49 protein-coding genes, 6 tRNA genes and 2 pseudogenes (1 of these 57 running past the window's edge) are annotated in these 57,671 nt (G+C 50.3%); 30 read left to right on the top strand and 27 right to left on the bottom strand.

Features of this window, described 5'->3' with window-relative positions:
• Nucleotides 1–1,720, bottom strand: partial view of a ribonucleoside-diphosphate reductase subunit alpha gene (locus GWK76_00285; protein QHU92544.1) — the 5' portion only. The gene continues 665 nt to the left of window position 1, outside the view; 1,720 of the gene's 2,385 nt are visible here — the first part of the coding sequence; its start codon is at nt 1,718–1,720; its stop codon lies beyond the left edge, outside the window.
• Between the two features lie 216 nt (nt 1,721–1,936).
• Here GWK76_00285 and GWK76_00280 point away from each other — a divergent pair, with 216 nt between their 5' ends.
• On the top strand, nt 1,937–3,175 hold the full coding sequence (locus GWK76_00280) for a hypothetical protein (GenBank protein ID QHU91779.1): 1,239 nt from the start codon (nt 1,937–1,939) through the stop codon (nt 3,173–3,175).
• A 4-nt stretch (nt 3,176–3,179) separates the two neighbouring features.
• On the opposite strand, the gene GWK76_00275 is transcribed toward GWK76_00280, so the two are convergent.
• A complete protein-coding gene (locus GWK76_00275) occupies nt 3,180–4,253 on the bottom strand; it encodes a hypothetical protein (protein ID QHU91778.1) in 1,074 nt (357 codons plus the stop codon).
• Between the two features lie 21 nt (nt 4,254–4,274).
• Nucleotides 4,275–4,366 (bottom strand) — tRNA-Ser (locus tag GWK76_00270).
• 75 nt (nt 4,367–4,441) lie between these two features.
• Between GWK76_00270 and GWK76_00265 the strand changes: the two genes are divergently transcribed.
• Nucleotides 4,442–5,578 (top strand): ATP-binding cassette domain-containing protein, encoded by a 1,137-nt coding sequence (locus tag GWK76_00265; protein QHU92543.1) that lies wholly within the window; start codon nt 4,442–4,444, stop codon nt 5,576–5,578.
• Nucleotides 5,575–6,792 carry an FtsX-like permease family protein gene (locus GWK76_00260; GenBank protein ID QHU91777.1) on the top strand — a complete coding sequence of 406 codons (1,218 nt, stop codon included), beginning with the start codon at nt 5,575–5,577 and terminating at the stop codon, nt 6,790–6,792. The genes GWK76_00265 and GWK76_00260 overlap by 4 nt, the downstream gene beginning before the upstream one ends.
• Nucleotides 6,793–6,869: 77 nt before the next feature.
• Here the strand turns inward: GWK76_00260 and GWK76_00255 are convergent, their stop codons facing one another.
• Entirely contained in the window at nt 6,870–7,907 is a 1,038-nt protein-coding gene (locus tag GWK76_00255) for a hypothetical protein (protein QHU91776.1), read from the bottom strand.
• Between the two features lie 77 nt (nt 7,908–7,984).
• Here GWK76_00255 and GWK76_00250 point away from each other — a divergent pair, with 77 nt between their 5' ends.
• Both GWK76_00250 and GWK76_00245 read left to right on the top strand, forming a co-directional pair.
• Complete coding sequence (locus GWK76_00250) at nt 7,985–8,455, top strand: hypothetical protein (GenBank protein QHU91775.1); 471 nt, start codon at nt 7,985–7,987, stop codon at nt 8,453–8,455.
• 56 nt (nt 8,456–8,511) lie between these two features.
• A complete protein-coding gene (locus tag GWK76_00245) occupies nt 8,512–10,434 on the top strand; it encodes a hypothetical protein (protein QHU91774.1) in 1,923 nt (640 codons plus the stop codon).
• A gap of 87 nt (nt 10,435–10,521) precedes the next feature.
• Here the strand turns inward: GWK76_00245 and groL are convergent, their stop codons facing one another.
• From groL to GWK76_00225, 4 genes are all read right to left on the bottom strand, one after another.
• Nucleotides 10,522–12,165, bottom strand: a complete 1,644-nt coding sequence (groL, locus tag GWK76_00240; GenBank protein ID QHU91773.1) for a chaperonin GroEL — start codon at nt 12,163–12,165, stop codon at nt 10,522–10,524.
• A 19-nt stretch (nt 12,166–12,184) separates the two neighbouring features.
• Complete coding sequence (locus GWK76_00235; protein QHU91772.1) at nt 12,185–12,451, bottom strand: co-chaperone GroES; 267 nt, start codon at nt 12,449–12,451, stop codon at nt 12,185–12,187.
• Between the two features lie 69 nt (nt 12,452–12,520).
• Complete coding sequence (locus GWK76_00230) at nt 12,521–12,943, bottom strand: hypothetical protein (protein ID QHU91771.1); 423 nt, start codon at nt 12,941–12,943, stop codon at nt 12,521–12,523.
• Between the two features lie 28 nt (nt 12,944–12,971).
• Complete coding sequence (locus tag GWK76_00225) at nt 12,972–13,829, bottom strand: hypothetical protein (protein QHU91770.1); 858 nt, start codon at nt 13,827–13,829, stop codon at nt 12,972–12,974.
• Between the two features lie 142 nt (nt 13,830–13,971).
• On the opposite strand from GWK76_00225, the gene GWK76_00220 reads away from it, so the two are divergent.
• Nucleotides 13,972–15,258 (top strand): hypothetical protein, encoded by a 1,287-nt coding sequence (locus GWK76_00220; GenBank protein ID QHU91769.1) that lies wholly within the window; start codon nt 13,972–13,974, stop codon nt 15,256–15,258.
• Nucleotides 15,258–15,785 (top strand): hypothetical protein, encoded by a 528-nt coding sequence (locus GWK76_00215; GenBank protein ID QHU91768.1) that lies wholly within the window; start codon nt 15,258–15,260, stop codon nt 15,783–15,785. Before GWK76_00220 ends, GWK76_00215 begins: the two co-directional genes overlap by 1 nt.
• Here the strand turns inward: GWK76_00215 and GWK76_00210 are convergent.
• The 8 genes from GWK76_00210 to GWK76_00175 form a co-directional block, all read right to left on the bottom strand.
• Entirely contained in the window at nt 15,774–16,073 is a 300-nt protein-coding gene (locus GWK76_00210) for a hypothetical protein (protein QHU91767.1), read from the bottom strand. The genes GWK76_00215 and GWK76_00210 overlap by 12 nt on opposite strands.
• Nucleotides 16,074–16,201: 128 nt before the next feature.
• Nucleotides 16,202–16,537, bottom strand: coding sequence for a hypothetical protein (locus GWK76_00205; GenBank protein ID QHU91766.1), 336 nt, complete (start codon nt 16,535–16,537; stop codon nt 16,202–16,204).
• A gap of 29 nt (nt 16,538–16,566) precedes the next feature.
• Nucleotides 16,567–16,908, bottom strand: a complete 342-nt coding sequence (locus GWK76_00200; GenBank protein QHU91765.1) for a hypothetical protein — start codon at nt 16,906–16,908, stop codon at nt 16,567–16,569.
• A gap of 44 nt (nt 16,909–16,952) precedes the next feature.
• Nucleotides 16,953–17,264 (bottom strand): hypothetical protein, encoded by a 312-nt coding sequence (locus tag GWK76_00195; GenBank protein QHU91764.1) that lies wholly within the window; start codon nt 17,262–17,264, stop codon nt 16,953–16,955.
• Between the two features lie 21 nt (nt 17,265–17,285).
• Nucleotides 17,286–17,642 carry a hypothetical protein gene (locus GWK76_00190; GenBank protein QHU91763.1) on the bottom strand — a complete coding sequence of 119 codons (357 nt, stop codon included), beginning with the start codon at nt 17,640–17,642 and terminating at the stop codon, nt 17,286–17,288.
• A gap of 993 nt (nt 17,643–18,635) precedes the next feature.
• Nucleotides 18,636–21,848 (bottom strand): hypothetical protein, encoded by a 3,213-nt coding sequence (locus tag GWK76_00185; GenBank protein QHU91762.1) that lies wholly within the window; start codon nt 21,846–21,848, stop codon nt 18,636–18,638.
• A 75-nt stretch (nt 21,849–21,923) separates the two neighbouring features.
• Nucleotides 21,924–24,080: an AAA family ATPase gene (locus tag GWK76_00180; GenBank protein QHU91761.1), complete on the bottom strand. Its 2,157-nt coding sequence runs from the start codon at nt 24,078–24,080 to the stop codon at nt 21,924–21,926.
• 3 nt (nt 24,081–24,083) lie between these two features.
• Nucleotides 24,084–25,382 (bottom strand): UDP-N-acetylmuramoyl-L-alanyl-D-glutamate--2,6-diaminopimelate ligase, encoded by a 1,299-nt coding sequence (locus GWK76_00175; GenBank protein ID QHU91760.1) that lies wholly within the window; start codon nt 25,380–25,382, stop codon nt 24,084–24,086.
• Between the two features lie 40 nt (nt 25,383–25,422).
• Between GWK76_00175 and GWK76_00170 the strand changes: the two genes are divergently transcribed.
• The 3 genes and pseudogenes from GWK76_00170 to GWK76_00160 all read left to right on the top strand — a co-directional run bounded on the left by GWK76_00170 (nt 25,423) and on the right by GWK76_00160 (nt 30,404).
• Nucleotides 25,423–26,736: a hypothetical protein gene (locus tag GWK76_00170; GenBank protein QHU91759.1), complete on the top strand. Its 1,314-nt coding sequence runs from the start codon at nt 25,423–25,425 to the stop codon at nt 26,734–26,736.
• A gap of 18 nt (nt 26,737–26,754) precedes the next feature.
• Nucleotides 26,755–27,678: a peptidoglycan bridge formation glycyltransferase FemA/FemB family protein gene (locus GWK76_00165; GenBank protein ID QHU91758.1), complete on the top strand. Its 924-nt coding sequence runs from the start codon at nt 26,755–26,757 to the stop codon at nt 27,676–27,678.
• Nucleotides 27,679–27,849: 171 nt separating this feature from the next.
• Nucleotides 27,850–30,404 (top strand): annotated as a pseudogene (locus tag GWK76_00160) (valine--tRNA ligase).
• Here the strand turns inward: GWK76_00160 and GWK76_00155 are convergent.
• Together GWK76_00155 and GWK76_00150 are read right to left on the bottom strand one after the other, a co-directional pair.
• On the bottom strand, nt 30,391–30,744 hold the full coding sequence (locus tag GWK76_00155; protein QHU91757.1) for a hypothetical protein: 354 nt from the start codon (nt 30,742–30,744) through the stop codon (nt 30,391–30,393). The pseudogene GWK76_00160 and the gene GWK76_00155 sit on opposite strands and share 14 nt — an antisense overlap.
• Before the next feature lie 195 nt (nt 30,745–30,939).
• Nucleotides 30,940–31,032: transfer RNA gene (locus tag GWK76_00150), tRNA-Ser, on the bottom strand.
• Between the two features lie 108 nt (nt 31,033–31,140).
• On the opposite strand from GWK76_00150, the gene GWK76_00145 reads away from it, so the two are divergent.
• The 7 genes from GWK76_00145 (at nt 31,141) to GWK76_00115 (ending at nt 33,836) form a co-directional block, all read left to right on the top strand.
• Nucleotides 31,141–31,548, top strand: a complete 408-nt coding sequence (locus tag GWK76_00145) for a hypothetical protein (protein ID QHU91756.1) — start codon at nt 31,141–31,143, stop codon at nt 31,546–31,548.
• Between the two features lie 31 nt (nt 31,549–31,579).
• Nucleotides 31,580–32,110 carry a hypothetical protein gene (locus GWK76_00140; GenBank protein ID QHU91755.1) on the top strand — a complete coding sequence of 177 codons (531 nt, stop codon included), beginning with the start codon at nt 31,580–31,582 and terminating at the stop codon, nt 32,108–32,110.
• A gap of 107 nt (nt 32,111–32,217) precedes the next feature.
• Nucleotides 32,218–32,294 (top strand) — tRNA-Arg (locus tag GWK76_00135).
• A 9-nt stretch (nt 32,295–32,303) separates the two neighbouring features.
• A tRNA-Ser gene (locus GWK76_00130) sits at nt 32,304–32,391 on the top strand.
• A 22-nt stretch (nt 32,392–32,413) separates the two neighbouring features.
• Nucleotides 32,414–32,503, top strand: a tRNA-Ser gene (locus GWK76_00125).
• 11 nt (nt 32,504–32,514) lie between these two features.
• Nucleotides 32,515–33,387, top strand: coding sequence for a hypothetical protein (locus GWK76_00120; protein ID QHU91754.1), 873 nt, complete (start codon nt 32,515–32,517; stop codon nt 33,385–33,387).
• Nucleotides 33,384–33,836 (top strand): 50S rRNA methyltransferase, encoded by a 453-nt coding sequence (locus GWK76_00115; GenBank protein QHU91753.1) that lies wholly within the window; start codon nt 33,384–33,386, stop codon nt 33,834–33,836. The genes GWK76_00120 and GWK76_00115 overlap by 4 nt, the downstream gene beginning before the upstream one ends.
• Here the strand turns inward: GWK76_00115 and GWK76_00110 are convergent.
• The gene (locus tag GWK76_00110) at nt 33,769–34,533 is read right to left on the bottom strand and encodes a hypothetical protein (GenBank protein QHU91752.1); all 765 of its coding nucleotides are present in this window, start codon (nt 34,531–34,533) and stop codon (nt 33,769–33,771) included. The two genes, GWK76_00115 and GWK76_00110, sit on opposite strands and share 68 nt — an antisense overlap.
• A gap of 95 nt (nt 34,534–34,628) precedes the next feature.
• Here GWK76_00110 and GWK76_00105 point away from each other — a divergent pair, with 95 nt between their 5' ends.
• Nucleotides 34,629–35,117, top strand: a complete 489-nt coding sequence (locus tag GWK76_00105; protein ID QHU91751.1) for an Hsp20 family protein — start codon at nt 34,629–34,631, stop codon at nt 35,115–35,117.
• Nucleotides 35,118–35,231: 114 nt separating this feature from the next.
• Here GWK76_00105 and GWK76_00100 read toward each other — a convergent pair whose 3' ends face one another.
• From GWK76_00100 to GWK76_00075, 6 genes are read right to left on the bottom strand one after another with little or no spacing between them, the layout of a single operon-like run.
• On the bottom strand, nt 35,232–35,612 hold the full coding sequence (locus GWK76_00100; GenBank protein QHU91750.1) for a hypothetical protein: 381 nt from the start codon (nt 35,610–35,612) through the stop codon (nt 35,232–35,234).
• 58 nt (nt 35,613–35,670) lie between these two features.
• Complete coding sequence (locus GWK76_00095; protein QHU91749.1) at nt 35,671–36,045, bottom strand: hypothetical protein; 375 nt, start codon at nt 36,043–36,045, stop codon at nt 35,671–35,673.
• A 19-nt stretch (nt 36,046–36,064) separates the two neighbouring features.
• Nucleotides 36,065–36,430 carry a hypothetical protein gene (locus GWK76_00090; protein ID QHU91748.1) on the bottom strand — a complete coding sequence of 122 codons (366 nt, stop codon included), beginning with the start codon at nt 36,428–36,430 and terminating at the stop codon, nt 36,065–36,067.
• Complete coding sequence (locus GWK76_00085) at nt 36,427–36,726, bottom strand: hypothetical protein (protein ID QHU91747.1); 300 nt, start codon at nt 36,724–36,726, stop codon at nt 36,427–36,429. Before GWK76_00085 ends, GWK76_00090 begins: the two co-directional genes overlap by 4 nt.
• A complete protein-coding gene (locus GWK76_00080) occupies nt 36,723–37,181 on the bottom strand; it encodes a hypothetical protein (GenBank protein ID QHU91746.1) in 459 nt (152 codons plus the stop codon). Before GWK76_00080 ends, GWK76_00085 begins: the two co-directional genes overlap by 4 nt.
• A complete protein-coding gene (locus GWK76_00075) occupies nt 37,181–37,558 on the bottom strand; it encodes a hypothetical protein (protein QHU91745.1) in 378 nt (125 codons plus the stop codon). Before GWK76_00075 ends, GWK76_00080 begins: the two co-directional genes overlap by 1 nt.
• 97 nt (nt 37,559–37,655) lie before the next feature.
• On the opposite strand from GWK76_00075, the gene GWK76_00070 reads away from it, so the two are divergent.
• The 12 genes and pseudogenes from GWK76_00070 to GWK76_00015 all read left to right on the top strand — a co-directional run bounded on the left by GWK76_00070 (nt 37,656) and on the right by GWK76_00015 (nt 54,962).
• Nucleotides 37,656–37,733 (top strand) — tRNA-Asp (locus tag GWK76_00070).
• Between the two features lie 197 nt (nt 37,734–37,930).
• Entirely contained in the window at nt 37,931–38,869 is a 939-nt protein-coding gene (locus tag GWK76_00065) for a hypothetical protein (GenBank protein QHU91744.1), read from the top strand.
• Between the two features lie 1,739 nt (nt 38,870–40,608).
• Nucleotides 40,609–40,878 (top strand): annotated as a pseudogene (locus GWK76_00060) (hypothetical protein).
• A gap of 1,300 nt (nt 40,879–42,178) precedes the next feature.
• On the top strand, nt 42,179–44,794 hold the full coding sequence (locus GWK76_00055; protein QHU91743.1) for a hypothetical protein: 2,616 nt from the start codon (nt 42,179–42,181) through the stop codon (nt 44,792–44,794).
• A 9-nt stretch (nt 44,795–44,803) separates the two neighbouring features.
• Nucleotides 44,804–45,697, top strand: coding sequence for a hypothetical protein (locus GWK76_00050; protein ID QHU91742.1), 894 nt, complete (start codon nt 44,804–44,806; stop codon nt 45,695–45,697).
• 647 nt (nt 45,698–46,344) lie between these two features.
• Entirely contained in the window at nt 46,345–46,782 is a 438-nt protein-coding gene (locus GWK76_00045; protein QHU92542.1) for a hypothetical protein, read from the top strand.
• Nucleotides 46,775–48,637 carry a DUF87 domain-containing protein gene (locus tag GWK76_00040; protein QHU91741.1) on the top strand — a complete coding sequence of 621 codons (1,863 nt, stop codon included), beginning with the start codon at nt 46,775–46,777 and terminating at the stop codon, nt 48,635–48,637. The genes GWK76_00045 and GWK76_00040 overlap by 8 nt, the downstream gene beginning before the upstream one ends.
• A 15-nt stretch (nt 48,638–48,652) precedes the next feature.
• Nucleotides 48,653–51,868 carry a hypothetical protein gene (locus tag GWK76_00035; GenBank protein ID QHU91740.1) on the top strand — a complete coding sequence of 1,072 codons (3,216 nt, stop codon included), beginning with the start codon at nt 48,653–48,655 and terminating at the stop codon, nt 51,866–51,868.
• The gene (locus tag GWK76_00030; protein ID QHU91739.1) at nt 51,865–52,359 is read left to right on the top strand and encodes a hypothetical protein; all 495 of its coding nucleotides are present in this window, start codon (nt 51,865–51,867) and stop codon (nt 52,357–52,359) included. The genes GWK76_00035 and GWK76_00030 overlap by 4 nt, the downstream gene beginning before the upstream one ends.
• Nucleotides 52,360–52,367: 8 nt before the next feature.
• The gene (locus GWK76_00025) at nt 52,368–52,835 is read left to right on the top strand and encodes a hypothetical protein (GenBank protein ID QHU91738.1); all 468 of its coding nucleotides are present in this window, start codon (nt 52,368–52,370) and stop codon (nt 52,833–52,835) included.
• Nucleotides 52,820–54,166, top strand: a complete 1,347-nt coding sequence (locus GWK76_00020; GenBank protein QHU91737.1) for a CHAP domain-containing protein — start codon at nt 52,820–52,822, stop codon at nt 54,164–54,166. Before GWK76_00025 ends, GWK76_00020 begins: the two co-directional genes overlap by 16 nt.
• Nucleotides 54,120–54,962 carry a hypothetical protein gene (locus GWK76_00015; GenBank protein QHU91736.1) on the top strand — a complete coding sequence of 281 codons (843 nt, stop codon included), beginning with the start codon at nt 54,120–54,122 and terminating at the stop codon, nt 54,960–54,962. Before GWK76_00020 ends, GWK76_00015 begins: the two co-directional genes overlap by 47 nt.
• Before the next feature lies 1 nt (nt 54,963).
• On the opposite strand, the gene dnaN is transcribed toward GWK76_00015, so the two are convergent.
• Complete coding sequence (gene dnaN, locus GWK76_00010) at nt 54,964–56,064, bottom strand: DNA polymerase III subunit beta (protein ID QHU91735.1); 1,101 nt, start codon at nt 56,062–56,064, stop codon at nt 54,964–54,966.
• Between the two features lie 260 nt (nt 56,065–56,324).
• Nucleotides 56,325–57,671: a chromosomal replication initiator protein DnaA gene (dnaA, locus tag GWK76_00005; protein QHU91734.1), complete on the bottom strand. Its 1,347-nt coding sequence runs from the start codon at nt 57,669–57,671 to the stop codon at nt 56,325–56,327.

Here is a 57,671-nt window from a genome sequence, read left to right as displayed (position 1 = left end):
GCAGCCCCTTGCTCCAGCCGCTACCGTTATATGTCGGATAACTACCGAGCTTGGCCGCTAAATCCGCTGACTGGTCGATAGCGTGGTAGCTGATAAACTCGGTCAATTGGTCGATCAGCTCATAGGCTTCGTTCGATTCATAGCAATAACCGAGTTTTTCCAATACGTCCGAAAAACCCATGACCCCTAGGCCAATCGCCCGCGTCTGATGATTCGAGTTCATAGCTTCTGGAATTGGAGTTTTGGTAATATCCACCAAATTGTCCAATTGCCGAATTGCTGCCCGTGAAGCCTCTTGCAAACGATCCCAATCCCACGTCTTATCCTCACGCAAAAACGCCGACAAATTGATACTAATCAAGTTACAGGTGGCAATATTATCCTTGTCTTGAGGTAAGGTAATTTCTGTACAGAGATTGCTCAGATGAATTGTACCGGTGTTATTATTCAGTGCCCGCACATTAATGGTGTCTTTCCAGGTTAGCCATGGATGGCTAGTGGCCTGCAGGCTAGTCAAAATCTGCTTGAATTGCTGGCGAGCCGACATCTTTTCAAAGACCCGCAGTTTGCCAGCCTCCGCTAATTTGACATACTCTTTATAGCGCGCCGAAAACTCCTCACCGTATAACTCTGGCAAATCTGGCGTTTCTGCTGGATCGAACAGATACCAATCTTGGTCTTTTTGCACCCGCTTCATAAATTCATCAGAGATAAATACCGCGGTGTTGGCAAAGCGCGTCCGCATGTACGGGTCGCCAGAATTGGAGCGCAAATCAATAAATTGCCCAAAATTAAGGTGCCAGTTCTCCATATAAATGGCGGCTGCACCGGCTTTCTTGCCCTTACGGCTAACCGCGAACAGCGCCGTATCGATCATCTTCATGAAAGGAATCGGGCCAGTTGATTCGGTGTTAGTGGTCTTAACTGGACTGCCGGCCGCCCGCAACTTAGTAAAACCGATGCCGATGCCGCCAGTGCCCTTGGCGATAAACATCGTATCGCGCACACTCTTGGCAATTGATTCCATATCATCGTCGACATTCAGCAAGAAACAGTTACTGAGCTGCGGGAAGGAGCCGCCAGCATTGACCCGCGTCGAGCCGCCTGGCAGGTACTCCAATTGGCTCATGTGTTCATAAAATTCAATCGCGGCCGCAGTCGGGTCTGGCTCATTATAGCTAAGCCCCATAGCGATACGCATATGAGTAAATTGCGGAGTTTCCAGCGGGTCGCCGCTTTGTTTGCGCAAGGCGTAGCGGTTTTTATTGGTCATTACACCGAGGTATTTACTGAGATCGTCGCGTTCTGGCCGTAATGCTTCGCCCAATTTTTTCAAATCAAACCGACCGTCACTCATCCGCTCATCAAGCAAACCATCTTTGACCGCCGCTTTAACAAACTTCGGAAACTCCCGCGTGTGCAATTTCTTTAATTCGTCGGCCATCTCATAATCGCCCAAAATACTCTTATAGATAGTCTTTAGTAGCAAGCGAGCTGCGATTTTATCATAATCTGGATCATCCTTGACATTCTGTAGTGTCGTCTGGATGACGGCCTGGTCGAGCTGCTCGGTGGTAATCCCGTCAAATAGCGTCAGCTGCAGCTCGGTCGCTACCTGCACCACCTTAGAAACCTGATCTGGCAACCCATCGCAAGCCTTCAAAATCGTCGCGTTAATTTTATTGGCATCAAACGGCTCTTTCGTCCCGTCGCGCTTGATGACGTTGATTTGTTGCATGTACCCTCCTTAATTTGCCCTGCTAAAAATCAGCCGCCAGTACCCCATCTGGTGGCTCATTTGGATAATTTGCCTTTTTGTTTATTTATGGGTTCGCTACATATATAGCGTACAACACTAACTATAGCCGCTACATATAGTGTTTTTCAAGACATTTGGTAAATTTTACAACCTATTTTTGCTATAATCAGATATGGTATGAAATTTGCCTCAATGCGCGACGCCACTTATTTTTTGGACAAGTTAATCGCCCATCCGCCCGAAAAGCATGATCGGCTGGCGTATGTAGCGCATATTCTGGAAATTCTTGGTAGTCCGCAAAGTCAAATTCCCGCCATCCACATCGCCGGCACCTCCGGCAAGGGTTCAACTGCTTATTATGCTACCAGTTTACTGAACCGGGCTGGTCATACTACTGGCACGTTAGTATCGCCGCATATCGCCAGCGTCGCCGAGCGCTCGCTAATCAACGGACAGCCGCTGCCTGAACAAGAATATTTGCATTACTTCCAAAAGTTCACCGACTTCTACGAGGCGAACAAACTGCACTTGTCATATTTTGAATTTTTGACGATTTTTAGTTTTTGGCTATTTAAGAAAATCGATGTTGATTATATCATAATTGAGGTTGGGATTGGCGGTCGGCTAGATACAACCAACGTGATTTTCCGTTCGCCAACTGTACGCGTCATCACTGATATCGGACTAGACCATACGAAATTATTAGGCAATACTCTGACAGAAATCGCCCAAGAAAAAGCTGGCATTATCCATCAAAGCGATTCAGTCGTGATGAACCGACAAGCTTCTGACGTTGAAGTAGTTGTTCAGAAGCAAACAGATGCACAGAACGCACAATTATCAATTGCTTCGCCAATTATTGACGATTTTCTGAAAATACTGCCGGATTTTCAGCAGCGGAATTGGACATTGGCGTACCGCGCCGTTGAAAAACGGCTGGCACTAGATAAAAAGCCGTTCCTACCAAAAGAAGTTCTGGAAAAATCCGTGTATATCACTATTCCCGGACGGTTAGAGAGGCGCAATGTTGATGGAGTTAACATCATATTTGATGTTGCGCATAATCCCCAGAAAATCCGCGCCCTGGTTGATTCATTACGAAAATTGTATCCGGATAAAAAGCCTATCTTCGTAGTAGCATTCGGGCAAAATAAGCAGTCATCAATAGCAGAATCGCTTGCTATAATTGACAACCTGGCGCAACTAACCTACGCCACCACATTTAGCACCAATTACGGCAAAAATCACCGCAACATGCCGCCGGAAATTATCCGCCATGTCATGAAATCTGCAGTCGAGATTGAACATAATACAGACAAGGCTCTCGCGAAAGCTATCAAGAAGGCCCGGCAACTCGATACGTACGTCGTTGTTACCGGGTCGTTTTATTTGGTGAGTGAATTTGCGGCAAGGTAGATCATTATAATGTTCGGAAGAATTTAACAAAAATATCTTCTAGCTTTTCCTGCTGAGCCACGCCGCTTGCCATAAATTGTTTGGCACCAGGCGTTGCGTTTACCTCTATTACGCCGTATTCGCTATCTGATTGCGTAATATCCTTACACGCCAAATCAACCCCACATATTCGTAAATCAAAGATTCTTGCCACCCTGACAGCTAGATCTCGCCACCGTTGATGCATAACTTCACCGACATCAACTGGCGTTCCTCCTGCTGATAAATTTGATATATCCATCAAACGAACATCTGTGCCTTTCGGTATAATATCGGTCATAGACAGACCCATTTTCCCCAATTTATTCATAATTATAGGTAGCTGCCTTTCAAAATGTATATCTCTACCAGAATCTACCAAGGTCTTATGTTTCAAATCAATTAGCTGTTCTAAATTACTTACTCCATCACCCTTAACAGAAAAAGGTCGTCTCTCATAGGCATTAACTACCTCATCATCAAAAACCAATATGCGATAGTCAGGCATTTTTAATTCTTCTTCAATGACAGCTACTTTAACGCGCTCCTCGTTATACTGGTTAAGAAGCTTATCAAGTTCTTCAGCGGTTTCAACTCTAGCTACACCAACTCCTTGAGAACCTCTGCTAGGTTTAATATAGACAGGAAATCCTAAAGATTCATCAATATAGCCAAGGGCTTCTTTTGTGTCACGCATAGAGTGATTAAACTGCTGACGGTCTGATTGACGCAGCATATCCGCCCACCAAGGTAAAAGAAATTCAGAACCTCTTGCACAATCTATGCCATTTTCTCTAAGCAAAAACTTTGTATACCCCTTATCATTAGCTAATTGCTCTGCGCTTCCTGAATTAAACCCAGGATCATGTCCATATAAAACTCTGTGTTCTCCAGAATTATACTTAATTGACGCCACATACCCATATTCAGGTTCGATAATAATATCTTTTATCTCTGGTAGCTTACCAGCATTATATGCGCCTATCAAAATATTGATTAAGTACGTATAATGTTCTCTTGTTTCTATACGCTTTTCTGTATGATGTTCGTATATTTCCATAATGCCCTCTCAAATATCTCTTGGCGGAAGGACGGGGATTCGAACCCCGGAGGCCCCGTGAAGAGCCTACACACTTTCCAGGCGTGCCAGTTCAACCACTCCTGCATCCTTCCATGATGCATATTATAACAGAAAGTCCGCTAGCGGTTGCAACCAAGGCGGCTTTTTGTCTATAATGAAAAGCAATGATGAACGATCCTTCAACGCGAATTAAACTTACTAATGTAACCAAACGATTTGGCTTTGGTGACGCCGAGCAGGTGGCGCTGGACAATGTCAATCTCGAGGTCAAAAAGGGCGAGTTTATCGCCATCGTCGGCCCGTCTGGCTGCGGCAAGACTACTCTGCTCAACATCCTCGGGCTGCTCGACCACCCCTCAGAGGGCGAGTATTACCTCGACAATAAACCAGTCGAGGATCTGACGGCGACCCACCACGCCACGATTCGTTCGCGCGATATTGGCTTTATTTTTCAGCATTTCAATCTCATTCCACGCCTGACGGTGATTGATAACGTTGCTCTGCCGCTCACTTATAAGGGCATTAGCAAGACCAAGCGCCTCCAAGAAGCCAGCCGAATTTTGCGCAACTTCCATCTGGGCGAGCGCGAATATTATCTGCCGCATCAATTATCCGGTGGTCAAGTTCAGCGTGTAGCGATCGCCCGAGCACTAGTCAATAGTCCATCAATCATCCTGGCCGACGAGCCGACCGGTAACCTCGACTCCAAGTCCAGCCACATCATCATGGAGGAGCTGTCCGATATTCATCGACGAGGCAACACGATTATCATGGTGACGCACAATCCAGAGCTGCTGTCCTATGCCAGCCGGGTGATTTCTATGCTCGATGGGCGCATTGATACTGATACGCACCATATCAAGAAGATCTTTAAGCAAAAGCTGGGCGGTGATGACCAACCAGCAACCCCAGTGAGTTCAACGCCGACACACACCGCAACCACTAAAGCCGAGAAAGAGGAAAAGGCCGAACCAGCAAAAACCGCTCCCGAGAAACCGACAACCAAAGAAGCAGCCACAGCCACCACCCCTGACAAACCTGCTAGCCCAGTGAAATCCCCGGATGACCTCCCGCCAAAGCGACCGCTTGGCGCCACCTTGGCCAAAATAACCACAAAGACTGTTAAAGCCGACAGCAGCCATGGTAAAAAATCAGTAGATTCTGATGCCGCAAAAACAGCTGCTCCATCGACCGAAAAGAAACCCACCCCTAAGTCCGATAAAGCCGACGACGCAAAAACTGATGCCGCCAAATCAACCAAGAAACCAGTCAAAAAAGAACGGAAAGCCACGAAAAAGTCATGACAATGCTCCTCAATAATCACTTCGAGAACGCTACTGAATCACTCAAGTCAAATAAAGTCCGCACCTACCTATCAATTTTTGGCATCATGGTCGGCATCGCCAGCATTACTATTATCCTGTCATTACTGACCGGCACGAGCCGCCTCTTTGGCGATCAGTCTGCCAAGATCTCTGATACCACCGCGCTAATTCGGTCTGGTAGCGAGGCACGGCCAGATTCATTACTATCACTCAACTCCGGACACGCCGCCCAGATGGTGAACACCCTGACCGAACAGGACGCCCGAGAAATTGCCAAGGCGACCAACAACAGCGCCGCACCGCTGGCAACGTTTCACACTAACGTATCGACACCGGACGGTAAGACGAAGCTGGAGCACATCACTGTTACCGGTAGCTCGGGCGAACTGGCGAAACTCGCTGGTCTCAAGTTGCGCGAAGGACAATTCATTGACGAGGCCAACGGCGTCGTGATCGGTAAGCAGCTGTCAATTGACCTATTCGGCACCGAAAAATCCCTCGGCAGCGTCCTCAAGCTTCGCGGCGAGACACTGACAGTCGTCGGCGTCCTCGACGAGCCGGAAACTGCGCCTAGTTACCTCGGTGTTGATTTTAATCGCTCCATCATCCTACCGCTAGCCGTCAGCAAAAAGTTCACCCAAAACACCGCCCAGATCCAGCAAATCCTCATCACTGCCGACAACGGCACGGCGTTGCAAACCAAAATTGATGCAGCCAAAAAAGTCCTCGCCCAGCAGCATCAGGGCGATACCGACTACCACACCTTGGTCGGCCAAGCCATCACCGCACCGAATTCCCACCTGGTGAACGCGCTCTCGACAGCCATGGCAGTCATCGCCGGCATCTCGCTATTGGTCGGCGGTATCGGCATCACCAACATCATGCTAGTTTCGGTCGCTGAACGTCAGCGCGAAGTCGGTATCCGCAAAGCCGTCGGCGCCACCAACCGCACCATCGTCGCCCAATTCCTCATCGAATCAGCCATCATCGGTCTATTTGGCGGCATTCTCGGCTACGTTATTGGCCTCGGCGCGTCGTTCCTCCTCGGTATGTACCTACCGTTCACCCCGGTTCTCGAATGGCAAGCAGCCGCCCTGACTATCGGCGGAGCGCTGATCATCGGCATGCTCTTTGGCATCTATCCAGCCAGCCGCGCTGCCGGTAAAGACCCGATCGAGAGCTTGCGCCACTAATAAGTCTGCCTGATTCTAAATAAAAGCGACGCCCCGCTCCCCGGGCGCCACTTTTTTATTCTCCGGCCCAAATGAGCCTACGACAATTCTCTCTTTAGCTGCTCCACCAGCGCCACTGGCTCTGGATTGACACCGTTGAGAATACCCGCATAAATACTGACAATCTCACCCAGCGCCAGACCCCATAGTAGCTGCTCAAGCAGCGTCTCGCCCTGTAGCTCGACTACTTCGGCCTTCGGGCGCATACCCGACAGCAACCGATCGGTCAGCTCCATCCGCTCCCGGATTCGTGGACGCTCAAGGCTGCTCCGAAAATCCACGACCTTATATGGCTTATCGACCGGATGTGATGACCAGCCGATAAACTCATTGTGGCTGAACTCCGGATATTGATTCCAAAACGCCACATTTTTCGCTGACTCATTAAAGCTAATCTTCCACTTATACGCCAGCGGCCATGTCAACTCGCCCGCATAAAACACCTGAGTCGAGCCAATCAGTTTGAGCGCCAGTTGCTTGGCATAATTATCCGCCGTCGGCACCTCCTCAGCCCACTGGCTCAGCTGATCCTTCAGCCACGTACCACTAGCTGCCACTGCTTGGTACAGACTATCGTCAATCACCTCAAACTGACTGAGCAGCTTTAGCAACCCGCGCAAATGATAAATCGTTGACATCCGCGGCTGACCGCCCGACGGAACGCGCACCCGCGGCAGATTATCTGCCTCGGCCGCCGCAAACAATTTTCCGCCCGTCGCCATCACCGCCAACTGACAGCCGCGCTGACGAGCCTGCTGATAGCAACTCATCGTCTCCTCGGTGTTTCCCGAGTGGCTGATAGCAATAACTAGTGTTTTTTCATTCACAAAATTCGGCAACTGATAACCCTTTGTCACTTCAAGTGGCACCGTGACCCGATCCGCCGTCAGCACCTTGACCATATCCGCTGCCAGCGCCGAGCCGCCCATACCCGCCAGCACCACATCAGCCACCTCACCGGGACTCGCCGGTGACTCCACCTCGACCACAAAGTCCGTCTGCATCGTTACCGCCACCGCACTCGTTCGTGTACTACCCGGATCGCGCTGCGCTAAAAGATTTTTATCGTCAAGCATCTTGAAATTCCTCCTTTTCCTGTGTTACAGTATAGCATAGAAAGCAAGCATAATCGTAATGTGAAAAGAGGTGGGGTATGACAATTCAAGACAGCGGACAAGTCAACAGCGATCAAGATCTAGCTAGCGTGCTGGCGGGCGTCTCTGGTGGCAGTGATGACAATCTACGGTTTGAAGAGACTGGTGCACAGAGCGCCGACACAACAGGCCGCCCGGCCAAGCCGCAAACCACCACACCGCCCAGTACAGCCGCACCAGCACCACGGCCAACCACCGACAGCACTAGCCGGTCATATACCACCCCGACCGATATGTCGCTTGATGATATCAAGCAAAATGCTCTCAGCGAGCTTCGGCCACTAGTTGGCAAGCTCAACGTCTCGCCCGAGGAAAAGTTCGACACTTACCTCCTGCTACTGCGCTCGACTGACGACACCTCGCTAATCGCCCCAGCACACGAAGCTGCCATCGCCATCCCCGACGAGACTCGCAAAGCGCAGGCGCTGCTTGATATTATCAAGGAAATTGATTTCTTGTCGCAAAGCTGAGACTCATCATTCGTGTATAATTTGCTAATTTATTAGTTTTATTGTAAAATTCAGACATGTCTTTAGTTGCATCGGAGCGTAGCGACAGGTATCGTCCTGTTTCTGAAACATCAAGCGTCAGTCCAGAAACTGTGCGGGATGTCGCGGCAAAACTCCAGCTCTATGAAGAAACACTCCATGGCCTCCTCAACCAGCAATCCCCAGACCAATTATCAGGCCTGTATGACATGCCAAGTTACGACGCCCCCTTTGTTCGTGACATGCTCGGGCTGCGCGGCGGTGGCGTCAAAGATTTTTCAGATATTGCTAAAACCTCCGCTGATCATACAGCCATCCGCAATGCAGCTCTCAAGCTGGGCTTTCTTCACAAAGAACTTGACAAAAAGCTAGAACATAGTGGTAGACAACTCGATGTTGCTCTACCCCGCGACATGCAGCCTATCGGTGATGTATCTGCAATCATTGTACCAGGTGGAGCTGGTGCCACTAATGGTATCCGCCTACTCGGTGCCCTCACGGCGATACAAGAAGGTAAAATCAACACCTCAGAAATTATCCTCACCACCTGTGACCGTCCAACCACTGAAGCAGAGCGCGAGCGAGCCGAAGCACAGAGTTTTAAAAGCGATACAACTGAATTTGAACTATGTCTTGGCGCTGCAGCATCCCTTTTGGGGGACATTTCTTGGGAAGAAAGCACACTCCCAACTCCATACGAAAGTAATGATTTGACCAAAGTACGTCAGGGGTGGGCGAGAATATCAACGCTACACGGCATGCAAATTATCAGTCTCAGCGTCTTGTCGGCTCCAATTGACAGCAACCGTACCATGCCCGATGGCAGTAAGCCGCGTCGTGCCAATACCCAAGAAACCTTTAGGGCTGCCTTTCCTCTACTCGACGAGGGCAGCAAGGTGGCAATCGTCTCGCACGATACTTGGATACCGTATCAGGAACTAGCGGGACTGGATACCTTTCTGCTCGAAAACAACACGGATGTCGTTGCATTTGGTCCACAAAAAACCGATCGCCTCGCAGGTGGTGCTATACAGCAGCCCGAGCAAGTCATCGATGAAATTGTCAAAGTATACGCCTATTACGTCAATCTTTTAGTCAAGGCCGAGACCCGTATCGAGAACCAGCGCCGTATACGACAGTACGCCGAAACCGCCATCCCAGACATGACCGAACTACGCGACGCCAAAATGCGTATCGGCTATCGCGATATTCCATTTGCAGTGAGCAGCGGCTTACTTCATGAACTACGTCAAGAACCGTTGGTTGACCTAGTCAGCCATGGTATTGCCGGCCAATCTTATTATTCTCGGCGCAATGCTACGACCGGCGCAAGCATTGCTGGCGTCAACAAATCAATCTACGTCCGAGAATCGGTTGCGAGAAAACTGGCGGACATTAACACCTTTCTCCAAAGCCCCGAAGTTACCAAATTTTTTGGTAGTGCCGTGGAGGTATATGTTGAGGAGGGGCTACGCTCCACTGACATGCAGTCATCACTATATCACCAACTCATACCAAATAGCATTCGACGCAGCAAACCTAATCTCCAAGAAGAGGATATCTACAAACGGCGCGACGAGATCATAGCCAAACCTTCGACTACCGATAATCCATCACCGCACGCAACAGGCGGAGCGATTGACATCCGCCTGCGCGCCAAACCGAGCCCCTGGACACCAGACTTTGTAGCAGACAGCTTTATTGACATGGGTCATGTAGACGGTGACACCGGGCAGCGCAATAATCCTGATTATTTTGAGCAAGCAACGCCACTGGCGGACGAGGATATAACCGCTCAGCGAAATCGTCGCTTTCTGTATAATCTGCTGACCGCCTATGGGTTTACGGTCAATCCCCATGAATGGTGGCACTTCGACTACGGCAACCAGCTGTGGGTATTTGTGCGGAATTATCAGCTGGGTGAAAAAGCCATGCAGGCGCTATTTGGGGCTGCCAAATAGCAGAGATAAAGACATCCTCATTTACACACTAAAACTCCCCGCCGTTTCCAGCGAGGAGTTCCCTTCTTAACGATGTACCTGGAGCCGCTACATCATCCCCATACCCGGCATGCCACCAGGCGCAGCTGGAGCTTCTGGCTCTGGTACGTCGACGACCAGTGCGCCCATGGTTGCTGCGGTTGAGGCGATAGATACCGCGTTCTGCACCGCTTCCTTGGTGACGCGCGCTGGGTCGATAACGCCAGCTTTTTTAACGTCCACCAGGCCTGCTTCCGGATCCATGACATTAACGCCACAGCCAGCCTTGCCCGCCTCGACTTGCGCCAGCAGCGCGTCGGCGTTCAAGCCAGCATTACGCATAATCTGTAGGAATGGCTGCTTTAAGGCATCCTTTAGAATCTGCCGACCAGCCGCGATGCTATCTGCACCGCTCACTTTCAGTCCACCAGCCAAATTCACCAAGGTCACACCACCACCAGCGACGATGCCCTCGGCCAAGGCTGCCTTGGTCGCTGCCACGGCGTCATCCACGCGGAATTTCTTTTCGTCAATTTCTGTCTCGGTCGCGCCGCCGACTTTGATAACGGCCACCTTGCCAGATAGCGCCGCTGCTCGCTTGTCGAATTGTTCTTTTTCGTATTCGCTAGAAGCGTTGTCAGATAGTGCCTTAATCTGAGCGATCTGCTCCTTCACGGCTGACGGCTTGCCCGCGCCCTCAACGATGGTGGTTTCATCTTTGCCGACAATCACCTTGCGTGCCGAACCCAAGACCTCCAGGCCAGCATTCTCAAACGTCAACCCATGGTCTTCAGAAATCACCGTTGCGCCGGTCAGCACCGCGATGTCGCGCAAAATCTCCTTACGGCGGTCGCCAAAGCTTGGCGCCTTGACCGCCACGGTGTTAAACACACCCTTCAATTTGTTGAGTACCAAAATACTCAGCGCTTCACCCTCAACTTCATCAGCGATCAGCACTACATCCTTCTTACCACTTTGTGCCAATTTCTCCAGCATCGGCAAGAATTCTTGCACGCTAGAAATTTTCTTATCGGTGATCAAAATCGCTGGCTTTTCATAAACCGCCTCTTGCCGACCAGTGTCGGTGACAAAGAACGGACTAACCCAGCCCTTATCCAAACTAAAGCCTTCAACAACCTCAGCCTCCAACTCCAAACCTTGGCCAGCCTCAACCGTTACCACGCCGTCTTTGCCAACCTTCTCGATGACACCAGCGATCAATTTACCAATTTCCGCGTCGCCCGCCGAAATGGTTGCCACTTCTGCCACGCGGTCAGATTTACCTTCAATTGGCTCAGCTAATTTGTTCAGCTCTTTGACGATTTCCGCGCCAGCCTGCTCGATGCCTTTTCGCAGCTCCATCGGGTTGTGGCCCGCTGCGATCAGCCGGTTAGCTTCCTTCAAAATCGAATAGGTTAGCACCGTCACGGTCGTGGTACCGTCACCAGCCTGCTTGTTCAGGTTCTTGGCCGCCTGCTTGATCAGATCAGCACCAACCTTGTAACCTAGCGTCTCGTCGTCTTGCTCACCCAGTTCAATGCCTTCCGCCACTGTTACGCCGTCGTGCGTCACCGTCGGCCCGCCAAAACCCTTGGCAATCACCACATTGCGACCCTTTGGCCCGTAGGTTACCTTAACGGCATTATATAGCGCCTCGGCACCGCCCAATACGCGAGCGCGTGCATCATCATCGTAAAAAACTTTTTTTGCCATACTAAAAACTCCCCTTTTCTCAAACAACCGTTGCTAAAATATCTTCCTCGCGGACGATCAAATATTCCGTACCGTCAATTTTCAAGTCCGTGGTCGAATATTCCTTATACACAATCTTATCGCCCACGTTGACATGCTTGACGTCGCCGCCAACTGCTTTAACCTCAGCCACCACTGGCTTCTCCTTGGCGTTGTCCGGTAAATAAATCCCGCTAGCCGTCTGCGTCTTCGCCTCCTCGCGCACCGCTACCACGCGGTCGCCGAGAGGCTTGATAGGTGTATCCATATCATCCTCCATTTCGTTAACAATACACCCATTGTACCGCACCAAATTAGCACTCGTCAAGTGTGAGTGCTAGAAATTGAACTCCATAGCCGCCTCACCTGGTTCCTCCAGGTTCGCCAGTTCTTCATTAACATGCAGTTTTAATTGATCATTCTCATCTTTTTCAAGCCTCCCCCAGCCACAAACTGCTTTCTCTGTCCCGACCGTAACATCTCCAGTCGCTCGAATAGAGGACTCATCAAAACCCGTTGAATCAAGCACCATGGTTGCATTTAGCATAATTGTCTCAGCACTACCGTCCTGTTCGTGTCGCCGCGCAGCCAACTCATTACCATCAGAGTTAGGAGTCACAACCAACCAAAGTGCAACCGCGCCTAACTTACCAGGTATCTCAGTGCTACGCTTGAGCGCTTCTATATATTGTTGTCTCAGAAATACTTCCGGGTCCAAGTCTGGGTCAGGGGTGATAATATCATATGAACGTATAGTCATCTTCAGTATTATAAACTATTCTGATATATTAAGCAACATTATGCCCAGCTTGCTGAATTACTACATCCATAACGGAGCGGTAATAGTCTTGTTTGTTTCTAAGCTGCCAATTCTCCAAAATGAGCTTGTCACCAAAATCACGACCAGTAAACCCAGACCATACCGCCATGTACTCAGCATCTCCATGTTCTCTAGCAATTTTATTTGCTTGATTAGCGGTAGCTTGACTTGATTTAATATCAATCCCAACCTCAACACCCTTATAAGTCACGACAATATCTATACCGCCCAGTTCTTCCTCATCGTTTGCACCCCTGATGCCGTGCACTTCTTGCATTGAACTTAGGACGCTCTCTGCTGCAATTTCCTGCCTCATACCAACGAGGGTTATTCGTGCTGCATTTTCTGCATATCGAACAACCTCCTCACCCTCGCCCATCATTAAAACAATGTTATTAACAAAATTAATCAACTGCTGCATCCCTGAACATTGCTCCGCGTCGATTATCTTACGAAGAGCATGGTTAAATGCTATTATTGGACCAAGTAATTTCTTTTTCTCAGGACGCTTCATTGTGTCGCCATGCTGATCAAGCTGTCGCTGCGCTAACAGCCAATTTGGTATCGCTGCTACGAGCGCTAATTGGCGAGTTTGATCGCTCTCGTATTTGTGGGTTTGCCCCACTCGCTCCGATACGGCTTTTGCAGCCATAATAGCAACTGCTCTCCCGCGCAGTGCACTAGGCAAACTTTCGATGAGGTGTACACCCCACTCTTCGGCATTACTCTCTTGTACTAGCTGTTGCTCAGCCCCTTGAGACTTCACTCCATCGACTATTTCTTGGTATTCTGGTGTTTTTGTGACAGCATACAATAGGTCGTCCACCCGACCCCAACGGGGTGGTGCCAATCTTCGTGCTGGTGTCCGTTCATGATTAAGCATAACTAGCATGAATATTAGCATAAACTTGATAAAAAATCAAGTTCCTGATTCACTACCCATATTCAAAAGATGCTATACTATACTCATGAGACTCTTCAAAACCCTCATCTCGCGCATTCTCGCCCGCTCTGTCACTACATTCTTCCTGCATAATCCACACATCAAGCTCGTTGCCGTCGTCGGCAGCGTCGGCAAAACCACTACCAAATCAACCCTCGTCAGCGTCCTAAACTCCAGTTATAAAGTCCGCACCAACCGCGGCAACTTCAACGCCGAGTTTAGCGCGCCGCTGGAAATTCTCGGTGTTGACTCACCGCAGAACCCCCGCTCGGTATGGAATTGGTTGTCGGTCTTGGGCCGAGCCCGCCAGGCCGCCCGCCGCCAGCATAATATCGACGTTGTTGTCCAAGAATTCGGCATTGATCACCCCGGCGAAATGGCCGCGTTCGGCCGCTATATTCGCCCTGACATTACCATTGTCACCGCCATCGCGCCTGAGCATATGGAGTTTTTCGGCTCACTAGAAACCGTCGCCCGCGAGGAATTCGCGCTCGCTGAATATAGCGAAAAAGTGATCTACAACCGCGATGACATTCGCCCCGAATTCGTGGACTTCGCCGATTGCGGCCAAATCATTTCCTATGGCACTGAGCCAGGCGCCGACTACCAGATGGCTATCGGTAAATTTACCAGCGGCAAGGGCTTTCGGTGCCAGCTCATCCACGCCGACCAAACCTCACGTCCATTCATCATCCCTGTGGTCGGCGTGCATCAACTCCGCGTTGCCGGCGGCGCAGCGGCGGTGGCGTTAGAGCTTGGACTTGACATTGAATGTGTGATGACCATGCTCGAGAATTTCACACCAGTCAGCGGCCGCATGAATATTCTGCCTGGCATCAACGATGCGACCATCATCGACGACTCATATAATGCCAGCCCCCTCGCCGTAAAGTCTGCCCTGACGACACTTTACCAGCTACCCGCCAAAACCAAGATCGCCGTCCTTGGCGACATGAACGAGCTGGGCCAGACCGCAGCCGATGAACACGCTGCCATCGGCGCGCTGTGTGACCCGAAACAGCTTGACCACGTCATCACCGTTGGCCGCTTGGCCGAGCAATTCCTCGCTCCAGCCGCTCGCCAAAACGGTTGCACCGTCACCTCGTTCGCCAAGGCCACCGAGGCTGCCAAGCTCCTCGCTCGCCTGGCCAACAAAGACACCACCTTCCTATTCAAAGGCTCCCAGGGCGGCATCTACCTCGAGGAAGCCATCAAGCCACTCCTCAAAGACCCCGCGGATAGCCAGAAACTCGTCCGCCAATCAGACGCGTGGCTCGAAAAGAAACGGCGATTTTTTGAAAGTGACCATTGATGAGTGAAAATGCTACATCAAAAAAATCAATTGCCACCCGCATTATACGTTGGTCTATCTACGGCCTGACGATCCTCGTTTTTGTGCTTGCAACTGCCCATAGTGACCACCTACACAAGCTCAACTCCGACCAATTTGGCCCGCCCGACTATTATTATGATTACTATCTGCACGACTCAATGTGGTTCATTGTCGCCATGCTTATCACCCTGCTGATGATAGGGATAACGGACCGGTCAATCACCGCCCGCTGTCAGAACCTGTGCAATCGATGGCCACTTGTCATAACAGGCATCCTGTTTTACCTCGCAATACTGATACTGCTCCTCGACATGACGATCGGCGGGTGGGGTATTCCTGGGCGTTGCGGTAGCGGATTTTCCATAGGTAATTGCTTTCTGGCTGATGGATTGGGAGAGTTTGTATACCTATTCTGCGCACCACCACTTTTCATCTGCGGCACAATTCTTATGACTATCAATCGCCGCACCAAGTACCGCGAAAGTCGTAAAAAATCACTGCGATAGCTTATAGAGGAACGCCAGCCAGAACAACGCCGCTACCGCGAGGCTACTGAACGCACAGAGTTTATATACACCCCGCAGCCACACCACCATCCACACTCCCGCCGCCGACAACAGCATCGGCAGCGCCATTGCTGCTATCTCAGTAACATGATATTCACGAATCCACCACGTATCCCACCTCGTCACAATAAAGAGCAGCATGCACAAAGCTATCGGTGCGACTACCAGTAAAATCACGACCGTATCGCTTAAATATGGCTTGTCCGTCGTCGCTACATTATCCTTCATAACCTACCCCTCATGATAAATCGGTTGTGTTAGTTAATCAACCTATCACCGCGACTAAGTAGCCGCCAAATCATTGCATCTAAATTTATTTCTCACAACTCACCTCTTTCGGTAGTCTATTTATTTTATTAATCCCGTGGTTTGTAACCGTTTAATCCGAGCTTTAGTGCTGGTGATAGGTGGTCTTCTGGTTTTAGGGCATAGCACTTTTCGTTTATGTCTTTTACCAAAACTATAGGCATGCCTTTTGAAATATTATTACCTTTATCATCTTCTTCATCTTCGTTAAGCTCTGGTTTACCATTGCGGGCTGTATAGAGAATTGGGTCGGTAATTTCAGGGTCGCAGGCGTCGTCGATGCCATCAAGGTCTTCGTCTTTTCCTGAAGCTTTCAAAAAGGCTCCGCAGGGTTGATTTTTATCTGGTGTACCGTTTTCGTCGATATCCTGAGACTCGTAGACCATAGCCACATATTCTCCTCTTTTTCTCACCGCTAAAAACGTATATCACTATGTAAATCCCAACCAATCCAATAAGTTAAGATTGCGACAAAAATAAGAACAATAAACACCCAGATAAGTCGTTGCCACCATTTTTTAAGTAGGAAGACATTTATAAGCGAGCACAAAATTACTACTCCTGCTATAATCTTATAGAGCATAGAGGTTTGGTCACTTATTAGATTCGCTACCATCCAGCTATATAACCAGAATACGACTAGAAGTCCGGTGAACGTTTGAATATACAGACCAGCAACCCGTCTTTTTTTACTGATAGATTTTTTATTTATTAACTTACCAGATATATTATCATTAACTATTTCTTTATTCTTCACAATTAACCCCCTTCGGTAGTTTATTTAATTTATCAATACCTAGTTCAAAATTGAAACCTTAAGTTACCGAGCTCATGTATAAGAAATAACAAAATCACAATAAGCAACCCAGTAACAGCAGCCCATATCCATCGAGTTCTATTTTTTACAATAATCGCCAAACAAGCAGAGCCCATAAATAATACTACTGAACCAGCTGTCATGCTCTTGATGAGAATATCTGACATAGAATCAGAAATATATACTCCGCTATATCCGTAAACAAGGCAGCCACACAGCACTATCGCCAGTATAGCAAAGAAAATCTGAGCGACTGTCACGGTCCCGACTTTTGATGTATTGTCTTTATTCTTCACAATTAGCCCCGTCAAACTCCATCAACGATTCACTCTGAACAGCTGAATACTTGTCAATATTATAGCGACGATACCAACTATGAGTCCGGTTTTTGCCCAATTAGAAAGCCCCTCAAAACCGCCCCCAAACAAGGATGTTTGCAGTAGAAACAAAAATGACACGGGGACAAATAGCCATAAAATAGCCGCCAGATGTGAAAGTGGAAAATTCTTTCTTCTATTCGCAGAAGTAAACAATAATAACAGACTAATCACGGCGGCAATACATTCTATAATCAGCCCTATCTGATATGTATCACCTCGCACCACGAGTAACGGCATGGTAGCCATAACGGCCGTCAATAATATATTCTGCGTTATCTTTTTATTCTTTTTCACAACCACCCCCCTTCGGTAGCTTGTTTAGTTTTATTAATCTTCATAGAGTGATTAGCCATGCACTACTTCACAGTCCCCCTGCGAATGGCTGTGAAAACCAAAAATAATGAAAACATCCTTCTGCCAGTGCAAATGTGCATACGATGAGCAGCACCACGGCAATGGAGCGTAGACTTTTTATAAAAATTACCGTGAGCAGGTTTATAGCTATACCGATCACACTTGCCCACACAAGAATGATCCCTAACAGTGAGTTAACTTGCCTCGGATTCATGTCTAGATTCGGTATTCCCGCGAATAGGCAAAATGCCATTATTACCAACAAACACGTATATGCTATCAAGGCGTATTTTACAATCTTATTTTTCTTCACAGCCCGCCTTGTTGAACATAACACATTTTACTTTCCAAGCTCACTAGAACCGTATCTCTTTTACAGCCTCGGACAAAAAATATCCAAAAACGAGTAATAAGCTGGCGACGATACTGGGCACACAACAAAATTTATAACCCCCAGAAGCTCTCACTAAAATGACAATGCCCGCTATCATAAATATAGCACTCAAAGCCAGCAACGAGCATTGTGCAACAAATATACTGACACCATCAGCCAATAGCGGACCGATTATGTAGTATTCTAGCAACAATATTAACATTGGGACAATAATTGATAATCCCACAATTATTTTCTTATTCTTCACGGATCAACCCCATTTCCAATTAACTGCTAGATAATAATGAAAACCACCAACCAAGCCAAACACGATACACAACATTAGCAGGACAATAGCCAGGGTCCTCAATGTTCTAAGCCTTATTGCAATAATCACATTTATGATAACCCCGGCCACACCCAACCACCATATAGTCGCTCCCAGCAACATCCTGTCGTGTCTTGAAGCTGTATCAAGGTTTGGTATGCCTAGAAACTGGCACAATCCTAAAACCGACAGTATACCAGTATACAGTATGATTGAGTACTTTATGGCTTTCTTATTCTTCACAACTCACCCCCTTCGGTAGTGTATTTAGTTTTATTAATCCTCGTAGCTTGTAGTCTTTTACTCCTGGTTTGAGTGCTGGTGATAGATGGTCTTCTGGTTTTAGGGCGTAGCATTTTTCGCTTACGTCTTTGGCGAGGATAATCGGCGTTCCTTTTTTGATATCACCGTCAGCTTCTTTCATAACGACCAGTTTATTGAATGCAAGTCCGCGTGTCTCTTCGCTTAAAGTATGCCCAACCAGCGCATCAGTGTTGTTCTGGTTTTTTGACTTGTCAACGTAATCGTTTGTGACACCAGTCAGATTAGCTGCTCGCGTATTGCGAAAGAGATAAATCCGATCCTCATCCTCGCCAAGCGACGATTTACCGTTGCGAGCAGTGTAGAGGATAGGGTCGGTGACTTCGGGGTCACAGGCGTCGTCGATGCCGTCAAGGTCTTCGTCTTTATTAGCAGCTTGAGCGAAAGCCCCGCAGGGTTGAAGTTTGTCCGGCGTACCATTTTCATCAATATCCTCGGGGTTTGGACCTTTAATGAGAATGGTTTGGTACAGTTCCTGCTTCTTGCCATCTGGAGCCTCGCCAGACACCACCAGCGTGTGATATCCAGCGGGCAAATCCTCAGGCAGCGCCACAGATCCATTAATTTCACCATTCTTATCAGCTTCAATCTCGCCCAAATCTCTTGGCTCAGAGTAAATCTTTACGTATACCTTTTTCCAGGGCTTGTACGGGCGTCTGGATGTTTTGATCTCTATATATTTTTCTTGAACTTTTGTTGCTGTCCCGTTGGATAGTTTATAATAAGTAAACTTTATGTCTTCCTGTTCATTAGCAACGTTAAAATAGGGAGGTGCTGGTATATTATCCTTCGTCGCAGAGTTGTCAGGACAAGTTGTCGCGTCATTTTTACAGATTTTATAGTCTGCAGGATTAACGCCACCTAGCTCTTTCCTAAAAGCACGAGCAATATCGGCGTGGCCTTTGGCGTTTGGATGGAAGCTTTCTTGAAACTCTACCCAAGGAAGTCGAAGATCTGGAATTCTACTAACAATCATCTCATTCAGCAAGAGTGGGTTAACGTGTCTGTCACCGTTACCACAAAGCCAGTGATCTCCAAAAGCGTTTTCTATATCAACATATTTGACACCAGCTGCTTTCGCAGCCTGTTTAATAGTGTTATTAAGGTAAGTTACAGAATTTGTAATCATCTCACGCTCCCTTGCGTCTAAAAAGAGAAGACCGCGCCCAAAACATGGCGCATCTGGAGCGCCATTTACGAATTGTGGATATCCAAATACGTAAATTTTTGCTTTATTACCGGAAGCTTTCCTGAGTTCTTCATACAAAGTTTTTAGTCTGTCGAATTGATTTACAATGTCACTCTTCAATTTGTTGCGCCACTCTATCTTTGCCCAGGTGCACGTATTGGGGAACGGAACGCAGCTGAATAATTTCCCTCCAAAATCCACATCATTCCCGCCCGCCGTCAGCGTGATCACCTTTGGTTGGTATTTCTTCACGAACTCGATTTGCTTGACGCGCCCTGGAATCATCTCGTTGAGCGCCATCTTCTGCAACACTCCTTTGTTGTCATAACCGTGCAGCCGCCCGAGCGGGCTGTCCTGCCCTTCATAGCCACCCGAGTTGTCCCAATTCATGTCATACACCGTCGCCCCACTACACGCAACCGACGCCCACGCCGCCGACGGGCCGCTACCCAGCCCCATCCAGTTCGCCAGCTTGTACGGATACGAACGCGTGCTGACATGGCACTTTTCCCTTGGCGCACCCTTCGCCTTATCTTCTTTCACATCCGTCCACTGGCGATAATACTTCCGGCCAGTCGCTGGATTTTTATCAGTGTCGCCTTCGCCGCTGGAGAAGGAGTCGCCGAGGGCGAGATACTTGATATTGCGTCGATCGCCAGGAATCGGCTTACCCTTGTAACCGTCTGGATATTCGACGTCAAAGGTTGAGGTGAAGATTTTCATATTATTGCCACCGCTCAACGGTATATACGACTCGTTAAACCGAGCAGTAGGTATATAGCCGTTTAGATAATTTCCCTGCAAAAACTCAACTTCACAACCGCCACGTCCCCAGAGCGGTCCAGTGCTACCTGCGATCATACCGTACAACTTTGCACTGCTGCCCCACTTATGTGTAATGGTAGCAATTCTGTACGGAGCATCACCGTAAAACTTAATATGAAAGTCATTTCTATTTTCCGACCAAAATACCGTTATGAAATAGGGGTTTACTGTTTTACCATTAACCGTAGTTTGTTCATAAGCAACAGCATACGCTCCTGTCGCCATCGCCCGTTCGAGACTTGCCATATAACTTTTATGATACTTATGGTTGTCAGGAATATTGGGATACTTAAACGCTGTAAACCAACTGTTAGAATAGTCTGATGGTGCACAAAATTTCTTGTGATAATTTATGTAATTTATTAATTTTTTTACTGTTATTTTGTCTGTAAAATCATCATATTGAGACGAGTCTGGCCACCATCCGATCGCTGAGCGATTGTCCGGAAACTTGGGGCCTGCATAGCCACTTGGATAGTTAACAGGAAACGTAGACGTGAAGAGTTTTTTATTTGATCCTACAGATATATTCATATCAGATACAAAAGCCTGCGAATGTTTATATCCCCACAAGTATTCAGGGGCACAATTACTACCATTACCACCTCCTAAAATCAACTTAGGGCTGGCAACGGTAGCGACATAGAGCTTTGACCGATCACCTTCTTTTTTTGTAAGATAAATTCCACTTATTTGATGATTTTTATAAAAACGATACGTATAGTCGTCTTTGCCGTCCTCTGTCCAAAAAACTTTTATGAAATATGGGTTTGACGTGTCGTTATGCTTGTTATTCTGCTCATAAACAATCGCGTACGCACCCTTTGGCGACGACATAGCGCGCTCTAAACTTTCTACCGCTGCCTGATGATCTTTGGGGTCGCCTTGATAGTATCTCTTTTGCTTAAAGGCAAACAGCCATTTCTTCGCGTAATCGTCATCAGGACTTCCACAGGTTTTACCTGAATAATTATCAATGTGATGAATCAGTGTTTTCGTTGAAACCTTGTTGATAATATCATCATACTCAGAAGCCGCTCCAGCCGTCGCCGGCACCGCGATGCACACCGCCAACGTAGCCCCAATAACACTAATAATACGTTTCCACATAAGCGCCCCCTCCGTTATGCTTATGTCAAGATTGTACCAGACCGCTCTGCGTGCAACAATAGACCAACCCCTCGCCTACTCAAGCCGTCGCCGCAGCGCGATGATGTCCATCCGCGCTAATTCCTCGGCGGGTAGCTGCCGCATATATTCAATTACCCGCGCCGCCAGCGCCGGATCGGGACAATCGGGCCTCGTTGATGGCTGCCGACCAGCCTGCAGTGCCGCCAGCGCTGTTCGCATCTGCCGCCAAAAGGTATAATAATCAAGCTTGATCTTAACCTGATGGCCACCAGCATCTTCAATTACAAAACCCTCAATCCACTCGCCCTGCCACTGATACGCCATGCCTTGAAGCTGATCAAACCACGCCGCAAACTCGCCCCACGATGAAAACTCCGCCGCCAGACGCTTGCTGTCCGCCCCGATCTCGCGCGCAAATCGCTCCCGCTCCTGCCGGTCGACCGCCTCGTATGCAACCTGCCGCTTGACGATATCGAGCAGTACCAACTTGTTCGATTCATAGGCGATAATATGTGGGTCAAATCGCGGCAACACCACCTCAAACAACAGGCACGCATTATGACTGCGCAGATAATCAGTGACGTATGGCAGTTTGTCTCGAAATTGCTCCAAAAACTCTCGCCGAAAGGCTGCCGCATAGTCACCCTCGGTCGTCGACTTTGACGCGATCACCAGCCCACCCGCCGCCGAATCATACCCGACCAACCCCAAAAAGCCATTCTCCTTCACCCACGCCCGCACCGGAAAGACCATCGTCTGCTCCAGCGCCGCTAGTTCAGTATCGCGTCGCTCACCAATGTTAAAAAACTTATCATAGGCCCGAATCACGATTTCGTTTGTCAGCGTATTGAGAAATAGTCCGCGCGCCCGCATCGTTTGCGTCGTCCATGCCTGGCGATAAAATGCCTCGGGCTTGAAATTAAACGAGCTGATGTCGCCCGGCAGAATTGATTCACGAATGTAGCGATTCTGTCGCAGCTGGCTTAGGAACGCTGCGTTTTCCGGATACAGCCGCGCTGCTGCTCGTTGGTTTTGAATAGCGATCGGCATCATGCCGTTCTCGTCCAGCCGCACCGTTCGCAGCTCGCCGCCAAACTCAACCTTTCCCTCCAAATTGTAGCAACGTTCGTTGTACCGCGTGGGGTAATTTTGCCTATTGCGATGTCCGTGAACCTGAAACGTCGCGTCGTCAGTCTGTGCCATAAATGCATCGTCCACCGCCCCAGCCTCGTCATAGGCCCCCACACCGTGGATCAGCTGGTTGGTCGCCACCAATGGTAGCTGCTCCGGCAATGTACTAAGCCCGCCATGTGTCACCAAGACTGTTTGGCCTCGAAACTGATACAAAATATATTGATCCATCCGCCGTAGCAGCCGCGCTACCTTGCGCTTATCGATGCCTGCTGCCTCCAGCTGTGGCTGCGTTTGTTCACTAAATACCCGCGCCGCAACCGGCTGGTCAGTCGCCCACTGCCAGAGATATAGCTCATGATTGCCCTCGACGAACCGCACGTTTGGTCGGTCAAGCAACTCGTCACAAACAAATCGCACCACCGCATCATTCTCCGTGCCGCGATCCAACAGGTCACCGACAAAAATATACAGTTCATCATCCCGAAGCGGATACCGCTCGAAATATTCCTTGAGTGGTGTATAGCACCCCTGCACATCGCCAATATGATGAATCGCCCGATACCTATCAACATTCTCCGGCTGATTAGTAAGTAGTTGATTCACCTCCTCAGCCGTCCGCACCACCGTCACCCATTTCGGCAGTGAACTTTGCTGCAGCCGCCGATGCATGCGTTCAAGCACACTACTTGGCACCACCTTATGGCTCGGCCGCTCCCTGTTACGCTCTTGACACACCGCCAGCGGCACATCAGCAAAATCAATCACCACCAGCCGGTAGCGATATTTCCGACACAGCTCGCCATACGTCTTGAAATAATTTGGCGTCGTGTGTGTTGCATCAACCACCGTCGTCTCACCCCGCGTCATCCGCTGCTCCAGCATCTCGTGTAGCAACCGCCACACCATTGCGTCTTGACGCGACGGCATAATCGTCTGTCCGTCAATCATCAGCTGCGGCGACGCCAGCATCAATCGTATCGTGTCCGGCGACAAGGTATAGGTATCAAGCCCCTGCTCCGCGAGAAACGTCGACTTACCAGAGCCGGGAATCCCTCTGGTTACCAATAGTAGCCGCATGCCTCACGCCGCCCGTTCCCGACCAACGATCTCGCGCACCACCTGGCCATCATTCCACGGCAGCCGCTGACCATTGACGATCCGATATTGCTCGTGGCCCATACCGGTGATCAGCACCATATCGCCCTTCTTGGCACAGCCAAGCGCTCGCTCAATCGCCTGGCGTCGGTCGGCAATTTCCGTCGTTTTCGCGTCGCCGCGACCGCGCTCAATTCCTTCCATCAACATTTGCCGGATTTGCTCTGGATCTTCGTTGTAGCTCTCCTCGTCAGTCAGGAAAATCCGATCTGCCCCACGTGCCGCAATCTCGCCCATAATCGGCCGCTTGCCCTGATCACGATCGCCACACGCCCCGAACACCAAGATCACCCGCTGCTTGGTGATGCCGCGGGCCGCCGCCAACAGTTTTTCCAGGGCATCCGGCGTATGAGCATAATCAACGATCACATCATAACCCAGTCCCTCGACCGCTCGCTCAAACCGCCCCGGCACGGCCTCGACATTAGCCACCCCCTCTTGGATATCCTCCAGCTTGACGCCTAATAGATACGCCAGCGTCGTCGCGGCCGTCATATTCATCACGTTGAACTCGCCCGGCAGATTCGTCGCCAACTCCAAGTGTGTCTGATGATCCAGCACGACGTCGGCCTCGGTGCCCTTGCGATACAACTTGACGTGGGTAATTTTTGCCTCAGCCTCCACGCTTCGGCCATACGTCATCTTTTGCTCGCTGGCGACAAACTGATTGAAATAGTCATACCACTCGTCGTCGCGATTGAGCACGATAAACCGTGGGTGCAGCTGAAACAGCTTGCCCTTGGCCGCCGCGTACTCTTCCATCGTCTTGTGATAATCCAGGTGATCCTGCGTCAAATTCGTCATCACCGCCGCCTCGATCGGCACGCCGTCCAGCTTGTGCTGATCCAGCGCATGACTCGTCACCTCTAGCACTACGTAGTCAACATTCGCCCGCTTGGCATCGCGGAAAAACCGCTGCATTCGCGCCGTACTTGCCACCGTAGCGTTGAGGTCGTTGAGTTTTCGCTTGCCCGCCACCTCGATCACCGCTGTGGTAAACATCGCGGTCGTGAAATGAGCTTCTTTCAAAATCTCATTGATATAGCATGATGTCGTCGTCTTGCCATTCGTCCCCGTCACCGCGATCACCCTGAGGTGCTTTGACGGATTGCCATACCGCGCGCTAACCAGCTTGACACGCAACCGCCGATACCCATTTTCTAACCGCCGCAGCATCCCGCCCGGCAGCACCTTCCTCACAAATTTCACCAATGTGGCTTTCATATCCCTATTTTACCACTTATATTTGCTATAATAAAAGCAAATGAGGATTTTGGGAATCGAGTCCAGCTGCGATGAAACAGCGGCGGCGGTCGTTGAAGACGGCGAACGCCTGCTTTCTAATGTCGTCAATTCCCAAATCGACATCCATGCCGAATACGGCGGCGTTATCCCAGAAATTGCCGCCCGCAGCCACCTAGAGGTTATTAACCCTGTCATCAAAAAAGCTCTGTCTGACGCTGATTGCACCTGGGACGATGTCGACGCCATCGCCGTCACCTACGCGCCCGGCCTGATCGGCTCGCTGCTCATCGGTACCCTCGCCGCCCGCACCCTCGCCATCATTCACAATAAACCACTCTACAAAATACATCACGTCGAGGCGCATGTGTATGCTAACTTTATTACAAAACAAGGATCTCGCCATATTATTGACAAGTCAAAAACTGTCGAGCCAACCTCAGCAGTCATCTTTAAGGAGGCTGTGACGGGCGCGTCAAGCCCCGTCAGCCGAACGCCACGGGCTGGCGAAGCCACCCGTAAAGAGTACTCCGATACAGACGTCCCTGCCTCTAGCCGGCAACTGGCAACCGTCTCCTCTGCGCCGAACGCATCCGGCAGCGCCGTCCGCAAAACCATCGGCACCGATGAGAGGTCGCCAGCTTGCCTTAGTCTTATCCTGCCACACCATCAACCCACCTTCCCTCTCCTCGCCCTCATCGTCTCTGGCGGCCACTCACAGCTGGTCCTGTTCCAAAATCACGGCGACTACCAGCTCATCGGCCAAACCCAGGACGACGCCGTTGGCGAGGCGTTCGACAAGGTCGCTAAAATCATTGGCTTGCCCTACCCTGGCGGCCCTGCCATCGCCAAAGCAGCCGAACTCGGCGATCCCCGCGCCTTTCACTTACCCATCGCTAAGCTTGCTGGTGAATACGATTTTTCCTTCTCCGGCCTCAAGACGGCCGTCCTGAGAGCTGTTCAGCGCGAGGTGGGCAAAGACTTCACTTTTCCATCGCACGAGCTCCCTGCCCTAATAACCGACGAATTGAGGCATAATATGGCAGCCAGTTTCCAGTACACCGCCGTTAAAACCTTGGTCGATAAGACTAAGAAAGTTTACGACAATTTCCAGCCTGCCTCCGTCGTCATCGCCGGTGGCGTCGCCGCCAATCAAGAATTACGCCGCCAACTGCGTGAGGCCTTGCCTATCGATATCGAATACGCGCCCATCCAGCTCTGCACCGACAACGCCGCCATGATCGCCGCGCTCGGTTATTTCCGCGCCCAAATCGACAAGCCCGCCGACCCGTACGACCTGGAAGTGCAACCAAGTTTATCAATGACAGCAATCTAACGTTGTGAGGATTACAACATGAACCAACATTTTTTACAATCAACCGCCTGGCAAGCCTTTCAAGAGTCGCTCGGGCGCACCACCTTTCGCGATAGCGGCCCGGACTGGGAATACTTGGCTATTTTAGAGCGCAGCACTGGCAATTCCCGCCTGTACTGTCCGTACGGTCCTACTGCCAATGACGAGCATTCGCTCGCAGCAGCCCTTGATTCCCTAGCTCAGCTTGGTAAAACACACCGCGTTACTTTCCTGCGCGTTGAGCCAACCAACCTCGACTTTACCGCCCATCTGCAAACTCACGGCTGGAAAAAGGTCACCTACCAAAAACTCCAGCCCGAGCACTCGCACGTCATCGACCTGACCCAGCCGCAAGACCAGCTGATCGCCCATATGGCACAGCCAGTTCGTAATGTGTACCGCAATTATCATAAAAAAGGCGTCTCTGTCCACCGCTCGACCGACCCGCATGACATTGATATCTTACTGAAATTCGTCCACCAAGTCGCCCGACAGCGCGGCATCACACCACACCCCGATAGTTATTTCCGCCAGCAAGCCGCCACCCTCTTCCCACTCGGCGCAGCCACACTGTACTACGCTGCGCTTGACGATCAGCCCATTGCCGCTGCCCTGTTTTACCACAGCAGCGACACGCTATATTACGCCCATGCTGGCGCCTCGTCAGACCCGGCTCACCGCAAACTCAACGCTGGCACTGCCCTGCTGGCTGAGGCGATCATTGACGCTCAGCAGCGCGGATTAACCACTGCCGATCTTTACGGCATTACCCCGGACGGCGCCGACAAAAACCATCCATGGACTGGCTTCACCAAGTTCAAACGCTCATTTGGCGGACGCGACGTTACTTTTGCCGGAGCTTGGGATTTACCATTGCAGCGCAGCCGCTACTGGCTGTACCGCGCCTATCAAACACTGCGTTAAAACGCCCCAGCCAGATATTATCCGCGATTTTACCGCCCCTTTTTCTGTGGTATAATTGGCTTGGTAATATAACCGCGTGGAGAGATCATTTACGCCTATTGTCTGAGTTTTCACGTGAAAAATCTTGACGGTAGCGATGCTCGCTTTTCACGTGAAAAGTAGGAATTATTCATGCAACTAGCCAAACAATACACCCCAAACGATTACGAACCAAACATTTACGCCATGTGGGAAACCAGCGGCGCATTAGAGCCGACCGGTGTCGGCAAACCGTACTCCATCGTCATGCCACCACCCAACGCCAATGGTAACTTGCACATTGGCCATGCCCTGGACATGAATTTGAAGGATATTATGATCCGCTATCACCGCATGAAGGGCGATGATGCGGTATTTATTCCTGGAGCAGATCATGCTGGCTTCGAGACCTGGGTGGTTTATGAAAAAGAGCTAGCCAAACAGGGAAAAAGCCGCTTCGACTTTTCACGTGAACAACTGTACGACCAGGTTTGGCAATTTGTTGAAGAAAAACGCGGCAACATGGAGTTGCAGCTGCGCGCTCTGGGCGTCAGCGCTTCTTGGCAGCATTTGACCTTTACGCTGGACGATAAAGTTATCGCCACCGTGTACGAGACTTTCAAAAAGCTGTGGGATGACGGGCTAGTTTACCGCGGTGAGCGAATCGTTAATTATTGCACCAACCACCAAACCAGCTTCGCCGACATTGAAGTTGAGCATAAAAACGAAAAAGGGAAGTTGTGGCAAATTGCTTACCCGACACTGGATAAAATCGGTGAAATCGTCATTGCCACCACGCGGCCGGAGACTATGCTGGGCGACGTGGCAGTGGCTGTCCACCCGGACGATGAGCGCTACAAACACCTCATCGGTACACGAATTTTACTACCAATCACCGACGAGGAAATCCCGATTATCGCCGACGAGCACGTCGATATGGACTATGGCACTGGCGCAGTGAAAATTACACCGGCACACGACCCGAACGACTTCGAGATGGCCCAGCGCCACCATCTGCCGCTCAAACAAATCATCAGCCAAGAAGGCAAGATGATCAACGTACCGCCGCAATTCCTAGGCCTGACGCCGGCAGAAGCCCGTACTCGCGTGTTGGCGGCTTTGGAGTCGCTAGAGCTGCGCCGCGGCGAGACAGACATCGAACATGCTGTCGGACACTGCTACAAATGCGGCAGCGTCATTGAGCCGATGGTTAAGGAGCAGTGGTTTATTAAAATGCAGCCACTAGCTCAGCCAGCCATTGAAGCCTTAGAGAGGGAAGAGATTACCTTTTATCCAGCCGCCAAACGCAAAGAACTCATCGCTTATCTCAAGCAATTGAAAGACTGGAATATTTCTCGGCAAATCCCGTGGGGCATCCCGATTCCAGCATTTGTCAATGAAAGCGACCCGCGCGATTGGATATTCAACATCCGCACTGACGAACGAAAGATAGTTGTAAATGGCACAACATATATCAGAGAAGAAGATACCTTTGACACTTGGTTCTCGTCTGGACAGTGGCCATACATAGTTACCGATTATCTAAACGGTGGGAACTAGCCAAATATTTCCCAACCAGCCTGATGGAAACTGGCATGGACATTATGCGGGCATGGGTGGCGCGTATGATTATGCTCAGTCTGTACCGTACTGGCAAACTGCCGTTCAAGGACGTTTACCTGCACGGTATGGTCAACGACGAGCACAATCAAAAAATGTCCAAATCCAAGGGCAATGTCATCAATCCAATGGAATTAGTCTCAGAATTTGGCTCAGACGCCACCCGCATGGGCATCATCGCTGGCCGCGCGCCAGCTCAGCATCAAGCCTTCAACAAGGGCGCGGTCATCGCTGCTCGTAATTTCTGTAATAAGCTGTGGAATATCGCTCGTTTCGTCGAGGCGCAAATTGGCGATGAGCACCAAATCGTTGACTTGGAGCCGCAGACGCCGGCCGACCACTGGATTATCCGCCAGCTGAACGACGCTGCCAATAACGTTGCCGTCCGCCTGGAGCAGTACCGCTTTTCTGAAGCCGCGGATACGGTCTATCACGCTATTTGGGATGATCTGGCTGATTGGTACATCGAATCGTCAAAAACCGCTATCAATCGCCCATTGCTGTCATGGGCGCTAGCGACCAGCCTGAAAATCGCTCATCCGTTCGCGCCATTTGTCACTGAGACGATTTGGCAGACGCTTAATTACACCGATGGCATTTTAATGCGCGACCACTGGCCAACCCCAGAAAAGTTTGATCCTATCGCCGCCGAGCAGTTTGAACAGCTGAAGACGCTGGTCGCGGAAGGCCGCTGGGTAATCGCCGAACTGCCGGGCAATAAGAAATACCGCTTGTTATACGGTAATGACAGCCTCATCGCCGATAATCAAGACACCATCAAACACCTCATGCGCCTGGAGTCAATTGCACACACCGATCAACCGCGAGGCCTTAGGTTGGCGGCGGCAAACAGGGAAGCGTGGTTGGATATTGACGAGGAGACACTCTATCAGCACCAGACCGATCTGGAAGTGCGGCTAAGTGAAGCGCGGCGAACCCTGTCAAGCCTCCAAGCACGGCTGGATAATCCAACTTATGTTGAAAAGGCGCCAGCCCATCTCGTCGAGGAAACTCGCCAGCAGCTGGCCGAGCAAGAAAAGCTCATCCAGCGCTTCATCGGCGAGCTCGAAGTCATCAGTTCACGCTAATCGGATCGACTATCAGTCGATGCCCATCAATGTCACCATCGCCACCACGACTGACAAGCTTGGTGTGTAGGTGTTTGCGATCAGCGCTGCGCGGCGTCGTCCGCGGATGAGTTTGTCCGTCCTTTAGCACCCCTGAAAAATCATGATGGTCAGAGTGAGTGTGCGGTGAGGAATGCGGCTTGCTGTGATGGTCGTCATCAACCTGGCGCGCATCACTCATGAGTTGCCAAGCAGAAACAATCGCTTTATCGATATTCGTATCGTGTAGAAACACGCCGAGGCTGGTCGACAGGCCCAGTGCCATCGTGGTAGTAGTAATAATGTGTGATAAATATTTCATATTCTTTTTATGTTTATCTCTATGGATCTGGCCATAGCAATGTTAGGATAATAGCATAAGGTTTTTAATTTGTCAATAATATTTCCTGATTTAGATGGTGCCGTCGGCCCAAAATTCTATTCGATACCCACTCCGCGTACTAAACAAAACAATAAAATAAGTCCCGGATAAACCGAGACGGGAGCGGCATAACTCTGGCGGAGGAGGGGAGATTCGAACTCCCGCTACAGGTCTCCCCGTACTAACGATTTAGCAAACCGTCCCCTTCAGCCACTTGGGTACTCCTCCATGAGCCAAAAATAGTGTATCATAGAAGCAATGGTCTGGCTAGCCCCGCGGCTAGCAGGCGGGCCGCAAAACTTGACAATAAACCTAAGAGAGAGGATAATAACGCGCATGAAGAGGTTTTTCGCAGGTATCGTTAGCATCATGCTGACCATCGGTGTCGGCACGGTAGTTTTGAGCACTCCGGTATTCGCACTCGGCGAGGGTGGTGTGACTCGCGGCATCAATGATGCGCGCGGTGACGGCGTACCAACCAACCTAACCAACGGTGATAGTTCGCTGGTGAGAAAGATTATCAACATCATGCTCTATTTCATTGGTATTCTTGCCGTAGTTATGTTAATCTTTGGCGGGTTTCGCTATGTTGTTTCCAGTGGCAACAAAGACGCCGTCACCTCGGCAAAGAACACCATTCTCTATGCCGTCATTGGTCTGCTCGTCGCCCTATTTGCTTACGCCATCATTCAATTTGTCCTCAATACCGTAATTGGTCTTGGCGGTAATTCTACCGACGTATAGCAGATCATACCGCTCGTGGTATACTAGACATATGAAAGAGCAGCCACACGCAACCGACACCGAAAACACCCAACAAGACGCGGCCCAGCCGATAACTGACTTATCGCAGCCCATCGCCTGGCAAGCTCCTGAGGGCGTGCAGGCCCACCGCACGACTGGCTGGTATATTGCTGTTGGTTTCGTAGTGCTTGCCCTGATGGCGCTGGCGATCTTTGTTTTTAATAGCTGGACATTCGCGATTTTGCTGCCGATTATGGCGGTGGCGCTCGTACTACTTCGATCCAAGCCATCAGTGATGGTCAATTACGCCATCAGCCCCAAGGGTGTTTACGTCGCCGACCGTTTGTATGATTTTAGTGAGTTTCGAGCCTTTGGGCTGAGTCAAGACGGCGATCAGCACTCGGCAATTTTACTGCCGGTCAAGCGGTTCTCACCGGCACTGACCATCTATTTTTCTGAGGCCGAGGGCGAGACCATCGTTGACATGCTGGGGGCACGACTGCCGATGCAAGAAATCGCGCCGGATGCGCTGGAGAAGCTCATTCGGATCATCAGGCTATAGCTTGCCCCGAGCTAACAGGTGTGCTAGAATACAAAAGTTCATTGCCACTGGCATTGAAAGTTCTTTATATTTTTGTTATAGCCAATCGGATTTCCGAAAGGCTGTATGCACCCGTAGCTCAGCTGGATAGAGCGTTGGCTTGCGGAGCCAAAGGTCGTACGTTCGAATCGTGCCGGGTGTACCATTTTTATTTGGAGAGGTGCAGGAGTGGTTGAACTGGCCGCTCTCGAAAAGCGGTATGGGGCAACCCATCGAGGGTTCGAATCCCTCTCTCTCCGCCAGAATCCAATCACGATAATAATTGGAAGGGTGACCGAGTGGTTGAAGGTACCGGTCTTGAAAACCGGCGTGCGCTAACACGTACCGAGGGTTCGAATCCCTCCCCTTCCGCCAGACACGACATCATGAGAGAAAGATTAGAAACATTGGCCAAACGGGGGGTCGCTACGATAGCGGCCCTCGCTTCATTAGCGCTATCAGCGTCCAGCCGCCCAAACATCTCGCCCGAGCAGGCCAGGCACACCTACGTCGTCGGCATGGGTGATTCGGTCGCCAGCGGGGCGGGGCTAGGGAATTACGACGACACAACAACAGAGTGCCAGCGCTCACCAGAAGCGTACGCGCGGCAACTCGAAGCGTTTGACATTCCTTCAGATAACATTACCCTCGTGGCCTGTCGTGGCACCGGACCAGAGCATATCTCTGACCAGCAGTTTGATGACCAGCCACCGCAAATCGACGCCCTTAGCCCCAAAACTGATATCGTCACACTGACACTTGGCGCCAATATGATTGACCTTAACGTGGTGTTCGACGCCTGCCTGCACGAACAGTGTGATACGCGCAGCGAGATGTATATCGATGTCTTTCGCCGACTGTACTCGGACGAATATCGTCAATCGCTCGAGCAAGCCTACCGCGCCATTCTTGAACATGCCCCCAACGCCCAGCTATACATCAACCTCTATACCACGCCCATCCAGCCACGCAACATCTGTCCAACGATTATCAATAACGACACCGATCACTTTGTCGCCAGCTTTATCGAGACGGTCAATCAAGCTATCCGCGACGTTGTGGCCAGTATGCATGAACCGCGGATCACCCTGGTCGAGCCGCCAAAGGACGTCGATACTTGCGCCACGTTTGGTCTTGGTGTGGTAGCCGCGGGTGACGACGTGGGCCATCCGACCGCCCATGTCCACCACCAAATCGCCAAAGCGACTGCCGAAGCTATCCTGCACAATAATAACACCCCACCGAAGACCCACACATGAAAATCACTATTCTCACCATCGGCAAGCGGCACGAGCCCTGGGTGGAACCAGGCATTAAGCGCTTTTTAGAGCGCCTCAGAGCGCCATTCGCCGCAGAAATGATCATCATCCCACATTCCGGCCAAATCGGCGACAGAGCGCGCCAGGATGAGTCAGAGCGCCTGATGTCTCGCCTCAAGCCGCACGACTTCGTCATCCTCCTCGACGAGCGCGGTCGCAACCTGAACTCGCCAGAACTATCGCGGCTCATTCTTGATCACACCGATCAGCACATCGTCATTATCATTGGCGGGGCCTATGGCGTTACCGAGACGCTTCACCGGCGAGCCGACATCGTTTGGTCGCTATCACGCCTGGTGTTTCCACACCAGTTGGTACGGCTCATGCTCGCCGAGCAGCTGTACCGCACCCAAGAGATCGCTCGGGGCGGTTCGTATCATCACGACTAGGATGTGGCGGCGTTTTTACAGTAGCCTTTTTATTGTTCCCCTGGCGAGCAATAATCCCCACGCGAATGTCCCGCGCACCAGCCGCTCGTAGCGTTTGGGCTGCCGCTGTAATCGTTGAGCCAGTGGTGAAAATATCATCCAAAATCAGATAGGGAACATCGGCCCGAGCACTGCGCATGCGGAAAAACTGCTGCGCCTGCTTTCGACGCTCAGCCGCCGAGCGAGCATAATGCTGCGTCACATTCGTCTGTCTGACCAAGGGTCGCTCGACCCTCAGTCCCCGCCGCCGGGCAAATTGCTGAGCGATCAGCAATATGTGATCATAGCCGCGCTTACGAATATTGGCAGGGGCAGTCGGCACCGGTACAACCACCGTCGAGGCGTCGTATTCTGGGAGCAATTCGTCTAGGATCCTAGCCAACACCCCACTGGCGGCACGCACGCGGTGAAACTTATAATCATCAATCAGCCGCGCCACCGCACCTCGCCGCCACAGCACGCAGTCGAGCGCCTCGTAGGGCAGGGCATGTCGCCGACACGCATTACCATTAGCGCACGGCTGTCCACAAATAACGCAGACTCGACAATGATGCTGCTTCTCCGCTTCAAGACACGACCGACACAAAAGCGAGCCAGTCGCATCGCAACCATAACAATAATGCGGCGCGATATATGATAATAACGTATCAATAGGCATTTTTCGCTTTTTCGCCTTTCACTCTTGATTATAGCGCACATAACCGTTATACTAATAGATGATATTGTCAATCAGCCTATAAAGGCGGAGGAAACATGGCACGCAGAAACGACGATTTGTTAATCGAAGATGAGCTAACCGCAGCTTTCTTGAATGATGATCTGGCTAATGACGCGCCGCAACCAGCCGCACCCGCAGCAGCACCGGCTACCGCAGCGCCCACTCCTGAGGATGACTGGGAGGATGAGGCCGATGATTTGATGGGGCAGCTAGCGGTCGATGTATTTGAATCAGAAACCGAACTTATTATCAAAGCCCGGACGGCTGGTGTTGATCGTAACGACCTAGACGTTAGTATCTCAGACGGCATCCTCACGATCAGCGGCACCCTATCAAGTGGTGATGAGACCGATGTCAAGAACTGGCATATCCAAGAATGCTACTGGGGCGAGTTTAGCCGCACCCTGGCGCTACCCGTCGCAGTCAACGAAGAAGGCGTCAAGGCCGAACTCAAAGACGGCGTGCTCACCATCACTTTTGAGAAAATTAAGCAAGAACGTGCCAAGAAAATCCAAGTCTTGTAGTCCTTCGCCACACCCATTAGTATCGTAGTCGTTGTATTTGGCGCCGCCGGACAACCAAAATAAAACACCCTCGCCATAAACGAGGGTGAATTTATTGTAGACAGGCACACGGTCTTATGAACTTACACCGCGCGACGTTGTGAGAACAAAATTAACGATCGCATAGGCAAAGATCGCCACCACCAGACCAATCACCGCGTACATGATGGTGTTTTTGGCAGTAGTCACCTTATTCGAGTCACCAGATGAAGTCGTGTAAAGGATACCGCCCCAGATCAACATAATCACTGACAAGATACCGACGAAGTAGAGAATACCGTTGACGATACCCTTGACCAGTTGCTGTGGATCATCGACCTTCTCGGCAACCCGGTCACCCTTTGAGTCACTGATACCCTTATCCAGGTTGTAGTCTGCATGAGCTACTGGGACCGTTGCAAATGCCAATGCCAGAGTGGCCACAACGCCGACAACAATGAGTTTTAACTTGTTCATTCTTTATTCCTCGTTTATTATTTGATATGGTTTCAGCTGTTATTCTATCATCATTTAGCTACTTAAACAAGCCAAAGACCCAGTTAACGATGGCATACGACATGACCACCACAACGATACCGATCACCGCGTACATGATGGTGTTTTTAGCAGTGGTCGCTTTCTGGCTATCGCCTGACGAGGTAATGTACTGAAAACCGCCCCAGATCACAACGATAACCGCCACCGCACCGACGAAGTAGAGAAAGATATTAACCACCTCGCCAATGGTTGTACCGATAGGCTTCGTGCTCATCTCCTGTGTTCGAGCTGCATCCAAACCGCTCTTAAATTGGGCCGACGCGGACGGCAGGGCGATCGGCATGACGACGGCCGCGACAGCAACCGCTAATGACAAGACGGCGGCTACGAGGGTTTTTCTATATCGTTTCATACATTTCTCCTTATTTTTCTTATATTTTGCCAAACACAAAGTCAACGATAGCATACGATAGAAGCGCGACGGCGACACCGATCACCGCGTACATAATAGTCGACTTGGCGGTTTTGACCTTGTTAGAGTCGCCGGCCGAAGTTACATACTGAAAGCCACCGATGATGATCATGATGACAGAGATGGCGCCGAGGATGAGCAAGATAGCATTGATGAGGTTCTTGAACAGTGGTTGCACCGTCGCGCCACGGTTTTTACAGACTTCACCACTGGAGCCCGAGCAGGCGCCGTAAATGTCGACGCTCTGGGCGGATACGCTTGATGCCACCACTAGTGGGGCAACGAGCGCCGCTATCACACCGATAATGACTACGAGTTTTTTCATATTGCCGATCCTTTCATGCCACTAATGACAAAGTTAGTTATGAGAAATGCGGAGAGAATGATAATGATGCCGATAACGGTACCGAGAATGGTGTTTTTCGCCTTGGTAAGTTTGTTAGTGTCGCCGCCCGAATTGGCGTAATTGATACCGGCCAGCACCAACATCAAAATCGCGATCGCCCCGGCAAAGAAATACACCGTATTGAGAATGTTACCCAGTGCATCCGCCGAAGCACTGTTCGTCGGAATGCCCAGCGAATCTGGCGACCCCAATACACCGGCTACGAATCGCATCATGACCGTGGCAACCCCAATCCGTCAGCCACGACATTCACCAGGGCCACTGAGGCGATAGCAATCACTAGGCCGATCGCCGCATTAATCACCGTCTTCATGCCATTGGCCATCTGTCCTGGTTCGCCATTGCTCGTCAAGTACAAAAAGCCACCATATATCACAAAGCCGACCGTCACAAAGCCCGCCAGCTGCAACAGATCCTCGACAACATTCAATATCGCCCGCCAGATAAAGCCGTTGAGCGTGGCGTAATTACCCGGGTCGTTTTGGGCGCGCTTATCGTTATTGTCGACGATCGCCTTGAGATTACAATCCGACTTGGTCAGCCCGTCGTACCACGGCTTGAGCGTCAAGATGTTGCCGCCACAGGCCGCGCTGGCCGGCGTTGCCTGAACCACCGACAACATCAGCGACCCTGCGATCATCAGCCCCAGCGCGATCACAATATGCTTCATCAGAACACCCCTCCCGGGATCAGGAAGTTAGTGATAGCCACAAAAAACGCGAATATGATGAGGCCGATGGCGGTGTTGACCCAGAGCTCTTTGGCCTTTTTGATATTGTCTGGGCTACCGCCAGACGCAGAGTAGAGAATACCGCCATATATCACCGTACCGACCGCCAAGATACCGATACCAGCAGTCATGATCTGGATAACCATTTTGATGATACCGAGAATAGCAGCATCACCAGTCGCACCGCTACAATTAATGATCGAGGTCTTTGCGCCGCCGCATTCAGTATCAGCGAACGCAGGCATACCAGACAGCACGACGCCGCAGATAATGGTTGCGAGAAAGATAGCGGTGATGAAAATATTTCTTTTTGTCATAACGGATCTCTTACCCTAAATTGTAAAATAGTGGCAGGAAAAATGCAAACGATTTCTTGAAAAAGCCATAAAAGTTTGCTATCATACGGAAAGTTATGCGCCCGTAGTGAAGTTGGCCTATCACGCCTCCCTGTCACGGAGGAGATCGCCGGTTCGAATCCGGTCGGGCGCGCCAGAATGAGAATGTTACTACCCGAGCAGCCCATCTTTGTAGAGCAAGGGCTGTTTTTATTTACTTTATTGCCGTTAGGGTATTGCTAAATTTACAGAATGTGTTACAATGATACTATTCAGAGTTTAACTTATCTACTCTGAGGTGGATTAAAACTACTCTATGACTGGCCACCGGCCAGAGAAAGGACTCCAAGCGTTATGGCACGTTCATGTGAAAGCTATGACCCAAGTAGTTCATTAGAAACAAAAGACTTATCTCGTCGCGGAGTGTTGGCCGGACTGGTTGGCGGAGCAGCTGGAGCAGCTATGCTGCTTGCCGGTTGTGGTAAAGGAGATCGAATAGCCGTTCCCCCAGATTACTCTACACAGAGCGCCTCACCATCAGAGTCACCATCCGCCTCACCATCACCGTCTGAGACTATTGATCCAAAAGACTTGGCTGAAAAAAGATATAAGCAGGTTAGAGAAAAGTATGCAAACATGACCCCCAAAGAGTTTGCTGGACTTACGAACGAAGGGCGCTTGTCACCGTGTAGGGAAGAACTTCTTCTTGCAGAGGCGTGGGGAATCATACATAACCCAAACAATAGTTTATATAATCCATCAACGGGGATTAAACCTGGTGAATTTTACGGAAAACCCGCATCACCAACAGATTCCCCCGAAGAAGTCGCGGGCAAGCTATTTCTTCCTGTGGTCGCGGCTTTTGATGTTGGCCCGTGGGACCCTAACTTTGCAAGATATGTAGCATCCGCGGCAATCTATGGCAATCCCGAGTTAAGAATATCCGTCCTGAACGATATGTTGCGCAATGGAAAGATACCAGGCCCAGAGTACGACGGCAAAAAGGCCATAGCGACGCTTCTAGCGGCTAAAGACGAGAAAGAAAAATTGGGCTACAAACATAAAGTGCCCGGCTCAAATATGTTTCCGATTCTTAAGCCAAGGTTTTGTAGTGCCAAACCCGTTGTGGATACAAAGACTGGCGAAGCACTACCAACAGAAGGGCTCCAGATTTTTACCGAAGCAGAAACCACCGGCACAATTCTTGGTATGGCCTGGAGGGTTGTAATAGACAATGGATTGTGGCGAATCGTTGATAACGAGGTTAGCGATCTTAAGTCTACTCTTGATTGATTAAGAGACATGGCCGCATCACCACAATAAATAACATTTCAAAAGAGAGGTCATTCGGGGCTTCTCTTTTGAAATTATAGCATAAGCATGATACTATACTACACATAATGCTTGCGCAAAAGAAAACCCCGCATAAACGTATTCGCCCCATTCTAATCGGACTTGCCGCACTATTAGTCGTTCCGATGCTCATGACGTTTTTTGCGCTGTCGCCGACCGCTAGTGCAGCTCGGGCGCGCCTTGATTATTCACCATACCTCACTCAAGTCAAACAGCGCTCTCTCGCGTTGGCTATGAGCAACTGTATTAGTCATCGTCAAGGATTTGATAGTGGACTCACCCCAGCAAGAATTGCCAGCGGTGATTGGGGCGGCAGCTTCACCACTATTACTACCGTCGGTCCAGTTGCCGACGGTGACGATGGGCAGTTTAGCTGTAAAGAACTAGTGTCCGCCACACGAGACACATTTGGCTACAGTTCTTTTACCGACATGTTCTGCGCGCTAAAGGGTGAGTGGCGAGATAACGCCGGCCTTGACTGTATTAGCAATATTACCAAGGGTGAGTACAGCGGTGGTAGGTGGAATATACCAAGGGACAGGGGCACGTACGCAATTCAGGTTCTTGAAAAAAAGGCTGGTAAAAGCCTAAAGTTCGACTCGGCATTGGTTAATTATTCCACGGCGATGGCGGCACTCTTGTCGGCCCAAAACGCTGGTTGTAAGGCCGAGTGGCGAGGATATGATAGCGGGGATGACGCCGCAAGTAATGACATAAAGGCCGATCAGCGCAATAAAAAAACAGCGGTTGCTTTAACTGACAGTACGGCAGCTTATGGATATTTTTATCTCCCGGATGCAGGTAAAAGGGTTCGTATGTTTCATGGAGCTGACTCGCCTTATGGTCCTTCTGGTGGTACAAAAACAGAGATGTCATGTGCGGAGATTGCACAGTGGGCATCAGACAACGCTGAAGCAGCCGCAAAATCAGCAAAAACCGAAGCCGCCGATAATACCCGCAAGGCCGTTTATGACGCTCTCCTAAAAAAATGTATCGAGAAAAACGGCGGAGGCGTCGGAGGGCCAGCGGAGCAAATATGTAAACAACAAGTTGACAGCTGGATGAACGCTTGTAAGGATAAGATGCCGTCGAATGGCAACGTGGCAAACTCTAGTGAATATGTTGATTGTCTGAAAAAACAATCAGGGTATTCTGAAGACGACATAAAAAGCTCTCTCTCTAATATAACCGCCGACACCCCATCCGGTCAAAGCGATAATGGTAATGACGACAGACCCGACTGCGCCGTTAAGGAACTCGGCTGGCTCGTCTGCCCGGTGATTAATTTTATGGCACGTATAGCAGACGCGGCTTTCGCCATGATCGCCGACAACTTCCTAAAGATTGAGCCGGGCCTTGCTTCTGGAGGTGAGGTACAGGCAGCCTGGGGGATCATGCGCAACATTGCCAATGGTGCGTTTATCATTATGTTCTTAGCAATCATCATCTCACAGCTCACTGGCTTTGGCATCTCAAACTACGGCATCAAAAAGATGCTGCCACGGCTCATCATCGCCGCAATCTTGGTGAACTTATCAATTTACATCTGTCAAATTGCCGTTGACTTATCTAATATCCTTGGCTACGGCCTACGAGCAGGTCTGGGTGGTATCGGTGACGGTATTAGTGCTGCTAATAGTGTCCTAAAGTCAGGACAAGGAGGCGAAACCTGGGGAGGCATAGCATTAACCGTCCTCGCTGGGGCTACGGCCGCAGTTCTCGCTCTTGCGGTTCTAATCGGAGCACTTGTTTCCGGACTGGTCGTAATGGTGACTATCGCCGCCCTGTTGATCGCCCGCAAGGCTCTCATCGTCATCCTTATCGTTATCTCACCGCTGGCTTTTGTTGCCTTCTTGCTACCAAACACCGAAAAATTCTTTAGTAAATGGCGCTCAACCTTTGTGGGGCTACTCATGGTCTTTCCAATCGTTGGGTTGCTATTCGGTGGTGGTATCTTGGCGGGATCAATTGTTAAAGCGGGAGCTACAGATGCTGATAATACGGTCATGCAAATCGTTGGTGAGCTGATCAAAGTTCTGCCGCTCATCGCCGTGTGGAGCGTTCTCAAAAAAGCCATTGATGTCGCTGGGGCGATCGGCCAGCACATCAACAACGCCGGTGGTCGCCTCGGTGGCCTCGGTGGCAGCGCCAAAAACTGGGCAAAAGATAGGTATGATAGTTCACGGCTTGGCGAGATGCAAAAATTCCGCAAGCAGCGACGACAGCGCCGCAAGGCCCTCATGCGGGCCGGGGCATGGGAGGGCACCGGAGCCCTAGATAGACTCTGGAGAAATCGAAAGTCTCGGCTTAGCAAAAGATTTAACGAGAGCGCTTTAGCAAATAACCGCTTCCTCGGAGGAGATTATGGTATTCGCAGTGCTGCCGAGGGTCAAGATGCCGTGGACGACGAAGAGCGCAAGACAGCAGAGCGTATGCTTGATTATCGGTACAACGGCGATGCAGCCGCTGCACTGAGGGGCGCCGGAGACAATGAGATACTTAAACACATTGCCTTTAAAAAATTAGAGTCAACTGGTAAGCACGGTGCCGAACAAATGTACGAGTATCTCCAGGGTGGTGGAACTATCAGCAACCGCCGCATGGCGGAAACCCTCACCAGAATGAAAGATGACCATGCCGGCCTGTTTGAAATGGGTAGAACGGCCATTGACCAAATGGAACAGAACGGGGCAACCTCGGTCAGCTTTAGCCAGCAACAAATGGCCGAACTGACCGCCAAGGGAGTCAGCGGATTAAGTGATGAAAAATTGGCGCGACAGACATCCAGTGCCATTAAGGTTGCTGGTGAAACTGAATTCACCAAAAGTGGCCAGAAAATGGTCGGTGTTTCCGCCGAGAGGGCAGCCTCAGTGCTTGACAATAAACGTATTAATACCTCGATATCGGGTAGTGCGCGCAAAGAGCTTGAAAATATACGAAACAGCGATAGAGTAGCCGAACCTCAGGAGCTACGAGTGCCACATGATATGAGTGGCGTAACAGCAGATGATGTCAAAAATGCGATTAATTCTACGGTAGAAATTAACAATATCACCGAGGCAGTCCCGTCAGACACCCCAACGGGGAGAACATTCGTTGCCGGAACGGGCAGAGGGCCAGCCCCACCGCAATCCCCGCCTTCAGCACCGCCAAATAATCAAAATAACCGCGATAATCGAAACAATAATCCACCTACCGCCAGCTAAAAACTATTGACTTTTCTCTGTAAAAATGCTACCATTGTCGGTAATGGAGTGGTTACGTTCACAAGGGCGATCGTCAATGCGATGGTTGCAGTGGTTTATATTGCTGGCGGTGGGCCTCCTAGTCAGTGTTTTTTTGAGTACGGTCGTAACCTCAGGCCAGGCGTTGGCGGCGGACGCGAAATGGGATAGTAGCAAAATATCCTACGACAACGAAACCTTTGAGCGAGTTTCCGACGTCGACAAACTAAAGGCCCTTAACTTAGGGCCTGACCAAGTGGTCTACATGTCCAAGAAAACTGTGACCAATAACCAAGACGTCCGCGTCATTCACTTTCCGTCAACAGGCGACCTCGGATCAATGACCTCGGTGTCCCTAACGACATTCACGTATACTGCGCCAAACACCTACACAAAGAAAGAATCGACCACACTATCAATTGACCCTCCGAGCCAAAACTCTGCGTCTTCGTGTGAAGTTGCTGGCGGCATCGGCTGGATCCTTTGTCCTGTTTCGGCGTGGTTAGCTAGCTCCATCGACTGGATGTTTGGGGTGCTTAAAAGCTTCCTCGTGGTGCCACCGCTTCAGACGGGTAATCAGACCAGTGGAATCTTTCTGGCTTGGAATATCGTTCGCAACATTGCCAACGGTATCTTTATCATTATGTTCATAGTCATTATTTATTCACAAGTTACTTCTATGGGCATCTCCAATTATGGCATCAAAAAGATGTTGCCTCGCTTAATTGTCGCGGCGGTACTAGTCAATTTGTCGTTCCACGTCTGCGCCATACTCCTCGACCTGTCAAACATCGCCGGAAGTGCACTCCAAGACATGTTCATGAATATTCGTAACACAGTCGCCACCCTGGGCGGATCTGCACCAGCATCTGAACCCATGACCTGGCAAGAGGTCACCTTCCAGATTTTGGGAGGTGCTGCCGGCGGTGCGGCACTGGCTGCGGGAATCGTCATGCGGGCCGAGCTGCTTCCTTTTATTGTGCCGCTTTTGTGCGGCATTGGACTCGTTATTCTTCTCGTTGTTATCATTATGGCCGCCCGTCAGGCGTTGATCGTTATTTTGATCATCATTTCACCGCTGGCTTTTGTGGCTTATTTGTTACCGGGTACGGAGAAGTGGTTTGATAAGTGGAAAGATGTCTTCTTGACGATGCTGATATTCTTCCCGGGGTTTGCGGCGGCCTTCGGTGGAGCGCAGCTCGCAGGCTCAGTCATTATGCAAAACGCCGCAGGACCGAACGGGGCAGTGATGTATATCCTCGGTATGGCGGTCCAGATCGCGCCACTCGCCCTAACACCGTTAATGATCAAGTTGGGCGGCGGACTCCTCGGCAAATTCACCGGCCTCGTTAATGATCGCAGCAAGGGCCTATTCGACCGATCTAAGAACTGGGCAAAAGAGCAAAGCGAGATTACGAAACACAAAAAACTCAACAAACGTCCAGACAGCAAATTTACCCCAACGGCATGGCGACGCAGGCTGGCACAGTCATCACAAAATCGTAAGGATAGGCTCAAAGAGTTGCAAGATCAATCTGATGTTATACGAAAGGGGACTGATTCCTATGCTAAGATTGATCAGTTCAGGCGCTCTGTTGGAGAAGATAAAAATATTGTCGAAGGGAAGCTGCAGTCGGCATGGAACGCACATCAAAGCACCAACCAGGCGGCTATCATTCAGGATTTCCAATCACGGTCCATTCGTCAGATGGTTGATGCTGAGAAACAGGTGCTCGACAATCGCTTTACGGCGCTTCAAACTGGACACGGAGAATTGCCAGAAAATGTTGCCGATAACACCGCAGTCCAAGAAGCCATACAACGAGCGCGCGATTCCCATCAAACTCTAGCGGTCCAGGGCCTACGCAAGAGCGGCATCGATCGTGTCCTCAACGATCAGTTCGCTCGTGCCATGCGTGATGATGATACCGGCGCAGCACTTCGATCAGCTGCTGGTGGTATCGAGGACGCTTACTATGCATCAATTCCAGGTATGAGTGATGATCTTGGGTCGCGACGCGCCGCCGCTGCTGCCGCTCAAACGGTGAGTGCCGCCTATGAAGAATCGGTCAAGAATGCCACCGCTATTCTCAACGGCAGCAACGTGAGCGATGCCGACACAGTAAGTCTCATCGGTGGCAATGCTGTTGGCAATATCCCAGCAACCGACGACATCAGGAATGCGGCCGGTCGCAAGATCGCAAGCAGTCGTGGTGCTAAACCGCTACTCGATATGCTCAGCAAGGTGCAGATGAACAATTTGACAGACGACCTCGCCCAAGAACTTGGTGTTGCATTGAAAAATAATAGTGCACGACCATGGTGGCTGGGTGGATCAGAGTGTGTTGATATACAAGCCAATGCCATCAAGGATACTGGTGACGCCTTCAAGGTGCGCAATATGATAAAGGCCTTTGAGAAGGGTAAGTTAAGTGCTGATAAGGCCCTGGCAAGCGATGCGGTATTCCTCGAGGATACACTTGATATGATGCAAAAGTACAATATTGCTGCACAGTTAACCCCTGAGGCAAAGAAAAAGCTTAACAAGAATATTACCACCCTCCTCACCCATCGAAACTACGCGGGGCGATATAGCGGTGAGCAAGAAGACGCCCTCAAAGGCATTCAAAATCTGCTATAATAGTACCCAATGGCTGTCTACAAAGTTCCCCAAGATGTGGAAGCTGAAGACAAGCTGCTCGGGCCGTTTAGTTTCAAGCAGTTTATTTTCTTGATCGTCGCGATCGGCATGATTGCGCTGGCGTGGGGACTGTTCTCGGTGCTGCCGCCACTGGCGATTATCCCGGTGCCGGTTGCACTGTTTTTCGGAGCATTAGCCTTGCCGCTGCGCAAGGATCAGCCGATGGAGGTGTACCTCGCAGCGGTTATTTCGTTCATCCTCAAGCCCAAGCAGCGACTGTGGCGAGCCGATGGCATTGAGCGAATGGTCGAGGTGATCGCCCCGCGGGTTGAGGAAAAGCAATACGGCAAGGGGTATGACCAGGCCGAGGTCAATCGCCGGCTGTCGTATCTGGCGACGCTGGTGGACACGCACGGTTGGTCGGTGCGCGGCGTCGATAATCCAAATAGCTCGGTGATGAACAGCTCAATGCAGGCGGATTGGTACAACGAGGCCCAAACCGCCCAAGACCCGCTCGACCCAAGCAGCAAGACAGCCCGCGCCTTTGAAACACTCATTGAGCGAGCCGACGAAAGACGCCATGATGAAATTGTCCAGCAAATGCAGCGGGCCCAAGCCACCCCGACTACCCAAGACAGCCGAGACGATCAAGCCCCCTCGCCGCAACCCTCGACCTTCAACCCCTATCCAACCATGCAGCAGTCTATTATCACACCCATCAGCGAGCAGACGACCGCGACGGCCCGCACCGACCAGGCATCGCCCCCTAGCACAGCACCCGTCTCGCCTGCTATAATGGACTTAGCGCGTAATCACAGCGATCTGTCGGTCGCCTCGCTCCAACGAGAGGCCGGTCGCATCCAAAAAGAACATGATAAGGAAGTCGTGATTTCGCTTCACTAGGTGGGATGTCTATGCAACCAGATCAGCAACAGCAACCATATCACTATCCACCAAATGCAGCCGCTGCACCACCGTTTGGTGCACCGTCAAATCCGCCAACTATGCCGGGGGTTATTGCCTCTGGGCCTGACTCAGTCTCCGCAGAACCAACCTCACCGTACGCTCAGTACCCTGATCAGTTCAGCCCGCTGCCACAGCAATTACCGCAGGCGCCAGCCCAGCCACAGCCGATGCCAAGCGCACAGCCGACAGCGCAACCAGCCCCCAACCCACCGTCCACACCCGAGGCCAACCAGCCACAGCAAACCCCGCAACAACCCGCCAAGCAGCCGACTGGCCAGGCAAAACCTCAACAAAAAGGCCCGACCAGCGCCCAGAATACGTTGCTATTTTCTGAGATGCGCGAGAACATGATCATCATGAATGACGGCAGCTTTCGGGCGATTGTTCAATGTCAGTCAATCAACTTCGATCTGATGAGTGGCCGCGAGCGCGAGGGAATTGAATTTAGCTACCAAAACTTCCTTAACTCGTTATATTTTCCGGTTCAAGTGCTCATTCGCTCACGGCGCGTTGACATCGGGCCGTATATTGACCGGCTGATTGACATTCGCCGCAACCAAGACAATATGCTCCTGAACGTGCTGATGGATGACTACATCAACTTCATCGATGTCCTCGCCCAAGAGGCCAATATTATGGACAAGGATTTTTATATCGTGGTGCCGTATTATCAGAGCGGCGACATGCAAGTTATCAAACAGCAGGCCAAGGGTCTGTTCGATAGCTTTTTTGGCGGCAAGAAAGACAATGTCGTCACCAAGATCGAGCAGACCGCCTACGAAAAGGCCAAGGATGAAATTAAGAACCGAGTTGACTCGGTAATGAGCGGGCTGTTTCAGATGGGCGTGAAGAGTTCGCAGCTTAACACCAAACAGCTGGGCGAATTATTCTATAGTTCATACAACCCTGATGTGGCACCGCAACAACCATTGAGCGTTGGCGCCGATGAGCTAGCAACGACCTATGTCCGCAAGGGGCAGGGCGAGTCGCCACGTGGGTATGGAGGAGCACGGCATGGCTAGGAAAAAGAAGCTAGACGCCATTGATATCGCCGCCCAACAGCGGGCTCGCGAGCAGGCCGAGGTTGAGCAGGCTTTTCTCACCGGTGTGAGAACCCTGCGTGACTTCATCGCCCCGAGCAGCCTCGAGCTCAAATCCGACCATTTCCGCCTTGGCTCAAAGTACGGCCGCACCATGTACGTCTACGGCTATCCGCGCGAGCTATACACCGGTTGGCTCAGTTCGGTGATCAACATCGACGAGGTGCTGGACATCAGCATGTTCATTTACCCGGTTGATACCCAGGTGGTGCTCAACAACTTACGCAAGAAAGTGACTCAGCTCGAGGCCAGCCTCAGTATCAATTCCGAGAAGGGCAAGGTGCGCGACCCAGCGATGGAAGCAGCATTGCAGGACGCCGAGGAACTACGCAATCAGTTACAGATCGGCTCGGAAAAGTTCTTCCGCTTTGGCCTTTACATTACGGTTTATGCCGACAGCATTGATGAACTCAACTTTATCCAGCACAAGATCGAGACAATTTTTGGCCAACAACTGGTATTCTCTAAGGTTGCCTCGGCCCAGCAGGAGCAGGGCCTCAACAGCACTATTCCACAGCTGACCGACCAGCTCCAGGTTCGCCGCAACATGAATACTGGCGCTATTTCTACCAGCTTTCCGTTCACCTCGGCCGATCTAACCGATGGCAAGGGTGTGCTATATGGTATTAATATGCATAATAACGGCTTGGTAATTTTTGATCGCTTTTCTCTCGAGAATGCCAACATGGTGGTGTTCGCTAAATCTGGTGCCGGTAAGTCGTTCACCGTCAAACTGGAGGCGCTGCGCAGCATGATGCTTGGTTCAGACATCGTGATCATCGACCCAGAAAACGAATACCAGAAGCTGTCCGACGCCGTTGGCGGTAGCTACATTCGACTCAGCCTCAACAGCGACACCCGCATCAATCCGTTTGATCTGCCGCGAGTAATTGATACCGATGAGGCGGACGATGCGCTGAGGGCGAATTTAGTGACGCTGCATGGCTTGCTGCGACAGATGTTGGGCGGCTCACAGACGACAGCGGGCGGACAGATTATCGCTGGACTGACGGCCGCCGAGGAGGCTGATATTGACCAAGCGCTGATCGACACCTATGCTCGCGTTGGCATCACCGCTGACCCGTTGACCCATCACTCGACGCCACCGACCATCGCCGATCTCTACGATACGCTGCTTCATATGGGTGGCACCGGGCCAAGCCTCGCTCAGCGGCTCCGCAAGTTTACCTCGGGTACGTTCGCTGGTATCTTTAGTCAGCAATCAAACATCGATATCAATAACACCATGGTGGTCTTTAATATCCGCGATCTCGAGGACGAGCTGCGGCCGATCGCCATGTATATTGTCCTCAATCACATTTGGAATATTACACGCACCGACCAAAAGCGGCGCATGCTCATCGTCGATGAGGCATGGCAGCTGATGCGCTACGACGACTCGGCCAACTTCCTGTTTTCTCTCGCCAAGCGCGCCCGCAAATACCAGCTCGGCCTCACGACTATCACCCAGGACGTCGAGGACTTTATGGGTAGCAAAATGGGCCGAGCCATCGTCGCCAACTCGTCGATGCAGCTATTGCTCAAGCAGTCAACCAGCGCCGTTGATGTCCTTTCCAGTGTCTTCAAACTAACCGAGGAAGAGCAAAAACGCCTCGCCAATTTCCCCGTGGGGCAGGGGTTGTTCTTTGCCGGACAAAACCACGTTCACATCCAGATTCAGGCCAGCGATACCGAATACGAACTCATCAACACCTCGCCGATCTCTCGACACCAACTACCATCAGAAACGCCGCTCGGCGGGTACGGGGCAGTGTAGTATAATTGGAGGCATATGGCAACAGCAACAAAACCGCCACGATTTGACACCACGACCGATCCCGATGCTGATGCGCGAGCAAATCCGTTTGAGCTACATGATGATTCATCGGAGCGACTGAATGCTGGTGAGCAAGCAGCGCTCGACCAGATAGAGGCCGGTCTACGAGATGATAGCCTTGATAATGACCAGTTCGGCTACCAGGCAGGCCGAAAAGATAGCACTGGCGAGGCTGCACAAAAAGTAGCAGATAGAGAGAGTAGTGCTGCAAACCAGAGTCTACCCGGCGGTTTTTATCAGCCGGGAGGCTCCAAGCGAAATAAGCCTAAAGGTCGAGGTGCCAAGCTCATTGCTCTTGCTAAAAAACGTGGCGGTATTGTTGGTCTGATGATAATGTTTGGTGTTGGCGGCGGTCTGCTGGCTTCGGTGTTTGGTCCGGCATCAATGCTCATCAACCTCATGGAAAACCTAACCCTTGGCAACGATTCTAGTTCAGTTGTCTCTGAACGGCGTCTCGCAAAAAACTTGGCGAATATGATAACAAAGCCTGGTGTCTGTAACAGTAAAAAGATGAAGTGCAAGGCCGGCACGATTTCGAACAAAGGCCTACGACGTCTCGCAAAGCACGGCGTTGTAGCGGCCGATGCTAAAGGCAATCCGCTTAATCTAAAAAGGCTTGGCTACCCCAGTGGTAACCCAGAAAAGTTCATCGTTGACGGTAAACATATCAAGGCCCAGGATCTGCCCGGTTTTTTAAGTGCCAAAGAAAACCGCGGTCTTGCCGCCAAAGTCCTTGGTCGATCCGGTGCGTTTAATATGCGATTTCGCGTTTGGTCAAGTAAATATCTCGCCAAAAAGTTCTTTAGTAAATTTAAGCGCATAAAGCGAAACGGGGGAGCGGCCACGTGGGCCGAAGAAAACAAAAAGAATAACCGACAAAATCAAGGCCCAACAGGTTCTGACGGTGAAAAAAAGAAGACCCCATCCGAAGAATATCGTGCTGACGATAAAGTAAACCAAGCAGACATCGAAGAGTCTGGCAACAAAGCCAAGGCGCATGCCGACAAAAAACTGAAGCGTGCGCGGCGTGCTGGCTCGGCCTATACCCTCGCAACAGGTGCCTGTATCGCTGGACATGTGCCCGACTTTATCGTTGGCGGTGTCGCTGGAGCGCAAATGGCGGCACTTATCCCACCGATAGCTAATATCGTTCTCTCACCAGGATCACAACAAAAGGCTTCGGGCCTTGATCCGCGCTTCGCAATGACTGCCGCCGGCATGGAATTCGTTGGTACAATGTTAACCTCTCGCCACAAAGGCAGTGACGGCAAAGCCGAGTCAGCCCTTGATTCACCACTCCTGCTCTCTGCCATGGGCGTCAATAAAAATAAAGTTCCGCTATCTGAGAAATTTGCACCCGGACTTAAAGTTCGTCGCCATCCAGCTATCCAAGCAATGTATCAATATAAGGACGCTACCAAAGGTGCCTGTAATGTTATCATGAGCGATCAGGCTATGTATTCTGCCATGGCCGTCGATGCAGCAGCGACAGCCCTAGCAGCGCCAACACTTATCGGCGGTATTGTCAAGGCAGTGGGTGATTTCGCAATCTCTCAGATTACCTCTGTCATTATAGGCGAAATAACCAAAGCGGCCACAAGTGCAGCTGTTCAGGCGATATTCAAAGCCATCGTTGGCGATAATGACATTGCAAATGCTAAGGGTAAAGAGTTTGGTGATATGCTCGGAACATCGGCTGGTGCATTTTTTGCAGCAGCAAACTCAGCAAAACATCTGCCGGTATTGTCTAAAAAAGGCCTCTCTAGTTTTAATCAAGTTCGTCTCGCTAACGAGCGACAACAACGTGAATACGATATCGCCTCACTCAGCCCATTCGACACCTCTAGTCGCCACACATTCCTCGGCAGCCTCACCTTTAACCTGCGTCAGATGATGCTCCAGTCTGGTAGTTACAATAATTCATTCGCATCAATCTTCTCTAATATCATCCGCCTCCCAGCAATGGCACTTTCATTTGGAGCCACCGCCAATGCGAGTGATAACTACTCGGCAAATTACTGTGGTTATGCCGAAGACTTTGGTTTAAAAACCGAGGTTAATGGCCGCGACGTTACCCCGGCAGTGAACTTTGCCGGCGCTGGGTGTACGGGCTTTACTAGACAGCAGGACGATATGGGTGTTGAGGAGGCGCGAGAGATCCTAGCGAAGGCTGGATGGATCGATGAAAGTGTTGATATCGAGAAAGAAGATGACATCGAAGCGTTAGTCAGTAAAGGATATATAAAAGACAATACACCGCTAAAATCGTTTATTGAGTCTTGCAGCGATGTTAGTTCAGCAGAATACTCAACCAATATGGCCGGCTGCATCCTTGATGAATCTAGTACCAGGCAAAGTACCGGCAAGCTCTCCAGTGGCGGTTATCGTCCTGTTGTCGAAGGTGAAAATGGCAAGACAAGTGCCGATACCGACTTTGGCTCAATTGACACCGCCGACAGCAGGACCCTCGCCGCCATCTCCGTCTTTTTAATGGATTATCAGATCCAAAACTCCATCAACGGTGAAGACGACGAAGAACTTGTCGGCAGCAACCAGTCTAATAACGCCTCAAACTCCCAAACCGGCGAAAATCTTGATCAAATTAAGATGTACTATCAGTCAGAAGAGCCATGGAAGAATAAAAAATACGGTATTGGTAATATTGGTGAGTGTGGCTGCGCACCAACCTCTATGGCCGCTATCATCTCGACTGTCGGCAATACAACCGTTGATCCAGAAAAAATGGCTGAGTTTTTCTATCAAAACGATGGCCAGAGGGGTAGCGGACGCTGTGGTTCGAATTGGATATGGGAAAGTAAGGCCCAGCTATTTAAGGATAAATTTGGCGTCACGATTAAGACAGTACAGCCAAGCGCCGAGAATGCCTCAAGAGGCCTGTCCGAGGGTGGCCTAGTTCTCATATCGGTTGGCGGGAAAACACCGTTTATCCAGGGTGGTCACATTATGTTTATTCGCGGAAAGACCGCTGACGGTAAGTTCCTCGTTGGCGACCCGAATAAGCGCTCCAACACCGAAAATAAAGCTGGTTTTGCGGCGAGCGAATTTCACTTTGGTGAAAAGGCAGATAAAGGTAAAAATGAAGAGGATGATGGCACAACAGGTATGTGGGTGATCACTGGACCGAAAAAAGTTGGAGGGCAGTCGTCGTGAGAGACTTCCTTTTAGCACACAAAACAGCAATTATTGCTACGTTATCATTTGTCACACTTTCCGCCTCAGTCGTTGTCGTCATTCTGCTGCTACCACCCACCAACCAATCGACCCCATCGCAATCGCCTAGTAACAACCAATCAGAGGGTAAACAGTACGAGGGACCAACCGGCGGCAGTGGCCAGCCAACAACACAGCAGTTGATCCTCAGCGGGTGGGATACGAAGAATAGCGCCAATAAAACACTGGCCGCATTCATCAATGATGACACCCAAAATTCACTCGTTGCAGCGATTCTTCGCCACTACGTAAGTAAACATGCGACCTCTGATACCCTTGTGTCTGGAGCGATCACTAATGTAGTTTTTGACGAAAAGGTAATATCATTCACCGTGACTGTTAACAACACCGCCGCGTATGTCGTGCAGTTTACTATCGCGGATAACGCCGTCACCATTCGAACCGCAAGTGGGGAGCCAGTAGCGTTATGATAGATAGCATGAATTATTACTCCCAGCAGCCACGTGACGATAGGCGATCGTTGATGATTATGGCCGGACTGTGCGTCGCGGCGATTGCGCTGATAATCGTCATTATTCTAGTTGTTATCCGCAACAACACTCCATTAAATCCAGGACCAACTAAAAATCTTATAATCCCAGAAAAAATATTGCGCGAATCAGCCTCCGCTGCTTTTACCAACCTGCGAGTTGCGACAACACCGCGACAAATATTTATCGAAAAAATTGACTTCGAAAATGAGTGGATCTTTCTGAAAGCAATTGCCGCCAATGTTGCGACCACCAATCCATCGCGCACATTATATGTCATATTAAAGAAAGATGATCGCGGCAATTTACAGCTCATCGCATACTCAACCGGCAGAGAGGCGTGGCGGACAACTGACGGTAACATACTACCGGATAACGCGAGAGAGCGAGCGAGGAAATTATGGAACGAAAATTAGTCTTGCAAAGGGTTGTTATCGTTATATCAATTATTTCGCTGCTTTTTGGGAGCTCACCGGTATTTGCCGAACTAAATACCGACCAACTGCGCGCGACATTTGAAGACAATAGTATCCTTTTTAGTAATAATTCTGAAGATACAAACTGTTCACCAAATGCCGCACAGCGGGCGGGCGATGCCGCAGGAGAGTTGGTCGGTGAAGATAATCTAAAGAAAGCATTTAATTATTTTATATCCAAAGGTGCACCAAAGTTTGTTGCAGCAGCAATCGTTGGTAATTTATATCAGGAGTCAAAAGGTAACCCAATTCTTCGTCAAAATAAAGGCTCCGAGCCAAATCCGCTCAAGGCCGGCGGTAAGTATCACCCGTGGAACCCGAGTAAACCGGCTGGTATGGGCGATGCCTGGGGAATCGCCCAATGGGACCCGGGCGTAGCCGTTCTTTATTGGCAACAGCAGGCTGGCGTCCAGGGTGATGTTACCAGCCTCGAGGTGCAACTAGCTATCGTCTGGTGGCAGCTCCAGAATCTTGCACCGACCTCACGTAAAAACGTTCTTGCCGAAATGACGGCCTCGGGCAACGTAAACGAGGCAACCTCTATTATGGTAAAGAAGTTTTTTGGTGCTGGTATCCCACGAACCGATATTCGCGCAGCTTATGCTAACAAAGCCATGAGCTGGGAGCCAGATCCTTCTATCGCAGCCGCAGCGGCTTCTGGTGCCGCTACTAACTGCAGTGATGATAGTGGAGGTGGAGGCGGCACTATCTCCGAAGGCGGCCTCAACGAAGAGCAGGCAAAGAAATTCATGATGAATTACGGCGAAAATAAGAACAATGAAAGCCAGAAGGCTATGGGTGGTTACCTGTGGAATAATTGTAATGGTGGCGGCTCGAATTGTGTGTCGTTCTCTGTATTCTTTTTAAACAAGTTCACTTCTACAAAAGGCGTCTATACACCCGGAAATGGAGAGGCGGTTGTGTCATACTTAAGGAGTAACAGGCGCGTGCCAACCGGCAAAACACCAAAGGTTGGAGCAATATTTAGCTGGAACGGTGGACGGTATGGACATACTGGTGTCGTCCTCGGCATTCACGGTGATACTGTTATCGTTGGCCAAGCAAGCTGTAGTGGTCCCGGTAAGGGGCGCGGTGATGGTACACAATCGGGTGGCGGATCTGGTTTCATCCGCGTAGGTAAGATCAACGAGACAAAGGCATGGCTCGGTCGCCTACCAGATGAGTTTGCCTACCCAGAAGTTGATATGTCGGCAGTAGCAAATTATGTTGGAGCAAGCACAGGTGGAGGTGGTGGCAATGTTGCACTATAATAAAAAACTAATTTTCATTATCTCGGGGTTTATCGGCATTGTTACTATCGCTACAATTGCCTATATACTGCTGCTGCGCAACCCCCTCGGTGGAGAGATGCACATTGAAAACCTCAGAACGTATACAAATGGTAAACCGACCGACACTAAAACCCTCGAAACAATCCGTCACGCATTATATACCGCTATCCGTAACAATTACACTGGCAATTTACCAGACAACTCCATCAAAGACATTCTTATCCGCGATGGGTCGTTCAAGCAGACTCGCGATCAAGCGAAAGACATCCACACCGTTAACTTCATTGTTGATATTAAAAGCCTACAGCAGTCGTATCTTGTCGAATATACGTGGTCACAAAAAACCAATCTTGACGAGGATGCCCAGTATCAATATGGCACAACCGTTTCATGCCTACCAACCGATCAGCTAATATACGGTTATTTTGGCTGTAATGATGACTTTTCACGAATGCGTGGACTACGAAGCCCGCATCTAGTTGTCAACTGGAGCGGCCAAAAGGATCAGTACGGCAATTCATTATCTGACCAACTAACCGGTAATGACACTGACTACATTGAGAAGCTAATCATGAGCGATTATTCTTATGACCACAAACTATCACGTATCGCTACACAAACAACGATAAAAGACATCGTACGTGATACATCATCAGGAAAAAATACGCTATCATTTACTGTTACTGTTGAGGATAAATTAGCCTACAATATCACTATTGATTACAATAATGATCGACGAATTGCCATTACTCAAGACGGTCGATCACTCAACTAACCTAGCGCTTCAACGGCATAACAATATGCATACAATCCGGCGTAGGGGTCTGCTCGCGGATAACGCATGGCGACAGTTTGCCGCTAAACGAGAAGGTGATAGTCTCGCCATCAGTGACGCCAAGCGACTCAATCAGATAGCGAGAATTAAGCGTAATTTCGCCGTCGCTTGACACCTCGGCACTAGCCTCAGAGGTATTCTCGCCGAGTTCCGAGGCGATTGAATGGATTGATAGTAGCGCTTGCTCGTGACTAGCCGTGAGAGTAATGCCGCCGCCCGACTCACGTGCAAATAAACTAGCAACCTTGGTAATACGCAGAAAATCAGCCTTCTTAATCGTTACCTCGGTCTCGGCAATTTTAGGAATTAATTGACGATAGTCGGGAAACTTGCCATCGATCAGCCGACTCACAATCTCTAGGTGATCCGTCCGAAACCCAACCTGCGTTTCATCAAAAAACAAACTTACATCACTCGTCTCGGTGTCGAGGCTCCGCAGCACTTCCTGCAATGTCGATGCTGGTACGATGGCTGTAATTTCGCCATCAAACTTCATCAGCCGCTTCTCCGCTAGCCGATAACCGTCCGTGGCCGCTAGATACAACTCACTATTATAGGTGTGCCAGTACACACCAGTTAACACCGCCCGCGTGGCATCACTAGACGTCGCGATAATGGTTTGCGAAACTGCTTTTTTTAGCTCATCGGCACTCATATCCAGTCGCACCGCTGTCTGCTCGTCCACTGTCGGTAGCTCCGGAAACTCGTCTGCTACGACGCCATTGATAACCGATGAGAACTTATCTGCGGTCAGGTGTAGATGCTCGTCCTTAACCTCCAATTCAACCGTGCTACTTGGCAGGCTGGCGACGAACTCGCTCACTAGTCGGGCTGGGATAGTTATCGAGCCGGGCTTCTCGACCTTGGCGCCAACATGCTGGGTAGAGGCGATCTCCAGATTCGTTGCCGCTACGACCAGCCGAGAACCATCGGTTCGTAATAAAATATTATTCAGTATCGCTAGTTCGTTACGACTAGCAGCGATGCGCCCAACGCTAGCGAGGGCTTTGGCGAGGTTTTCTTGGGTGACGGTGAGTTTCATATTCTTATTATAATCCCTTTCTTATTTTTATTCAGTAGTTAGTAATAATAGGTACTGTGGAAACTGGGTAAAGATTGTGTTCATATAGGGGTGGTAGTAGCATTGTGTCGGTGGAAAAGACGGTGGATTTGCTGGGTATGGTGTCGTGGATAAGACGCCGATTATCCACGTGATGCTGCTTGGCCCATTTGATAACAGCTAGATTAGTGGATAGTCGTTCACACGTTTGTCGCTGGTTATACGCACATTTTACCCAGGTTTTACACATAGAGCTTGTCTCGGATGTCGTTAATTTGTTCACGAATATTGACGCTGATGAGCATCTCCTTGCTAATTTTGTCAACCGAATGAATGGCGGTAGTGTGGTCTTTGCGGCCAAGCTCCTGGGCGATTTTTGGAAAGCTCATCTTGAGCTCGCTCCGCAGCAGGTACATGGCGATTTGGCGTGGCTGCATGATGTATTTATCGCGCCTTGGCGAACACACATCCTTGACCTCAACACCAAAGTGGCGAGCGGTTTTGTCAATAATTTGCTTGGCGGTGATATGTTGCGGGCGAGAACGCTTGATATTACCAAGTAATCCCTCGGCGGTTTCGGCATCGGGTGTGATGTTCTGCATCTCGGCGTAGGCGAGGAGTTGATTGAGCGCCCCTTCAAGTTCGCGAATATTAGTCTTGAAATTGGTGGCGAGATATTCGACAACGTCGGCGGATAATTCAATATTACTCAGGCCAGCCTTGGCAGTAACGATAGCGCAGCGAGTTTCATAATCAGGCATCTGCACGTCAATTGTCATACCCCACTCAAAGCGACTGCGCAGGCGGTCGGTCAGGGTAGGGATGCTTTTGGGCGGCTTGTCAGAGCTGATGATAATTTGCTTGTCGTTTTGGTGTAGGTCGTTAAAGGTGTGAAAGAACTCGTCCTGAGTTTTTTCCTTATTGGCGATAAACTGCATATCGTCAACGATCAGGACATCGACGTTACGATATTTATCGGAAAATCCTTTTTTCTTGAAGCGAATCGAGTCGAGAAATTCACTCACAAAGGTCTCGGTGGTGGTATATAGTACGCGGGCGGAGGGTTGGCGCTTAATAATCTCGTTACCAACGGCCTGCATTAAATGGGTCTTGCCAAGCCCCGAACCGCCATAGAGATAAAGCGGGTTATATTTGGTGCCAGGACTAGCGGCAATTGCTTGACAGGCGGCGTGCGCCAAGTCATTACTCGAGCCAACGATGAAGTTGTCAAAGGTATAGCGCGGGTTGAGGTTGGTTGCTGATTTTTTAGACTGCTTGATGATCGGTTGGGTGGCGGCCGCTGAATTTGGTTCATCACGGCTGAGGCGCTGCTTTCGAGCAGCTGTTTTTTTGGGTCGAAAATGAATCGTCGAGACCGCAAGGCCGCTTCGCTTCAAGCCGTCAGCGATGCGCTGATAGTAGCGTTTTTCCAGCTGTGTCAACACGAAGGGGTTGGGTGATAGGACGGCCACCTCATTAGCAGATATAATGTCAAGCTCGGTCGACTTAAACCAGGTCGAAAATGACGATGGCGGAATTGAAACCTCAATTTCACCCAGCACTCCCTGCCAAATAGCTTGACTATTCAC

It is taken from the genome of Candidatus Saccharibacteria bacterium oral taxon 488 (assembly GCA_010202465.1).
Lineage (GTDB): Bacteria > Patescibacteriota > Saccharimonadia > Saccharimonadales > Saccharimonadaceae > Nanosynbacter.
The sequence above is the reverse complement of the archived record's forward strand: the minus strand, read 5'-3'. Positions and strand labels throughout refer to the sequence as shown.

What these genes read in the sequence shown, in the direction of transcription:
- GWK76_00280 (QHU91779.1), top strand. Translation starts at nt 1,937, where the DNA reads ATGAAATTTGCCTCAATGCGCGACGCCACTTATTTTTTGGACAAGTTA.
- GWK76_00275 (QHU91778.1), bottom strand. Translation starts at nt 4,253, where the DNA reads ATGGAAATATACGAACATCATACAGAAAAGCGTATAGAAACAAGAGAA.
- GWK76_00265 (QHU92543.1), top strand. Translation starts at nt 4,442, where the DNA reads ATGAACGATCCTTCAACGCGAATTAAACTTACTAATGTAACCAAACGA.
- GWK76_00260 (QHU91777.1), top strand. Translation starts at nt 5,575, where the DNA reads ATGACAATGCTCCTCAATAATCACTTCGAGAACGCTACTGAATCACTC.
- GWK76_00255 (QHU91776.1), bottom strand. Translation starts at nt 7,907, where the DNA reads ATGCTTGACGATAAAAATCTTTTAGCGCAGCGCGATCCGGGTAGTACA.
- GWK76_00250 (QHU91775.1), top strand. Translation starts at nt 7,985, where the DNA reads ATGACAATTCAAGACAGCGGACAAGTCAACAGCGATCAAGATCTAGCT.
- GWK76_00245 (QHU91774.1), top strand. Translation starts at nt 8,512, where the DNA reads ATGTCTTTAGTTGCATCGGAGCGTAGCGACAGGTATCGTCCTGTTTCT.
- groL (QHU91773.1), bottom strand. Translation starts at nt 12,165, where the DNA reads ATGGCAAAAAAAGTTTTTTACGATGATGATGCACGCGCTCGCGTATTG.
- GWK76_00235 (QHU91772.1), bottom strand. Translation starts at nt 12,451, where the DNA reads ATGGATACACCTATCAAGCCTCTCGGCGACCGCGTGGTAGCGGTGCGC.
- GWK76_00230 (QHU91771.1), bottom strand. Translation starts at nt 12,943, where the DNA reads ATGACTATACGTTCATATGATATTATCACCCCTGACCCAGACTTGGAC.
- GWK76_00220 (QHU91769.1), top strand. Translation starts at nt 13,972, where the DNA reads ATGAGACTCTTCAAAACCCTCATCTCGCGCATTCTCGCCCGCTCTGTC.
- GWK76_00215 (QHU91768.1), top strand. Translation starts at nt 15,258, where the DNA reads ATGAGTGAAAATGCTACATCAAAAAAATCAATTGCCACCCGCATTATA.
- GWK76_00210 (QHU91767.1), bottom strand. Translation starts at nt 16,073, where the DNA reads ATGAAGGATAATGTAGCGACGACGGACAAGCCATATTTAAGCGATACG.
- GWK76_00205 (QHU91766.1), bottom strand. Translation starts at nt 16,537, where the DNA reads ATGGTCTACGAGTCTCAGGATATCGACGAAAACGGTACACCAGATAAA.
- GWK76_00185 (QHU91762.1), bottom strand. Translation starts at nt 21,848, where the DNA reads ATGTGGAAACGTATTATTAGTGTTATTGGGGCTACGTTGGCGGTGTGC.
- GWK76_00180 (QHU91761.1), bottom strand. Translation starts at nt 24,080, where the DNA reads ATGCGGCTACTATTGGTAACCAGAGGGATTCCCGGCTCTGGTAAGTCG.
- GWK76_00175 (QHU91760.1), bottom strand. Translation starts at nt 25,382, where the DNA reads ATGAAAGCCACATTGGTGAAATTTGTGAGGAAGGTGCTGCCGGGCGGG.
- GWK76_00170 (QHU91759.1), top strand. Translation starts at nt 25,423, where the DNA reads ATGAGGATTTTGGGAATCGAGTCCAGCTGCGATGAAACAGCGGCGGCG.
- GWK76_00165 (QHU91758.1), top strand. Translation starts at nt 26,755, where the DNA reads ATGAACCAACATTTTTTACAATCAACCGCCTGGCAAGCCTTTCAAGAG.
- GWK76_00155 (QHU91757.1), bottom strand. Translation starts at nt 30,744, where the DNA reads ATGAAATATTTATCACACATTATTACTACTACCACGATGGCACTGGGC.
- GWK76_00145 (QHU91756.1), top strand. Translation starts at nt 31,141, where the DNA reads ATGAAGAGGTTTTTCGCAGGTATCGTTAGCATCATGCTGACCATCGGT.
- GWK76_00140 (QHU91755.1), top strand. Translation starts at nt 31,580, where the DNA reads ATGAAAGAGCAGCCACACGCAACCGACACCGAAAACACCCAACAAGAC.
- GWK76_00120 (QHU91754.1), top strand. Translation starts at nt 32,515, where the DNA reads ATGAGAGAAAGATTAGAAACATTGGCCAAACGGGGGGTCGCTACGATA.
- GWK76_00115 (QHU91753.1), top strand. Translation starts at nt 33,384, where the DNA reads ATGAAAATCACTATTCTCACCATCGGCAAGCGGCACGAGCCCTGGGTG.
- GWK76_00110 (QHU91752.1), bottom strand. Translation starts at nt 34,533, where the DNA reads ATGCCTATTGATACGTTATTATCATATATCGCGCCGCATTATTGTTAT.
- GWK76_00105 (QHU91751.1), top strand. Translation starts at nt 34,629, where the DNA reads ATGGCACGCAGAAACGACGATTTGTTAATCGAAGATGAGCTAACCGCA.
- GWK76_00100 (QHU91750.1), bottom strand. Translation starts at nt 35,612, where the DNA reads ATGAACAAGTTAAAACTCATTGTTGTCGGCGTTGTGGCCACTCTGGCA.
- GWK76_00095 (QHU91749.1), bottom strand. Translation starts at nt 36,045, where the DNA reads ATGAAACGATATAGAAAAACCCTCGTAGCCGCCGTCTTGTCATTAGCG.
- GWK76_00090 (QHU91748.1), bottom strand. Translation starts at nt 36,430, where the DNA reads ATGAAAAAACTCGTAGTCATTATCGGTGTGATAGCGGCGCTCGTTGCC.
- GWK76_00085 (QHU91747.1), bottom strand. Translation starts at nt 36,726, where the DNA reads ATGATGCGATTCGTAGCCGGTGTATTGGGGTCGCCAGATTCGCTGGGC.
- GWK76_00080 (QHU91746.1), bottom strand. Translation starts at nt 37,181, where the DNA reads ATGAAGCATATTGTGATCGCGCTGGGGCTGATGATCGCAGGGTCGCTG.
- GWK76_00075 (QHU91745.1), bottom strand. Translation starts at nt 37,558, where the DNA reads ATGACAAAAAGAAATATTTTCATCACCGCTATCTTTCTCGCAACCATT.
- GWK76_00065 (QHU91744.1), top strand. Translation starts at nt 37,931, where the DNA reads ATGGCACGTTCATGTGAAAGCTATGACCCAAGTAGTTCATTAGAAACA.
- GWK76_00055 (QHU91743.1), top strand. Translation starts at nt 42,179, where the DNA reads ATGGAGTGGTTACGTTCACAAGGGCGATCGTCAATGCGATGGTTGCAG.
- GWK76_00050 (QHU91742.1), top strand. Translation starts at nt 44,804, where the DNA reads ATGGCTGTCTACAAAGTTCCCCAAGATGTGGAAGCTGAAGACAAGCTG.
- GWK76_00045 (QHU92542.1), top strand. Translation starts at nt 46,345, where the DNA reads ATGGATGACTACATCAACTTCATCGATGTCCTCGCCCAAGAGGCCAAT.
- GWK76_00040 (QHU91741.1), top strand. Translation starts at nt 46,775, where the DNA reads ATGGCTAGGAAAAAGAAGCTAGACGCCATTGATATCGCCGCCCAACAG.
- GWK76_00035 (QHU91740.1), top strand. Translation starts at nt 48,653, where the DNA reads ATGGCAACAGCAACAAAACCGCCACGATTTGACACCACGACCGATCCC.
- GWK76_00025 (QHU91738.1), top strand. Translation starts at nt 52,368, where the DNA reads ATGAATTATTACTCCCAGCAGCCACGTGACGATAGGCGATCGTTGATG.
- GWK76_00020 (QHU91737.1), top strand. Translation starts at nt 52,820, where the DNA reads ATGGAACGAAAATTAGTCTTGCAAAGGGTTGTTATCGTTATATCAATT.
- GWK76_00015 (QHU91736.1), top strand. Translation starts at nt 54,120, where the DNA reads ATGTTGGAGCAAGCACAGGTGGAGGTGGTGGCAATGTTGCACTATAAT.
- dnaN (QHU91735.1), bottom strand. Translation starts at nt 56,064, where the DNA reads ATGAAACTCACCGTCACCCAAGAAAACCTCGCCAAAGCCCTCGCTAGC.